Raw genomic sequence first — 56747 nt, 5'->3', positions numbered from 1 at the left:
ATCTGGGCCGTCGCGAGCGTCGTTCGGACGGAGTACGCCATCACGAACCGACGAATCGCGATCAGGCGGGGTGTGCTCGGCGTCAGCGTCGAAACCGTCGGGGTCGACCGCGTCCAGAACAGCGCGATCAGCCAGCACGCGATCGCCCGAGCGGTGGGGTACGGAACGGTCACGATCGAGGCCGCAAGCGGTGGGACGTTTTCGTTCCGGAACGTCGAGGACCCGACCGCCGTTCACGACCGCCTCGAGGCCCTGAACGAGTGCGGTCGGCCAGGCGATCTACCGGGATCGGCGGCCGAATGGGAGGCGGTTCTCGCAGAGATCCAGGGCTGGCGGCAGGTACTCGAGCGGTCGTCGTAACCGGCCGGCGGAGATGCCGTTCGAACAATCCGTATCAGCCAGGATTGTGTGAGTGCGACCCGTCCCCGCTCGTCGGTGCCGACGAATAATCGGCCGTCTCAGAGCACCATCGAGATCATGTAGACGTTGATGCAGACGGCTGCCAGCCACGGAATCGCGAGGCCCGCGGGCACGATCGGTCGGTACTCCTCGGGAAGCAACGGACGGCAGGCGAGAGCGATTCCAACCGCGAGTCCTTTCAGGACGAGCATGCCGGCGAGCCCATAGCCTTCGATCGCACTTCGAGCGATCGGATTCGATTCGGCGAGCCCGAGGTGGAGACCGACGAACGTCGTGACGACGTCGCCGACGAGCGAGACGGCCACGAGCACCCACAACAGTCGCTCGAGATCGGCCGGCGTTACGGTTACGGGAATGCGGTGGTGTTGATACACCCCGTCGGAACTCATAGGCTCCCCGCCGGAATCGAACCGATCGTGCGCTAGCGGACTCGTACCCGACCGCGGGCCACCGGGAGCGTGTGTGACGCACCCGTCTGTATCACCAGATTCCGTATTGTTATGCCAGCCGTAGATCGACCTCACGCATCGGTAAGCACCGCCAACTCCGAGACATGTGTTCCTATGAGAGGGGGGTCGGACCCGAAAGCGAGACTCGATCGTTCGAACGGCTGGGGTCGATTATCGTCGCATACCGCTGATTTCGCGGTTCGGCCTTCGGCGTCGCGTCTCGGTTGTCGTCGAAAACCGACGACCTCCGACGATACTCCCGGTGTTTTCCCCAGTCCGTCTCGTACGGTTTACTGTCCGTCATTGTCGGCGCACCCGCCGACCTGGTCGTTGGCGCGTCTGTACATCGGTACGTGAATCCGATTCAGAGAATCGTTCCGTGTTTTTTCGACGGTAGGGATTTCTCGACGGTTTCGTAGAACTCGAACCGGGCGGTCAGTTGGTCGCGCAACTCACTCGGCGGAACGATCTCGTCGATGACCACCTCGCTCGCCATCCGGTGGACGTCGATGTCCTCGCGGTACTCCTCGCGGAGCTCGCGTTCGCGGCGCGTTCGCTCCTCGGGATCGTCGATCTCCGAGAGCTTTCTGGCGTAGACGGCGTTGATCGCCGCTTCCGGACCCATGATCGCGATCTCACCGGACGGGAGGCCGAGAACGCTCTCGGGATCGTAGGCCGGTCCGCCCATCGCGTAAATTCCGGCCCCGTAGGCTTTGCGGACGACGACCGTCTGTTTCGGGACCGTCGCCGACGACGTGGCGTAGATCATCTTCTTGCCCGCCTCGAGAATGCCCTCCTTTTCGACTTGCGATCCTGCCATGAATCCGGGCGTATCACAGAGGTAAAGCAGGGGGACGTTGAACGCGTCGGACTTCCAGATGAACTCCGCGGCCTTCTCGGCGGCGTCGGGGAAGATCGCGCCGGCGCGATGGGCGGGCTGGTTCGCGACGATCCCAACGGGACGGCCGTCGATACGTGCGTAGGCCGTAATGATCTCCCCGCCGTAATCCGGCCGTAACTCGAAGTAGGTACCCGCATCTACCACGCGGTCGATGACGTCTCGCATGTCGTAGCCCTCGTTCGGATGGCCTGGAACGACGGCGTCGATGCCCTTCGGCGACTCGAGGGGCGGCTTCGATTCGTGTCGGGGCGGCGTCTCGTCCGCGTTGTCCGGAAGATAGGTGATCAACTGCGCGACGAGTTCGCGGGCGTGTTCTTCGTCCTTCGCGATCAGATCCGCGGACCCCGATTCGCTCGCGTGGACCCTGGGTCCACCCAGTTCCTCGAGGTCGATCTCCTCGCCGGTGACCATCTGGACCATTCGCGGGGAGGCGATCGCCATCGCGGACATCCCCTCGACCATGACCGTGAAGTCGGCGAAGACCGGCGTGTACGCCGCACCGGCGATACACGGCCCGTAGAGGACGCAGATCTGCGGGACGCGCCCGGAGAGCATCGAGTGATTGTAGTAGTACTTGCCGATCCCTTCGCGGTTCGCGAAAAAGCCGGTCTGCTGGTCGATCCGACCGCCCGAGGAGTCCATTAGGTACAACACCGGCCGCCCGGTTTTCAGTGCCCGTTGTTGCATCCGGAGGAACTTCTCGACGCCTTTCGCCGCCATACTCCCGCGTTTGACGGTGTAGTCGTTGGCCATGACGTGGACGTCGCGTCCCTCGAACGTCCCAGCGCCCGTGATGAGTCCGTCCGCCGGCAATCGGTCGTCGGTCTCCTCGCCCGTCCCGTCGGGGTGCCAATCGTCGAACGCCGCGAACGCCCCGTCCTCGAAGAGGAACTCGTTTCCGTCGCCGCCGAACCACAGCTCCAGTCGATCGCGGACGAACAGCTTCTCGCCCTCCTCGAGTTGGTCTCTGTACCGTTTGGGCCCGCCCCTGTGGATGTCTTCGATCTCCGATCGAAGTCGGCGCTCACGGTCGGTCGGTCCGAGTTCCTCGTCGGCGGACGGAGAGGCGGTGTCCTCACGGGAACGGGACGCATCCGTCGAACCGTCGTCGAACTCGTGGACGACCGCGGGATCGTCCCCGTCGCCGACGTACACTTCGACGGTGTCGCCGACGTGTTCGGCCAGCGCGGCGGCGATCGCCGACGCCTCGTCCTCGGTCGCTTCGGCCGCGATCCGGACTTTCATACCGGTTACTCTGTGGAGAAGTATGAAAAATCCAGCGCGGGTTCACAGTCGGAGCGGGACGATCCGACGATCGCTCGAGTGTGAGTGGGGTCTCCCGACGACGAATAATAACTGAACCACTGAACGCGAGCGTTCGTAAGCCGTCCCCGTCCACAGACGAGTGTCTCCGTGCTGGTGACCACGGAGGCACGATTCACTCTCTGACGGTCCGCGCCACTCCCCAACACCCCCTCCTCTCCCCACCGAATGCGTGGGCCCGGCCGCGGTGTTCGAGCCGGCGTGGACCACTCTTCTCTCGAGCGACTCGGACGGTTTGCTGTCCGTCAGTTCCGGCGCATCCGCGACCGGATGGTTCCTGGCTTTTGTCGGGTAGTATGACCACGCGATCGATATCCAGCGGCATCTGCAGGCACAATCAACTTCGCCTATTATCCAGTATCTAACAGTAGTTATCGACTGCCCCGTGTACGTGAACGTTAGCTTTGGTCGAACGGGTTCCAGTAGCGAACGGCATCGATTCGACGCCACGCCAGGAGATCCAATGGAAGGACTCGTCAACCGCCTCGCAACTCTCCGTGAACGACTCGAGCCGGGAATGGATCGTCGCGAATTCCTTCGCACGCTCGCCACCGGCGGCTACGCCGTCGGGTTAGCCCACTTTCTCGGCGTCGAGGACTTCCTCGCGGCCGACGACGGCGAAGTTCCGGTCGTCACGGCGCTCGTCAGGGAAGACCCGGACGATCCGTCTTCGCTCGTAGAGCGAACGCGGTCGGTTCCTGCGGAGTGGTACGCCGCCGTCGAGAAAGCCCTCGAACTCAACGAACTGATGGCTCGCGTCGCGTTTACCGGCTATCTCGGAAGCGCCGTCGTTCCCGGAGAATACAGCAGCGGAGCCGCGTCGGTATCCGTCGGTATCTCTACCGAAGGCCAGTCGATACCGGAGATGATCGAAGAGTTCGCAGGCGAGGTTTCGATCGACACCGAGAGAATCATCAGGGTAGAGAGTATCGATGACGACCCCGGATTCGCCGAACCGAGAGCGGTAGACGACCTCTCCGGTGGTGACGCGCCGAGCGGGTTCGTCTGTGAAACGCCCTCGAGCATGGCGACGCTCGCCCCGGCGCTCTATCATCCCGAGGCGGACGGGCCGTTTTTCGTCACGGCCGAACACGCGTTCAAAGGGACGTCGAATCCGGAAGGCGATTTACTTCGGCTTCCCACCGAGAGCGGTGAGACGTTCGATCTGGGGAACGTCGCACACGTTCACCCAGTCGAGGACATCGTCGCCGCCGAACCGTCCGGCCAAGTCCGCCCGTCGAGTCGGATCGCAGGACGGTCTTCCGTACGAGTTCGCGGACAGTACACCAGATTCGGTCTCGCCGACCTTATCGCTCGCGGGGAGGAACTCGAGAAAGTCGGAGCTTTGACCGGTCACACGGTCGGACAGATTCAGGGTATCGACGCCGTCACCTGCTTTACGGACGACTTCTGTCGCAGGGGACAGATCCGCTGGGGTGGTGAGATGGACCTCACGGACGGTGACAGCGGTTCCGTAAGCTTTCATCCCGATCCGGCCGGCGAGGAAGACGACGTCCTCGTCGCTGGCTTCAACAACGCCCGAACGTGGTGGCCGGGACAGAGCTACGTGTGGGGCGTGTCCGCGTACAAACTGACCGATGAGTACGGTTATCACTTCTGAGAGCGAAACTCCATGGCAAAACGCAGCGACCGAACGACGGATTCGATGACCGATACCTCGATAGATGATTCACCAGCCGAGACAGCCGGGTCAGCAGCCAAGACGTCCGGACCATCACCTGCGCCAACCGGAGAACGACCCGGGCGGTCGACGGGCCAGGCGGATAATCGCTCGAGTGAGTCCGCCGGGTACCTCCGCTCTATCATCGGTACCGTCGGCCGCGTCGCACTCGACGTGACCGTAATCGGTCTCTGGGTTCTGTTTCTGACGATCCTGTTTCTCGGAAGAGGGTGGCCCCGGTGGGCGTTTTACGCAACACTTCTCGTCGGCGTCGTCGTCTATATTTCCGTTACCGCGCCGTGGAGCACTGGCGGCGATCGGTAATTCGTATCCGGACCCGTCAGGACAGCCCGTCTTATACGGATTACTCGAGGGCGTTCTCGAGGCGCTCGATCAGGTCTACGTTGCCGACGTGTACCGGGACCCGATCGTGAAGGTCCTCCGGTTCGACTTCGAGGATCGATTGGATCCCGTCGGAGGAGCGACCGCCGGCCGCCTCGATGAGGTGCGCGATCGGGTTCCCTTCGAACTGCAGTCTGAGTTTTCCACGGGGGCTGTCCTCGAGGGCGGGGTAAGCGAAGATTCCGCCGTAGGTCAGCACCTGATTGACGTCGCCGATCATCGCGCCCCCGTACCGGAGTTTGTGCTCCGGGTTCGACTCGATTTCGCGGACGTACTCGCGAAACTCGTCGTGCCAGTGGGGAACCCGGCCACCGAAGCCGTAGACGAGCGGATCGTCGGGCAGAGTGACGTCGCGTTCGACCACGGTTCGTTCGCCGCCGGTGAGTTCGTACTTCGTGACCGTCCCGTCGCGGGCACACGCCATCGTCGTGATCGGTCCGTACAGGATCCAGCCGGAGGCGACCAGCGCCGATCCGGGAGCGGGGAGTGGCTCCTCGTAGATGCCGAACACCGTCCCCATCGTGTTGTTCGATTTCAGGTTCGACGACCCGTCGAGGGGATCGACGGCGACGTACACTTTCTCGTCCCCGCCGTCGATGATCTCGGATCGCTCCTCGCTTGCGTACTGGCCGACGCCGTCGATCGACGACAGCCGGTCGGCGAGTAACTGGTCCGCCCACACGTCCGCCTCCGCCTGGGTCTCGCCGCTTGGGTTTTCCTCGTCGGCTTTCCCTCTGCGACCGACCAGTCCCTGACGGATCTCGGTCGCCGAGCGAGAGATCGTGGCGACGACGTTCTCGACGGGGTCGGGATCGGTAGCGGACATCCTATTCCGTGGCCTCGAGCGCAGCGTCGGCCGTCTCTTCCTCGTAGATTACCATCTCGAGAGCGTCGAGGAGTTGGGTCGGATCCTCGCGCTGCCAGACGTTTCGGCCGACGGCGAGTCCTTTCGCACCCGCGTCGATGACGGCCTCGACGGTCGAGAGGAACTCGTAGTCGGAGGTCTTCGAACCGCCGCTCATCACGACTTTCATGTCGCCGGCGCAGTCGACGGCGTGGGCCATCGCCTCCTTGCTGCCGGGATATTTGACCTTCGCGATGTCCGCACCGAGCTCGAGGGCGAGTCGGGTCGCATACGAGATCGTGCTCGGTTTCGTATCGTTTTTGATCCCCTGACCGCGAGGATACGACCACATGACGACGGGGAGGTCGTACTCGCGGGCGGCCTCCTGAACGTCACGGAACTCTTCGACCATCTCGATCTCGTGGTTGGAGCCGCCGTAGACGGTGAAGCCGACGGCCGATGCGCCGATTTCCGCGGCGTAGTCGACCGAACAGTTGACCGCCGAGTCCGGCTCGCCCATCCATAGATTCGAGGTGCCGTTGATCTTCAACAGCAACTCGACGTCGTCCTCGTAGCTCGGGTAGTAGCCCTCGGCGATCCCCTTCTGGACGGCCATCGCGGTGACGGCGTCGTGGGTCGCCGTCTCGAAGACGGTCGCCGGATCGAGTTTCTGGGGGACGTCTGTGAAGTCTACCGGCCCGTGCTCGAGGCCGTGATCCATCGCAAGGATCAGTGATTTGCCGTCGCGAACGATCGATGAATCGTCGATCGGAATCATCTGTTAGTTGGTCCAACAGTCGACTATATATCTCTGGTGATCCCCTGTATCGAAATTACCTACATTAGTAGTAATGGCTGCGGTGAACTGGACGAATCGGCACCGTCTTGCGTGCTAATCGCAGACAAACCTGGAAACAGACGGAGGCAAATCGGCGGAGGCGAATCGTCAAACAGACGGAGTGGCCGAACTCAGAACAGACCGTACGGATTGACCGCTATGTATCGAGACCGTGTCACGGACAATCGAAACGACTCGAGGCGAAGTCGAACCAGTCACTCAGTGTGGGCCACGCACTCCACATCACTCAGTGTTGGCCACGTCACTCGATCAGTTCACGTGCGTTGTACCGCCACGTCCGGACGTGGAGGACGTCGAGGTCCAACAGTCCGGCGACCTGGGACGCGTTGATCGTTGCCAGCCGTTCGGCCGAGATGATTCCCGCTTCGGCGAGTGCGTCCGCATCCTCGGGACCGACCCCAGCGACCGCCCGAACCGGTGTCGGCCGCGGCCACGGACGTTCGGCCTCTTCGTCCTCGCTTTCTTCTGCCCGGGACCGCGCGTGGTCGAACGCCTGCCATCCCTCGTCTCCGCTCGCGGCGATCCACGCGCGTTCGGCATCGCCAAGCCCCCGAACTTCGGTGGAGCGACGATCCAGGTCGCCGTCGGTTTCGAACGACCACGGGAGCGAAAACCGTCTTCGAAGCGCGTCCGCGACGGATTCGTCGACGCCAGCATCGAGCAGCGTTCGATACGAGCACTCTTTCTCCGCGACGCGTTCGGGATCGATATCCGCCGCCTCGAGGGCGGTGCGTTCTTCGGGATCGATCTCCGGGCAGATCACACTGGACTCGCTTACGACGTGTTCGTTGCTCACGCGATTCACCGATTACGAATACCTCACACCCGTTGGTCTTGAAAGTTATCCTCGGCCGGTCCGGGTCGATTTCACAGATCGGTCGACGACAGTTCACGGAATTCGAACCGACTCTCGGACCTCGAGTCGACCAACGCGTCCCACGACCATTCGGCAGACGAGTTCGACCGGAGCCCCTGCCAGACACTAGAGTATACGTATCCGACGTGGTATGTTCTCGATATGGTTCGAGAGCAGATCGATCGAATCGGCGTCGTCGGCGCGGGAACGATGGGCAGCGGGATCGCACAGGTCGCTGCAACACACGGCTACGACGTCGTGATACGCGATGTCGAATCCGAGTTCGTCGAGAGCGGTTTCGAGACCATCACGGACAGCCTCGAGCGACTCGACTCGCGGGACGATCTCGGCGACGAACCGGAAACGATCCGCAACCGAATCGAGGGGACGACGTCCCTCGAGGACCTCGAAGACTGTGACCTCGTGATCGAGGCCGTCCTCGAGGACCTGGAGATCAAACAGGACGTCTTCGGCGACCTCGAGGACGTCTGTGACGAGGACGTCTTGCTCGGAACGAATACGAGTACGCTCTCGATCACGTCGATCGCCTCGGATCTCGAGCGGCCCGAACGCGTCGTCGGTCTGCACTTTATGAACCCCGTTCCGATTATGGAGGGCGTTGAGATCGTCGTCGGTGAGAAGTCGACCGACGGAGCGACGGCGCTCGCCCACGAAATCGCCGAGGGTCTCGGGAAGACGACCTGGGAGGCCGACGACAAACCGGGGTTCGTCACGAACCGGATTCTCATGCCCTGGATCAACGAGGGAATTCGGGCGTACGACGAAGGCGTCGCGACGAAATCGGACATCGACGCGGGGATGGAACTCGGGACGAACGTTCCGATGGGGCCGCTCACACTCGCGGATTACATCGGGCTCGACGTCTGTCTGCACGCATCCGAGACGCTCTACGAGGAACTCGGCGATCGGTACAAGCCCGCCTATCTTCTCAAGCGGAAGGTCGAAGCGGGTGATCTCGGCAAGAAGACCGGAACCGGGTTTTACGAATACGAGTGACGCTCGTCGACGGTCCGATCGTGTGGCCGCCGTATTCGGCGCTTTACGCACTCCTGTCGACGACTGGGCTGGGGAAAAACGACGGTGACGAAACGTTAGCGGACCGCACCCGCGTCACTGATGAAGCGGCTGGTTCGCCATCTCGTTTCGGAGTTCGTCCAGATGCGACCGCGGGACGTCGTCTTCGAACGTCTGCAACAGCGCGTACACCTCCGCTCGAGGAACTTTCACGTCGCCCTCGCGGATGACGTCTTCCGGTCGCTCGCGCAGCTCCCGCATCGTTCCGACTGCGAGCAGGTACGGAATCGCCCACGCTGAGAGCCGATTCCCGTGTTGTTCGGGAACGACCTCGAGGTAGCGCTGAGCGTCGTCGAGGTAAGTTTCTGCGCGTCCGGTGACGCGCTTGATGACGTTCGTGACGCCGCTTTGGTTCTCCTCGTCGGTGACCGCGTCGACGGCGACGTCTTCTTCCTCTAGCCACTCGGCCGGGAGGTAGACGTTGTTCTCCTCGCGGTAGTCCGTATCGACGTCCTTGGCGATATTGACCAGTTGCAACAGCAGCGCGAACGAACGTGCGTTGGCTCGCATCTCCTCAGCCCGGTCCTGTGAGGCACCCCGGGCGACCAGTCCCGTGATGAGCGTGCCGACGGTGCCGGCTGCGTACCAGCAGTACTCCTCGAGTTCCTCCAGCGTCTGCAGTCGGAGTCCGCCCTCGTCGGCGTACCGTGCGGTGAACATCGCCATCCCATCGACGAGTTCGCGGACCGGTTCGCGCATGATCTCCCGTGGTTCCTCGTCGAGCGCTTCGAACGTTCGGAGGACGCGTGGCGTCTCCGCGACGACCGTCCAGTCGTCGTTGGGGTCGTCCGGGATCCAGGGTTCGACGTCGTCCATGAACGCCGAAACCGGCAGGTCGTCCTCGGGATCGAGGAGCCGATCGTACTCGGTCAACAACTCCGTCTGCCGTTCCGGCGGGACGTGTCCCGCGTCCTCGATGGTGTCTGCGATGCGACAGAGGAGATATCCGAGACAGATATGTCTCGCCATCGGCTCCTCGAGGCGGTCTATCGTGATCGAGAAGGTCCGCGAGACGCCGTGAACTGCGTCGTAACACCACTCTATATCGGTGTTAGTTGTGTATTCGGTCTGTCCGGTGGTCATCTACTGGAAACCCATTTGAGCGCATACGGGAAAAACACCCCGGTCCCGGCTGGATGTTCTTCTTCCTGACATAAACGGCCAGGACCGACCGAACGAGTTGAACCGAGCGGCCGTACACGAACAGTGAAGGCCGATCGTACGCTAACAGTAGGCATGGACTTTGCGCTCTCGGCCGAGCAAACCCAGATTCGGGAGATGGTTTCGGAGTTCGTCGACGAGGAGATCGTTCCAGTCGCCGGCGAGATCGACCACGAGGACGAGTTTCCCCGTGATCTCGTCGACGAGATGTCCGAACTCGGCCTGCTCGGGATGCCCTTTCCAGAGGAGTACGGCGGTGCCGGACTCGATTACCACTCCTACGCGATCGGTCTCGAGGAAATCTCTCGAGGCTCCGGGGGGCTCGGAACGGTCGTCGCGGCCCACATCTCGCTGGCGGGGAACATGCTCTACGAGTTCGGCGACGAGCACCAGAAAACGGAGTATCTGACGCCGCTTGCTGCCGGCGACGATATCGGCGCGTTCGCGCTCTCGGAAGCCGGTGCGGGGAGTGACGTGCCGGCGATGGAGACGACCGCCGAACGGGACGGTGACGAGTACGTCGTCGACGGCGGTAAACTCTGGATCTCGAACGGCTCCGTCGCCGACACCGTCGTCCTGTTCGCAAAGACCGACCCGGACGCCGGCAACAGGGGGATCTCGTCGTTCGTCGCTCGGCCCGAGGAGGACGACGGGTTCGTCGTCGAGGGGACGGAGGAGAAACTTGGCGACAAGGGCTGTCCGACCGCGGAACTCCGCTTCGACGACCTTCGGCTTCCCGAAGACCGACTGCTGGGCGAGGAGGGCGACGGGTTCGTCCAGGCGCTGAAAACGCTAAACGGCGGCCGGATTACGATCGCGGCCCGCGGCGTCGGCATCGCTCGAGCCGCCTTCGAGGAGGCCCGATCCTACGCGAACGAGCGCGAGCAGTTCGGCCAGCCGATCGGCGAGTTCCAGGCGATCAAACACAAGCTCGCGGATATGGACACGAAGATCCAGGCTGCCCGTATGCTCATGCACAGGGCCGCAGACAGGAAGATACGTGGCGAAGAGTACATCACGGAAGCCGCCCAGGCCAAACTGTACGCAAGCGAAGTCTCTCGAGAGGTCGCCAACGAGGGGATCCAGATCCACGGTGGCTACGGGTACACGAAAGACTTCCCGGCCGAACGATTCTACCGCGACGCCAAACTCAACGAGATCTATGAGGGAACGAGCGAGGTGTTGCGAAACACGATCGGCGATCGGCTGCTCGAGGAGTAACGCCGGAGCGCACCTTGGGTTCCAGAGCGAAACCCGGACGGACTCGAGACGGCTCCGGTCACCGCGGACTGAACCGGTTCGTCCGCCTACCACCCGTACCGTCGTCGCCGGATCGGCTGTCGGTACCACCTCGTGTCCCTCGTCTCTCGAGGTCGTCGTCGTAGACGTCGATGTGGTGGATAGCGGCCGGCGAGAGGAGTCGGTTCCCCTCGAGTTCGATCCAGCCGTTGGCGTGGACGATGATCGGCCCCTCGTAGAGGGAGTCGTCCGCGTTCGCACCGTCGTACACCACGGCGTCCCGATACGCTTCGGTCAGCGGATTCAGCTCGTCCGAGAGGATCGATTCTCGCGAGAAGACTGGCGGGACCATCGTTCGTCTATCCATCGGCGTGAAATCACATATGCTTTCTCGATTACTCGAGGCAGTCCCGTACCCACTTGTAATGCTCGTGCAGCCGCTTCTCGCCGGCGTCGGTGAGCGCGTACACGTCGTGGATTCCCTCGGTTCGCTCCTCGACGAATCCCGCGTCTACGAGCGCCGACAGCGAGCCGTAGAACGACTTCGGCTCGAGTCGATCGTCGTAGTGGGCCTCGAGCCGGGACTTGAGTTGCTGGCCGCGCAGTTCGCCCGCCGCGGCGAGGAGGACGCAGATATCTCGTCGTCGTCCGCTCTGAAGCCACTTGCCCATAGTCGTCCTCGAGTTCGCGGTCGCTCGAGCGTTACGGTTTCGTCGCGCCGTCTCACGACCGGCAGGGTGTATCGACCGTCGATCGATTTCGTCTCGCGTTTGCCACTCGAGCGGGGGTACCGACAGTCCGAGAGGCCGTGTTATGCGGTCCGGCGAACGGCGGTGACGAGAACCGTCCAGAGCACGCCGCCGCCGAGCGAGAGTGCGGCGACGAACGGCGTTCCGATCTCGAGAATCGCACCGCCGCCGGCACGCACCTCGTGGCGGACGAGGAACCACCACCCGTCCGGATCGCCGACGACGACGTTCCCCGACGCGAACGCGAGCGAGAGGAGGACGACGGCGAGAACGCTCGTCCCGACGACGACGAAGGTCCAGACCGTACCGGTCATCATCGACGAGAGAATCGATACGCCGGGGTGTCGGTCGATCGGTCGCTCGCTCGAGGCGTAGATCCCGAACCCCTGACCGCCGTCGGGGAGCCCCGAAACGCGAACGTCGTCGGAATACCGACACAGCGTGACGGCCATCCAGAGGTCGCCGACCGAACCGGCCGCGTTGACCGCGAGCGGGGCCAGGAGCAACGGGGTTGGATAGATCGCCATCGCCACGAGACCGGCCGTCGTGATCGTCACGAACGGAGCGAGCAGGATCGCGAGCATCTCCCGTCGACTGTAGGTCGTCCCGTCGGTTTCGGCGTACGCGTCCGGAAGCAGGAAGTGCGACACGCCGACTCCGTATCGAGGGCTCCCGCCGTATCTGGCCATAGCGATCCCGTGAACCGCCTCGTGGGCGACGACGACGAACCCGACGAGGACGATAGCAGCCAGAACCGACAGTCCGGCGCTCTCGAGAGAGGCCGGGGCGATCACGATGGGCTCGAGCGCTCGCCCCCGTCTGGTGGCGAGGACGTACCCGAAGCCGTACGCGAACGCGAAAAACGCCACGACGGAGACGACGAGTCGCTGTGCAGCGACCGCCCGCGTGAGCCGAAACGTGGCGACCAGATGCGGGTCCGTTTCGCGATCCTGTCGATGCACGACACTCACTCCAGAGTGGGACGAAAAATCGGTGTCGGTCTCGATCGCTGGCAACGAAAATCGACACTTTCCCGGTGGTCCGGACGCGAAAGCGGTGTATGACGGACGATCGGACGGCCGAGGAAAACGGCATCAAAGCGACGTACGACGTGACGGAGACGGAGCGAGTGCTCGCGTTCGAGACTGGCTTCCAACTCGAGGAACGCGGTGAACGCGGCGATGACGCGAAAACTGATGTACGCGGCGGTGACGCGGAAGCCGCCGAACGCGGGGCGAGCAGAACCAGCCGGGCTCACACGACGGCAGCAATCGCCCAGAACCGCGAGGGGTATGCCATGTTGAAAGTCCGGCCGACGGCGGACGGTGACGAACTCGAGCGGTACTACGGCTTCGACATGGCGCTCGACCACGCGGCGGAACTGCTCGGTGTTTCGCCCCACGAGTTACCGGTACCGCCGGCCGCAGAAGACATGGGAATGTGATCCACGCTCGAGCCGATTCAGCGTCGAGCGCCGCCGAACGTTCGGATCGAACGCTCCGGCGCTTCCGGCCGAACTCGAGTAACGTCGATCATCGGTGCCAACTCGAGTTCGACCGATGGGAACCGCCACGCGACGACGAACCGGTTCGGCGGCGTCGTCACCGACCGAACGGGTTCGGCGATGGACGACCGATTCGGGAACGAATGGGCCTCGAGTGCCGCCAAAAGCGGGAATCATAAGTACGCAGAGTCGAAGCGTTTAGACGAGAATATCCGTGGCATCCGAGTCGTTTCCCCGTCCGATCGGTACCCATCGGCGCTTCTCCGGGCTGCTCGCAGCGGCCGCGCTCGGGGTCTACCTGCTGTTGATCGTCGGTGCGACGACGTCACTTACCGACGCCGCCTCGGCGTGTTCGACGTGGCCGACCTGTCATCCGCCGGCCGATCCGCTGAGCCAGACCGAACTCGCGATCGCCTGGGGGCACCGGCTGACCGCACTCGTCGTCGGGATCCTCGTCGCGCTGACGGCCGTGGCCGCCGTCCTCGGTGACGTTTCGAGTCGGGTCCGCGTTGCGATCCTCGGCGGAACGGCCCTCTACGGCGTTCAGATCGCGATCGGCGCGGCGACGGCGACGCTCGGTCCAGCAGCGATCACGCCAGGATTGCACCTCGGACTCGGCGTCGTCGTCTTCGCGACGGTCGTCCTCGCGCTCGCGTGGGACCTCGAGGCCACGACCGGTGGCGACGACGACGCGATCACCACACCCGAACCCGAAGCGCTCGAGGGTGAGTCGGTTTCGGCCGACGCCCGGTCGCTTCCCTCGGGCGGCCTCGCCAGAGCCAGACTCACCGCGTTCGCGTACTTCAAGATGATGAAACCGCGGCTGATGTGGCTGCTCTGTCTCGTCGCCGCGGCCGGGATGGCACTCGCTGCAGGGCCGGCACTCGACGCACCGACCATCGTCGCGACGCTGGGTGGCGGCGTCCTCGCGATCGGCGCGTCGGGAACGTTCAACCACGTCCTCGAGCGCGACGTCGACCAGCGAATGTCCCGCACGGCGGATCGGCCGCTCGCGACCGACCTGATTCCGGTTCGGAACGCGATGGCGTTCGGCCTCGCGTTGACCGTCGCGTCGATCGGAATCTTCCTCACGATCAACAGGCTCGCGGCGGCGCTCGGCCTCGCCGCGATCCTGTTTTACAGCGTCGTCTACACGCTCTTGCTCAAACCGAATACGGTCCAGAACACGGTCATCGGCGGTGCCGCGGGGGCACTCCCGGCGCTCATCGGCTGGGCCGCCGTAACGAACGAGATCGGGATTCCGGCACTCGCACTCGCCGGCGTGATATTCCTCTGGACGCCAGCACACTTTTACAACCTCGCGCTGGCTTACCGGGACGACTACGCCCGCGGCGGCTTCCCGATGATGCCCGTCGTCCGCGGCGGAACCGAGACGCGAAAGCACATCGTCTACTACATCGCCGCGACGCTCGTCGCCACGGTCGGACTCGCCTGGATCACCGATCTCGGCGCGGCCTACGCCGCGACGGTCGCCATCTTCGGCGGTATCTTCCTGTGGGCCGCGGTCACGCTTCACTACGAGCAGACCGAAGCCGCGGCGTTTCGGGCGTTTCACGCCTCGAACGCGTTTCTCGGTGCTGCGCTCGTGATCATCGTCGTCGACGCACTCCTGTTGTAGGCGACACCCCTATCCGACCGGCCGAAGTACCCTCGAGACATGCGCCGTCGCTCGTTTCTCGTCTCGACAGCGGGAGGACTCTCGGTAGCGCTGGCCGGCTGTACGTCGATCCTCGAGGCATCTCGGCCGGCTGGGCTCGAAGGAGTCGACGCCGACCGCCAGCTCTCGGTACCGACGCTCGGTTCCGGGACCGTCGCCGTCGACGTTTACGAAGATCTCGGCTGTCCGATCTGTCACGAGTTTCGGGCAGACGTGTTTCCGGAACTCGAGTCCTCGTACGTCGAACCGGACGAGATCACCTACCGCCATCGCGACTTTCCCGTGGAGGCGGCCGCGGAATCCGTCGCGATGGCAAACGCCGCGCGGGCCGTACAGGCCGAGACGCGGACGGACGACGACCCGGCCGGCCGGTTTTTCGACTACAAAGACCGGGTGATCGACCACGACGACTGGGGAGACGACTCGCTTGCGACGCTCGCCGAAATCGTCGACGTGGAGCCGGAAGCCGTTTCGGAAGCTCTCGAGGCGGACACGTACTATCCGACCCTGGTTGCCGACTGGGAACGTGGCGAGAACGCCGGCGTCGAGCGGACGCCGACGGTCGTCGTCGACGGCGATATCGTAGACGAGCCGCTCGAAGTCGATGCGATCGGCGAGGCGATAGACGACGCGGCGTGAAAACGGATTTGTCGGGGGGAATTCGCCGCGTTAGTCGTCGGCACTTCGGGCCGCGTCGATCCGTTCGAACTGCTCGTCGGTGAGTTCGATCTCGACGGCACCGACGTTCTCCTCGAGCTGGCCGGGCGTCCGCGCGCCGACGATCGGAACGCAGGTGAACCGGTCCTGATCGATCAGCCAGCGCACCGACACCTGTGCGGGCGTCGCGCCGACCTCGTCGGCGACCGACTCGACGGCCTCGAGAACGTTCCAGGCACGCTCGCTCGTGTACCAGTCGTCGAACACCTCGTCGATGCTCCCTCGAGAGCCGTCCGGGGCGATCACCGAGCCGTCGTCTGCACGATCGTACTTTCCGGTCAGGAATCCGCCCGCGAGCGGAGAGTACGGACAGACCGCGAGATCCTGATCGGCACAGACGTCGAGGTAGTCCGCCACGTCGTCGTACTGGGCGGCGTTGACCCTCGGCTGAGTGACGTCGAAGCGCTCGAGGCCGTTTACGTCGCTGGTCCACAGCGCCTTGGTCAGTTGCCAGGCTGCCATCGTACTCGCACCGAGATAGCGGACCGTTCCTTCGCGGACGAGTTGCGTCAGTTCGGAAAGCGTCTCCCGGATCGGCGTATCCTCGTCCCAGCGGTGGATGTAGTAGACGTCGAGGTAGTCCGTCCCGAGGCGCTCGAGGGTGCCTTCGATCTGTGCCCGAATGTGCTTTCGGCCGAGTCCGGAGTCGTTCGGGCGGGGTTCGCCCCAGCCGTCGAACGGAAAGTAGACTTTCGAGGCGATGACGAAATCCTCCCGATCGTAGTCCTCGAGCCACTCCCCGATCCACGTCTCGCTCGTACCGTCGGGATCGCCGTAGACGTTCGCGGTATCGATGAAGTTGATTCCGTTGTCCCAGCACGCATCGAGCAGTTCGTGGGCCTCCTCGCGGTCGGTCTCGACGACGCCACCCGTGTCGCGACCGAACCGCCAGGTGCCATAACAGAGTTTGGAGACCGTCGTGCCCGTGTTTCCGAGAGTTGTGTACTCCATACCGAGTAAATTCGTCTACTAGGAGAAAAATGGATTGAAACGCCCAATTTCGTCCGGATTCTTCGAAGAGACAGCGTGGCGTCGGAAACTTCTGGTCGGTGGATCGACTCGAGAGACACTCGACGGATTCGTACGGATTCCTGTACCGATTCTCCGGCGCGCCCGTCCCCGGGTCGCGGTTGCGCCGGAACTGACGGACAGCAAACCGTATCAGTAGGTGAGGATCTCGAGATCGTCGATTCGCTCGAAGTGATCGACGTTTTTCGTCACGACCGGAACGTCGCGAACGAGCGCCGTCGCGGCGATCATCACGTCAGCAGCCTCGATCGGCGTCCCGTTGCGATGAAGTCTCGTGTTGATTTCGCCAGCGGTCGTTGCACAGTCCCGGTCGAACGGGACCTCTCGGACGTCCTCGAGGACGTTTGTGACGATCGCTCGCTGGTTCTCTGCCGGATCCGCGAGGTGAATCCCCTCCCAGAGTTCCATCACCGTCACCGAACTCACTCGCGCCGTTCCACGTTCGTCGACCGTCCGAATCGCTTGCTTGACGGTTTCCTCCCCGCGGAGAACGTCGACGAGAAACGAGGTGTCGAGGATCATTCGAACGCGTCCGCAATCTCTTCGACCCGGTTTCGATGTTGGGTCGTCCGCTCTTCGCGCCGGCACGCGATCGCGTCCTCGAGATCGTTCGCCGTCTCTTCGTTCAACGCGCCGTGATATTTCTCGAGGGAGACGCCTTCGGTCAATCGTCGTACGACGTCGCTGAAGCTCTCGTTTTCCCGCTTTTCGGCCCGAAGGCGCTCGTACGCATCGTCCGCCAGGGAGATCGTCTTCGTCCCCATACTCTGTGTACGTGTACGTACGTGTATCGTAAAAAATGTACGGCTCGATGCGGGAGTGCACGGGTCGGTGTGGGCGTCCCCGACAGCGGTCCGAACTCGCTATCCACGAGGGATACGATACTGACGAGGAGGACTCACCGGAACGACGGCAGTACTTCCTCCTCGTAGAACTCGAGGGCCGGTTCCTGTTGGGGGCCGACCTGGTGGAAGTAGACGTGATCGTAGCCGGCGTCGACGGCCTGTTCGATGCTCTCGATGTGGGCCTCCGGATCGGGGCCGGTGGTCGTCCCGGACTCCGCGATATCCTCCCGTTCGACCATCTGGGCTGCCTGCTCGAAGTGAGCCGGCGTCGGCAGCTCCTGGCCGAGTTCGCCGGGAATCGAGCCGTTGGGCCAGTATTCGTAGACGGTGTCGATCGCCTCGTCCTCGGTTTCGGCGTAACAGCCGTGAAGCTGGGTGTACCTGGGTCCGTCGCCGCCGGCGTCCTCGTAGGCGTCGACCGGTTCCGTTTTCGGCCCCGAACACCAGAGTCCGTCGCTGTGATCGGCCGCCCACCGGGCGGTCTGTGGGCCAAAGGCGCTCGCGATCGTCGTCGGCTGCTCGTCGGGGACCGTGTAGAGCCGCGCGTTCTCGACGGTGTAGTGTTCGCCGCGGTGGCTCGTCGTCTCGCCGGTCCAGAGGGTTCGCATGACGTCCATCGCCTCCTCTAACATCTCGAGGCGGACGTCGTGTTCCGGCCAGCGTTCGCCCGTGACGTGTTCGTTCAGGTTCTCGCCGGTGCCGACGCCGAACGTGAACCGATCGCCGAACATCTCGTCGACGGTGGCGACGGCGTGGGCGACGTTGACCGGGTGAATGCGGATCGTCGGGCAGGTAACGCCGACGCCGACCTCGATATCGTCGGTCGCGGTCGCAATCGCGCCGAGGGTCGACCAGACGAACGGCGACTCCCCCTGCGCCGAAACCCACGGGTGGAAGTGATCGGAGATCGAGACGAAATCGAAGCCGGCCTCCTCCGCTCGCCGGGCGTACTCGACGAGTTCGTTCGGGCCGTGTTCTTCGCTCGAGAGGGTGTAACCGAGCTGTGTCATGCCGGTCGGGCTACCACGGACGGGTCGGTAACGGTTGAGCCTGCGACGGCAACACCGAGCGGTCGTCTCGCTCGTTCTCGGCGAAACCGAACGTCTTACCAGCGATCGGTGGCTACCGACCTGCATGGAAGCCGTCGTCGAGGCGGAGGGTCTCGAGAAGGTCTACGGCGAGACGGTCGCCCTCTCGGGTGCCTCGCTATCGGTCGAACGCGGCGAGATTTTCGCACTGATCGGGCCGAACGGAGCCGGGAAGACGACGCTCGTTCGAGCGCTGACGGGGACGACGGAGCCCGACTCGGGAACCGCACGCGTTCTCGAGGAGTCACCCGACGCGGTCGATCGAAACCGGCTCGGCGTCCTCCCGCAGGCGTTTTCGCCGCCCGCTCGCCTCGCGGCTCGCGAGTTGCTCACCTACTACGCGGGACTCTACGACGACGCCCGCGATCCGGACGAGGTCCTCGCCGACGTCGGACTGGCGGACGCCGGCGGGACGTGGTACGAGGACCTCTCCGGGGGCCAGCAACGACGCGTCTGTGTCGGCGCGACGCTCGTCAACGACCCCGAGGTCCTCTTTCTGGACGAACCGACGACGGGAATCGACCCCGCCGGTCGTCGGACGGTGTGGCGACTGATCGAAGAGCTCGCGAGCGCCGGCACGACCGTCGTCCTCACCACACACGACATGGCCGAAGCCGAACGCCTCGCCGACCGCGTCGGCCTGCTCGCCGACGGCGCGCTCGTTGCCCGAGGCACGCCCGATGCCCTCGTTCGGGAACACGGCGGCTCGAGCCGGCTGCGAATCGAAACGGACGCCGACACCGGGGCGTTCAGGGGACTCGAATACCCGACGGAACGTCCCGCAAGGAACCGCCAGCGCAGTGATCGGTCCGAGACGGACGGAACCGTCGTCGTCAGAAATGTCGAACCCACCGAAATCGCAGCCGTCGTCGACTATCTCGAGGACCGAGACCTCGCGTACTCGGGGTTGTCCTGGAGCGAACCCGGACTCGAGGAGGTGTACCTCGAACTGGCAGACGAGACGGAGCGGGATCGGACAGTCGCTCCGACGAACCGGTCGGAGGGATCCGATGGTGGACGGGGAAGCGACGACGATTCGCGGACCGACGACGAACTCCCACCGGCGGGTGAGACGGCGTGACGCGGGTGGAGCGCGTCCGAGCGGAGACGAGTGCGGGCTGGCGATCGTTCGTCCGCCGGCGGACGGCGGTCTTTTTCACCTTCTTCTTTCCGGTGATCCTGATCGTCATCTTCGGCGCGCTGGTCCAGACGGATCCGACCGGCGGCGGTCTCTTTGCAGAGCCCGCGGCGTACTACGTGCCGGGATACCTCGCCGTCGTCGTCCTCTTTACGCCGCTGTCGCGGATGGGAAGCGAGGTCGCCCGCCACCGCGAGGGAAACCGCTTCGAGAAACTGGCGACGACGCCGCTTTCACGCGCCGAATGGTTGCTCGCCCAGACCGTCGTCAACGCGGTCATCATCGGACTGGCGAGCGTCCTGATTCTCGCGCTCGTGGTCGCGTTGACGGGCGCCGAGATCGTCTTCTCGCCGCTGCTTTTGCCGTACGTCCTCGTCGGCGTCGTCTGTTTCTGTGCGGTCGGAGCGATGCTCGGCAGTTACACCGACTCCCAGGATGGGGCCGTCGCCGCGAGCAACGCGATCGGTCTCCCCCTCCTCTTTCTCTCGGAGACGTTCGTCCCGCTCGAGCAACTCCCCGGCTGGTTCGGCCCGTTCGTCGAACTCTCGCCGCTTACGTACTTCGCACGCGGCGTTCGGGCCGCGACGATCCCCGGGAGCGATATTCCGACTATCGCGGGTGTCGATCCCGCGCTCTCGAACCTCGCCGTACTCGCCGTCGTCGCCGTCGTCTTCTTCGGACTCGGGGCCCGGTCGATCCCGCGAACTGATTGACGGTCGCCGCGGGCCGATTGACGGTCGCCGAGCAGTTCCGCCGTCGATTCTGAATTCGTCGGAATCGAAACGAGAGGTCGAGACGACGGAGCGATTCACTCGCGAGCGGTCATCCGATCCGAGAAGTCCCAGCCGTAGACGACGGCTGGATCAATCGTGATAACCACTTCCTCGCGCTCCTCGCGAAGGAGGTTCCGGGCCAGCCTCGAGTCGGTGCCGTCGAGATAGCGCTCGAGGAGTTCCCGAAGCGTTTCCTTTTCCGGATCGGGTTCGGTCGTCGCGGTTGCCCGGCCGCGAACGCCGGCGTACGGCGGCTGGTTCGTCGACACCTCGAACGCGACCTCGGTTGGCTCCGAAAGATACGTCGCGAGTTTCGAACTCACAGCGGTCGCACACTCGAGTATCCACTCGTCGTCTCCGTCCTCAGCCGGCACTGCGGGCTCGAGTTGGAACCACACAGAAACCATCCAGAGGTGTCCTGCCGGGGTCTGACAGGCGATCCTGATCGGGACGGTCGTCTCCTCGAGAAACCGTTCGACTTCCCGGCGCGATAGCGAGCCGCGAACGTTCATACGTCGACCGTCGACGGCGAGCACCAAAGTTACGCCCCCTCGAGAGGGTTCGACCGGGGATCAGGGAGACAGCTTACAAAATGGGCACGAGCATCGAACTGAACTCGTAGGCGTAGACGTGGTTGAGCAGCAAGTACGTGACGACGCCGAGGACGAGACTCAGGATCCACGAGGCGGCGGCGATTCGACCGACCCGGGCGTGAGACGTGTTTCGCAACTCCGCGGGCGTGTGGGTAAGCCCGAGGATCAACGCGTAGAGGACGACGGGAACGGCGACGATCGAGAGCACGATGTGGATCGCCAGCATCACGAGATATACGAGGTAGACGGTATCGGGTCCGACGAACAGTTTCTCGCCGCCCCCACCGACCCTGATCAGGTAGACGACGAGAAACACCACGATCAGCGAAAACGCACCGACCATCGCAATCCGGTGTTTGTCGACCTGATCCGTCCGGATCCAGTACCAGCCAAAGCCGAGAAACACGAGTGTCGTCGAGTTGATCACCGCAATCGCGTGAGTGAGAAGATCGATCTGGGCGTTCGTCAGGTCGGGATACAGCGGGACATCCAGGACGAACGTGCCGATGACCAGCGCGTATCCGACGATAGTCAGAAACACCGTGGCACCGATCGGTCGTTCTCGAAGCCGTCGTCTCGCGCCCGCAGTTGCCATTACTGGTGGTTTGGAGAGAGGCCGTATCTGTCTTGTTGTTTCTCGTTCGCTTATACCGCCGGCTGTACCCGTGTCGAGACTCTCGCCACCCCGGAGTGGCGAGAATCTTGAATGACGTACAGCCGGTAGTATAGTAACAACCGGAACTATTCACACACTGATCACACAGCTATCGTGCGGTCAGGTGTGCATCGACTTCCAGTGGCTACTATATTAGTCCGCTTCCTCCTCGCCGGTCGATTCCGTGAGGGAGATGGTTCCGTCCTCGGTGATGACGACCCTGTACCCACAGAACGTAAACGCGATACCGCTGCCCTCAGTGGGCCGATTCGCGAACAGCGCATCGAGCGCTTCCGGGTCGACGACCGCGTGAAGCGGTTCGTACTCCGGCGGATGCAGTTCGTCCGGCGGAATCCCCTCGGCGTCCCCGACGGCCTCGACGACCGCACGGCTCGGCGGTTTGTGAACTGTCCCGTCGACGCTGTCGCCGCCACCCTCCATCGTCTTACCCAAACTTGCTAATCAGATCGAATAAAACTGTCTTTCTTGATTTCGTCCGCTGAGGGAGATCTATCGCCGTGGTCCGACAACGAACGAGCGATTTCGGACCGTCGACACGGAACCCGGACGTCGAGTTCCTGATTTGCAAATCAGGGCTGTTGTCAGTCGATCCGTATCGCTGGCTTCCCGGGTCGAGCCTTCCCCGTAAACGGTTCGGCGTCAGCCGTTCGAACGACGACGTCGGCCCCGAACTCGTCTTCGACCAGCCAGCGTGCGCGCTCGAGTATCGATCGTTCGTCGTCGAACCCGAGGACCTGTCCGCTAGCGCTCCTGCTCGCTCGTTCGAGTAGCGTACCTGTGAACTCCTCGATCGTCTCACGACCGGGCCCGTCGAATCCGTCCTCGGTAACGCGGTCGACGATGGTCGCCACGTCGACGCCGGAGTCCGCTTGCGCTGCGGTCAGTTCGGCGGTCCGGTACTTCCACTCGGGGGCGAGTACCAGTTCGATTCGTTCGGGTTCGTCGATGGCGGCGACGTCGACGATGTCCCGGACGTCCTCGAGCGTGGTTTCGACGAGTCGTCGCTCGAGTGCGTAATCCGACGGCTCGGTCGCCGGTTCGGGCCAGTCGGCTTCGACGACAAGCCCCTCTCCCCGGAGTTTGTTCCACAGTTCTTCGCCGAGGTGTGGTGCCATCGGGGAGATCAGCGCTGCCAGCGTCAACAACCCACGTCGGTAGATCTCACCGTGAGGGAGATCGTACTCCCGATAGCGCCGGAGGAGACGCGCGAGATCCCGAATTTCGGTGGCGGCGCGGTGGAACCTGAACCGCTCGTACTCTTCGGTGACCGCGGCGATCGTTCGATCGATCTCGTGGTCGAGATACGCGTCGTGTTCGCGACGTTCGACGCGAGTGGTCGCCGCGTCGACGAAGCGGGTCGCCATCCCGTAGAGTGTTTGCTGGAGGTCGTACGCACCGCGAACGTTGTTCGCGGTCCACTCGAAGTCCTGTTCGGGATGGGCTGCGGTAAGGACGAACAACCTCGTCGTCTCCGCTCCGTACTCGAGCGGGGCGACGACGTTTCCCTTCGACGTAGACATCTTCTCGCCGTCGTAAAGCACAGTCCCCTGCCCGAGGAACGTCTCGACCGGTTCTCGACACTCGAGCAGCCCGAGGTCGGCGAGCGCACGGCTCATAAACCGAATGTAGAGGAGGTGGAGGATCGCGTGTTCGTCGCCGCCAACGTAGACGTCGATCGGGAGCCACTCGTTCGCTCGCTCGGCGTCGAAGGGGGCGTCCTCGAGATCCGGCGAGAGAAATCGCAGGAAGTACCACGACGAATCGACGAACGTGTCCATCGTATCCGTCTCCCGGCGCGCGGGGCCGCCACAGTCGGGACACGTCGTGTGGCGAAACGAGTCGTGTTCCTCGAGCGGATTCCCGGTCGTTTGGACAAACTCCGGGAGTTCGACCGGCAGTTCTTCGTCGGGAACGAGGACGTGGCCACACTCCTCGCAGTGGACGACCGGGATGGGCGTCCCCCAGTAGCGCTGGCGCGAGATCAACCAGTCTCGGAGCCGGTAGGTGACGTCGGGTTCGATCGCGTCGCAGTCGTCGACCAGTCGTTCGCGGACGGACTCGGTCTCGAGGCCGTCGTACTCGTCGTTCCCGTCGACGATTCCCTCGCCGGTGTACGGTTCGTCTTCGATCGCTGGGTCCCCTTCCGACGTTCGCTCCGCACTTTCGGATTCGGGATCTGTAGCCTCGGGGCGTATCACGCGCTCGATCGGAAGGTTGTGCTCGAGCGCGAAGGCGTGATCCCGGTCGTTGTGGCCAGGGACGCCCATCACGGCCCCGGTTCCGACGTCCTCCAGGACGTAGCCGGCGACGTACACAGGCAACGTGTCACCCGTCATCGGGTTGATCGCCGTCGCGTCGGCGTCGACGCCGGAGAGCCCGACTTCGTCCGGACCGTGCTCGCGAACCATCTCCACGTAGTCGGCGACCTCCTCGTCGGTTTCCGCGAGCGCTCGCGCCAGCTCGTGTCCCGGCGAGACGGCGAGGAAGGTCGCACCGAAGACCGTCTCGGGCCGTGTGCTGAAGACGTCCACGGAGCCGTCTTCGATCGGCTCCGTCTCCGCGTCCGCAGTGACGTCGAAACTAATTCGTGTGCCTTCCTGGCGCCCGATCCAGTTTCGCTGGATTTCCCGGACGCCCTCGGGCCATCCCTCGAGGTCCTCGAGTCCGTCGTGCAGTTCCTCTGCGTACTCCGTGATCGTGAAAAACCACTGATCGAGTTCCCGACGCCCGACGGCAGTCTCACACCGCCAGCATCGGCGGTCGCCGTCGACTACCTCGACTTGCGCATCGGCGAGTACCGTCTCGCAGTCGGGACACCAGTTGACAGTCGCTGCCTCGTATTCGACGAGACCGGCCTCGTAGAGCCGTTTGAACAGCCACTGGTTCCACCGGTAGTAGTCGGGTTCACAGGTGGTGATCTCCCGGGACCAGTCGTAGCCAAAGCCCATCGTCTCGAGTTCTTCGCGCATGCGGCGGATGCACGCCTGTGTCCACGACTCCGGGTCGCTCGCACGCTCGTAGGCGGCGTTTTCCGCCGGGAGGCCGAACGCGTCCCACCCCATGGGGTGGAGGACGTCGTCGCCGCGCATCCGCCGGAAGCGGGCGTAGGCGTCGGTGATCGCGTAGTTTCGGACGTGGCCCATATGCAACGTCCCGGAGGTGTACGGAAACATCCCGAGGACGTAGGTCGGGTCCGTCGCATCGTCGACGAGTCGGTAGACGTCGTCGCGTTCCCAGACGTACTGCCAGAACTCCTGTACCTGCGCGTGATCGTAATGACTCGACATGGGCCCTCGTCCACTTCTGGGTGTGCCGGCTATATCATTGTTGGCCACTCGCGACGACACGAGAGCGGAGTCGACGAAAAACGGAAGTCCGACCGTTCTCAGCGCGTCCCGGCAGCCGTTCCAGCGGGTGCCCTGCGTCCGGCGGCGTAGGCGACGTAGGCGGCCATCGCCGCGGCGATGACACCCGAGACGACGTTACTCCAGACGAGGCCGTCTGCGGCCACCTCGAGACCGTCTATCGCAAACTGACCCTCGAGTGCGAACGGTGAAACGAGTATCCACAGCGCCAGCAGTGCAACGAGGGTCGCGACGCTGGTGCTGGTCGGGTGTCCCGTCGTAATACGATAGAAGTTGTATCCGGCCAACAGGAAGATCGCGGTGCCGATAGCGACGTTGTTCCACGTGATCGCCGCGGCGGTTTCGTAGACGAACGGGGAGAGCACAATCCACAGGCCGATCAGAGAAACGATTCCGCTCAACCACTTCTGTCCGTCCGGTTCTCCCTGATCACGCGTCTGTGCATCTGCCGGATCGTCTGTCGTGGGTTCACTCATCGATGATCGCCGTTCGCGGGATGATCGACTCCGCGCAAAAAGCACGACGACTGTTCACGCCGTCGGAGCGATACTCGCTAGAGGCGACGACACACAGCGGACAATCCGCTCGGGATTACCATCGGTAAACCAGTTTTACTCTTCGGTCGGTCGTCCCGACTCGGCCATCCCGATTTCGTCGGACCGATCTCGTCGGATCGAGCGGAGTCGAGCCTGCGTCGTCGAAACCGTCAGTCGATCGGGGGTGATAGTGTACTGAAACCGACTGAGGATGCTGATACTGTCGAACAGAACTATTTGAAGACCGGTCGCTCTCCTGCGGCCGTCTCCGATGGCGACGGCCGCGAATTCGCGACCGATTTCTCACTGACTTCTGTCCGACAGTATGGTACGGAGTCGTGTTTCGCCTTTCGAACACACGTCCCACTCCGAGACGTTCACAGAGATGTAAGGAGGAAGCCGACGACTCCAGTCGTGGGCAACTGACTTAAAGACCTCCACTATTCATCACGCATTCTCATAGCCACTAATAATGTGTCACCAATCACCATGGGTGTTGGTGCCAACATTCGGGAGTTCGGCCATTTCATCGAGGAGTGTGAAACGGGGATGGTCACCGTCCGTAACGTCGAGTTCACCGACTGCATCGATCCGGAAACCGGCGCGAATGCCGACGTCGATCTTGCGGTCTCGGCGTTCTCGGCGGGCCAACATCAGGAGCAATTCGAACCGGCGGACGTCCAGTTCGATTCAGACGGCCGGCTTCGGCTCACGCTCGAGTCTACGACTCCTGTCGTCCCGACGGCCGACTACGACGTCGAAGTACGTCCGACGGAGCCGACGATCGATGCGTCCGGTTCGGTTTCAGTTTCGGTTCGCGCCTCCGTTCGAGACGAACCCGAGTCGGCGAATCCCGGGGGACTCGAGGACGGATCGACCGATCGGGAGGGGGTCGAACCAACCGGTGAAAAAGGGGTCGAATCGCCGAGCGAAGAAGGAGCAAAAACAACCGACGAAGAAGGGGTCGAAGGGGCCTACGGAGAGGCTGTCGAAGAAGAGACGCGGACCACGAAAAGCGATAGCTCCGACTGCGTCCCCACGAGTGCACGTCGGGGAAGTGACGTTCCGCCGTTCGAAGATCCGGAACTGCTCGCGGAGGTGTACGACTCCTGTGACACGTTCGTCGAAATGAGCGAGGCGATCGAGATGGACGTCACCGCAGAGACGGTCCGGCGGTACATGATCGATTACGGCATTCACGAGCCGACGTCGTACGACACTGGCGGGAGCGAAAACGACGAACCGAGCGCGGATCACGATACCGACGTCGAAACTGACGAATCGGAGTCGGAATCGGATCGGTTCGCCGGCTCCGCTGACCGCACGGAATCGAATCGGTCCGCCGACGAGTCCGCGCCAGTCGTTCTGACCGACGGAATCGGCCTCCCCGACGACGTGACCGTCGAAGCGCTCGTCGATACGGTGTCGAACTCGGGTACGATTTACGAGGTAAGACACGACCTCGGCCTCGAACGCGACGAAACGTTCGAACTCCTCAGTCAACTCGACCTCGTGGAGTACGTCGTCGGACGGGTTGCGACCGAACACGAACGCGAAATTAGCTCCGAAGAGATCGTCGCCAAACTCCGAGAAACGTCGGTCGGGTAGCCCACGGTTTCGCTGTGGACGTTCTCGAGCGGTGAACAGTACCACCCGTGCTTATGTCCGTGTGTGTGGTTAGCATAGAGGATAGCGAAGTCCCACTATGGCCATCGTCATCGAGGTTCGATTCGCTCACGAGAACGGAGCGCTCGTCGATACGCTGGGGGCGATACCCGGGCTGACCGTCAGGACCGTTCCAGAGACGAGTACGGTTCCCGGGCGAAACGTCTACTTCTTCAGGTTCGGCGACGTCACTACCGAGGAACTCGAACCGGTTCTCGAGAACGATCACACCGTCGAGAAGGCGAAACAGGTCCCGGCAGTCGCCGATGAGCGAATGTGGGGGATCGAGTTCACCCCGGAGACGGAACTTCTCGCGCCGGAAGTTACGGAAGAGGGTGGGTTCGTTCTAGACGCACGGAGTTCCGCGGCGAATCGGTACCCCCGCGGATGGTGCGAACGGTGGTTCGTTCCCGCCGAGGACGGCGTCCACCGCATCTGGAATCACGCACGCGAAGCCGGGTTCGAATTCGAGGTACTCGATCTCCACCAGCGGTTCGGTGCGGACGCCACGGGAGGCGGGCCCGAGCCGCTGACCGACCGACAGCGAGTTGCCCTCGTGACGGCGTACGAACACGGGTACTTCAGCGAGCCTCGAGAAACGTCGTTAGAGGAGTTGGCCGAATCGCTCGGGCTCTCCCCGTCGGCGGTCAACGGACGCATCAGACGCGGACTCCGATCGCTCATCGAGGCGACGCTCGTCGTCGACGGGTCCGGCGATCGGTCGGTTCTCGACGAGCACAACGCCACGACGTACCGAGACCGGTACGGATCCGTTTCCGTTCAGATTCGAACCGACCAGGAGTATGGATAACCGCCCCGGTGAAATGACGATGCACCCAGGAGACCTCTCGCCATGATTTCGACGCACGTCTACGCCGAACATCCCGACCTCGCACTGACGGATACGATCCGATCGCTCTCGGACGGAGAGATTACCGTCATCTCCGAGGCCGGTACCGATCCACACCACGACGTGTACTTCTTCCGAATCGAGGCGACGGCGTTCGACGACGTGGAGTCGGCACTCGAGGCGGATCATACCGTCGCGGACTTCTCTCCAGTCATAGAAATGGGAGGTTCCAGAACTTATCGAATTTTGTATAGCAACGATGCAAAGCTCATCACGCCCGAGATCGCCGACCGTGGCGGGCTCACGCTCGGGTCGAAGAGTTACCTGAACGGCTGGTTGTTGCAGTTACAACTCGAGGGTCACGACGTCCTCTACGAACTCGGCGAGTACGCACGATCCGAGGGGATTCGCCTCGACGTGCTCAAACTGAAACAGGAAGACGAGTTCGACGAACGGACCGGATTCGGATTGACACCGTCTCAAACCGACGCGCTGGTCGCAGCGTACAGACACGGCTACTACGACGAGCCCCGCGAGATCACCCTGGAGGAGCTGACATCGGTGCTCGGCGTTTCTCGGACCGCAGTCAGTGGCCGTCTTCGGCGTGGCTCCGTTCGACTCGTCGAGGAATGTTTGATCGACGGACGTGATCGGTAACAAGTCAACGGCACTCATATAAATTAAAATATATAGATTTTGCTCAGTCATGAATGAAAAGGTGAACTTCTAGATAGTGTGTGATTTTACTGTGCACTAGCAGCAGTTACCTGAGTTAATCGGCCACTCCACGCCCACTTCGGAAGCATTATGGGTTCGAAATCTAATATCCTCATATGAGCCATCGAAACGCTGCCGAACGATCCGCGTCGAACGAATCCTCTGCTCCCGATTTCTACCTCCCCGGAACGCCGACGAACTCGGGCATTACCGGTCGACTTCTGAACAGCCTACCGACGCTGTTCGGTCGGCGGGGGAAGGTCCGTGGCGACCGCCGGCGCGAGCAGTGAGACGACCCCAATCGCGATAGACCGGTAAGACCGCGACCGGTCCGCTGGTGTCCGGAACACCAGTCCGGCCGAATCGACGTCACCGATGCTGGTCGAGCGTCTCCGCACGCCACGACTCGAGGTCGAGTACCTGGTTGAACGCGTAGATGTGGACGCCGCGTACGTCGTAGTACGGATCGGTCGCGTACGGGGCGATTCCCTCGACGAGGTCGGCCGGGGTGTACATTCCGCGAGCGCCGACGAACCGGCGAACGAAATCGAGTACCCCGGTCGTCTTTTGCAGGAATCGAACCGAATCACCAACGCCGACTTTCTTCGAGATACCGAGCAACCGCTGGTACTTCATGACGCCCGGAATGCCGATCTCGACCGGGAGGTCGACGCCACGGTCCCGGACGTCCTCGATCCACTCGAGGATCGTCTCGGCGTCGTAACACAGCTGGGTCACGATGTAGGTGGCGTAGGGCTCTTTTTCTGCCATCGACTCGGCGAGGACCTCATCGTCGAGAAACGCGTGTCCCTCGGGATACCCGGTAATCCCGACGTCATCGAACCCGGAGTCGAGTTCGTCGAGTGCAGACAGCAGTTCGTAGGCGGACGAAAACTCGCCGACCGGTTCTTCGCGATCGCCGCCGGGGACGAAGACGTCGGTGACGCCCGCATCAGTGAGTCGCCCCGTGAGTTCCTCGAGGTGTTCCCGGTCTCGAACGTACCGCGCGGCGACGTGGGGGACGATCTCGTAGCCGCGCTCAGACGCCCGTTCGGTCCAGTCGATCGTCGCTTCCAGGCCGAGCGTCGGTGAGGTCGTGATGGCGACTTCGGCCCCCTCAGGCAGGTGTTCTAGCTGTTCGTCCATGCTCTCGAACGGCATCAGTTCGAACCGCGGCTCCTCGAGTAACGTCCTGATGCCCTCACCCGTGTCGATGCGTTCTATTTCCGATGCCATCTACTCGATTCGAACCAGGGTGTCTGTCGACTTGTTTCGTGCGGGTCGGTGACCGTCCCCGTCAGCGACGGCTGTGGACGATCGGTCGGCCGTCGAGTCGGTGTTTCCGGCGGTATCGATTGGTCGACCTCGTGGATCGCCCGGACGACATCGTGGACCACTCGTACGGTCGGCACCACCGTGCGTGTCGCTCATTCGGTCGATTTCTCCCGTGCGTTCAGTTTCGCCTGCTCGCGGGCGCTCGGGTTGACCGACGGTTTGAACGGAACTTCGGAGACTTTGGCGTACACCGGCTCTCCGGGTTCCTCGGCGTACTCGTCGGGGAGGTGAACCTGGAACTCCGTCTCGATTTCGCCGTCGTACACCTCGGAGACGTCGCCGTCGAGTTTCGCCGCGGGGACGAACCCGAGTGCGAGATTCGTCTCGAGTTCGGGGTTGTACCACGGCGAGGTGACGTATCCACACTCCTCTCCCGTCTCCGGGTCCGAGATGAGCCAGAAGTCCGGCGCGTAGTCCCGGATCGGCTCGCCGGCGAGTTTGAGTCCGACCATCTTGTGGACGAACGGGTACTCGCCGTCCGCGATCAGGTCCCGCTGGCGCTCGAGTTCTTCCTTGCCGACGTAGTCGGCGTCTTTGTCCTCGGGGACCTGATAGCCCAGGTTGACCTGAAACGGCGACGTCTCGTGGTCCATATCCTGTCCCCACGAGAGGATTCCCGCGGCGATGCGGCGGTGGTGGGCCGGTGCGACCTGCATGCCACCGTGGTCTCTGACGGCCTCGAGGACGGGGTCCCAGACGGCTTCGGCGTGTTTCGTCGCGTCGTGAACGTAGATTTCGAACCCCTTCTCGCCGGAGAAGCCAGTCTGGCTGACCAGTACCGGACAGCCGTCGATCTCGGCTTCCATCAGGCCGTAGTAGGGAATCCCTTCGACCTCTTCGCCGACTACGTCGACCATCACGTCGACCGACCGCGGCCCCTGGATCTGCATCGGCGCGACATCGATTTCGTCGATCTCGACGTCGAATCCTTTTCCGACGTTGACGCCCTGTAGCCACTGCATCAGCGTCGAATCCGAGATGGAAAACCAGAACTCGTCCTCGCCGGGACGCAACAGGACGGGATCGTTGAGGATCCCGCCGTCTTCGTTACACAGGATGACGTACTTGCCGTGCATCGGTTCGATCTCCGTGGCGTCCCGGGTGATGACGTAATCGGTAAGCGCCTCCGCGTCAGGGCCTTCGACGCGGATCTGGCGTTCGACCGCGACGTCCCACAGGGTGACCCGGTTGACGAGCGCGTCGTACTCCTCCATCATACCGCCCTCTTCGGGTTCGACGAGCCCTCGAGGGTGATAGATCCGGTTGTAAACCGTGGCGCGCCAGGCACCGTTCTCGACGAACGATTTGTGGAAAAACGGTGATTTCCGGACGCGCGTGGAGACGAGCATCTCGATACCCGGATCGCCTGACTGGCGAAGGTTTCTCGGGACCGTCCGATCGGACTGATCGACGCTCGGGTAGTTCGGGTGGTCCTGACTCTCCGTCCGCGGCGGTTGGCTGTCGGACATTACGATACACATGTACGACACAGCACATAAATGTGGGAGTGGCAAGGGTCTTCCTGCGGAGCGGATATCGATAAACCCGGATTTGGTGGCCGATAAAGCCCAGAATACGTGCGATCGAATTCGATCACCGTCTTCCAGATGCTGTTCCAACAAGTGATATAATTCGTACATTTTGTGGAATCGTATCGACGAAGTGGTCCCGCGAGATCCTCTTCGATCGTTCGATGACCCTGTGAACCGTCCGATCATCCTGTGTATTGATACCGATGCACGGTGACCTGGTTCGGTGAGGGCTGGAGAGACGCCCACACCCGACAGTGGGCGAGGAAGTAACGAACGATGATCCACGACTCAGAGCGCAGTACCGCCAGAACGGGACAGTTTCGAGCGAGCAACCAAATCGACCGAGACGAGAGATCGAACCAGAACCGGAACGAGCGCAGCAACCGACTCCTCCGGTATCGCCCCCTCACAATTCGCGTCTGGAGGGCGATACGTTGTGCTTCGAGAACTCGCTCGGACCAACGACGGGAGGTGACCCGGCGATGAGCGACGGAGACGAATCCGTTTCGTTCGCCGATATCGAGGCTGCACGGGAGCGACTTGACGACCCGTCGGTCGTCAAACGAACGCCGACCGAACGAAGCACCTCCCTCGAGTCGATGACCGGTGCCGCAGAGGTCGTCCTCAAACTCGAGCATCTCCAGTGGACTGGCTCGTTCAAGACGCGGGGCGCGTACAACAAGATCAGACGCTGTCTCGAGGAACGAGGTACCGAACGGGTCGTCGCAGCCAGCGCCGGCAACCACGCACAGGGCGTCGCACTGGCTGCGACGAAACTCGGGATCGAATCGACGGTCGTGATGCCGAAGACCGCTCCCCAGACAAAAATCGACGCGACCCGCGGCTACGGCGCGTCGGTCGAGCTCGTCGGGCAGGACTTTCAGGAAGCGACGACCCACGCACGAACGCTCGCCGATGAGGGAGAGGCGGAGTTCGTCCACGCCTTCGACGATCCGGCGATCGTCGCCGGGCAGGGGACGCTCGGACTCGAGATGGTCGAGGACTACCCGGCCGCGGAGACGGTCGTCGTTCCGATCGGTGGCGGTGGTCTAATAAGTGGAATTGCGACCGCCTTCGCCGAACGAAGCCCCGACACGCGGGTCGTTGGCGTTCAGGCGGCCGGGGCCGTGACGGTTCTGGACAGCCTCGACAAGGGCGTTCCACAGACTCTCGAGTCGGTCGATACGATCGCCGACGGAATCGCGACCGGCGGCGTCTCGGAGCTGACGCTGTCGATCATCGAACGCCACGTCGACGAAATCGTAACCGTCACGAACGGGGAAATCGCCGACGCCGTCCTCGTCTTGCTCGAGCGGTCGAAGCAACTGGTCGAAGGGGCCGGCGCGGCCGCAGTCGCGGCGATCCAAGGCGACGAACTCGACGTCGAGGGGGAACGCGTGATGCCGTTGCTCTGTGGGGGCAACCTGGACATGACGATGCTCCGGGCGATACTGATCCACGCCCTGACTCACCGCCGGCAGATCCTGCGACTCCGCGTTCACATCGACGATCGACCCGGGAAGATGGCGGAACTCTCGGGAGTCATCGCGGACCACGATGCGAACATTCAGACCGTTCGACACGACCGTGCCCTCGAGGACTTAGACGTCGGCGAGGCCTATCTCATCTTTCAGGTCGAGACGAGCGGTGCTGAACACGCCCGCAACATCGTCGAGTCGATCACCGATCACGGCTACGACGTCGACGTGGTGAACCGTGCGCCTGCGGAGTCGCCGGTGGGGAATTACGGGGCCGACGGATAGTGTTTTCTCCCGGATGTCTCCAGCCGAAACACGATCTCGGCGTGGACTCCGCGATGCTACGACCGTCTCGGTGAATCGCTCCGGGAGGCCCCCGACGACGGGAGCGCGGACCGGATCTGCCCGATCGCGTCCTCGAGTTCGTCGACGACGAACGACTCGGATTCCCCACTCGCCAGTTCGAGGCGGAGAGAATCCGTCGGCGGCCCACCGTTCTCGCCGCCGGATGCTCGCGCTGCGTCGTCGATATCTCGGACGTCGATTGCGACCGTTTCCCCGCCGAGGAGGGAGTCGATCAGATGCGGGCTGAACAGGAGTCGCTGGTCGGTGAGGTACAGTTTGCCGCCGAGGGGTCGCCGATCGGGTCGGAGGTAGTTGACGTGATACGTGGCGATCGTCTCCTCGCCAGGGTTCGCGTCGTGACTCGCGACCCACCAGCCACCGATATCTCCCATGGTACTTACTAACATGACACGGGTAGAAGAGCGTTTCTCTCGCTCGATCTATAGTCGTCGATAGAACGGATCCGAACGGCCCGTTTGGAACTGTTCATCTGTTGTTAGGCGGCTGCTCGAACCGTTCAGTCGTCGGTTTCACGCTCGAGGACGACTGACCGAAGTCGTCCGAACGCCGATGCGTGTCCGCGCTCGTGCTCGAGGCAAAATCGCGTTAGACCGACCACTGCGACGACCGACACGAGCGCGATCGGAGCGCCTGTCAACACCGCCGCGGTCTGGAGTGTCTGTGCGCTCCCCGTGACCAGCACGGAGACGGCGACGACGCCCTGAAAGAGACCCCAGAAGACGACCGCACCGGTCGTCGGGGCGACCTCGTGTCTGGCCGCGAGGATCGCGACGACGAGCGTCGAGGTGTCTGCCGACGTCGCGATAAAGCAAATGATGAGCGCGAGAAAGAGAAACGTAAGCAACTGGCCGAGCGCCAGCGCCTGGAACAGCGGAAAGCCGGCGACCGCCTCCGAACCGCCGAACGCTTCGACGGCACCGAGGATGTCGGCGCGACCGGACCGCTGGAACTGAATTGCGGTTCCCCCCAGGAGGAGAAACCACGTCATCGTGGCCATCGAGGTCGCGACGAATCCGGTGAGGACGACCGTCCTGATACGTCTTCCCTTCGAGAGTGCGGCGAGAAATAATCCGGCGAAGGGGGCCCACGAGAACCACCACGACCAGTTCCAGACGGTCCAGCCGGCGGCCCACTCGGTGCCGAACTCGACGCTCATCGGCACGAACGTGACGGCGTAGCGCCCGACCGCGGCGGCACCCTGCTCGAGAACGAACCACCGTGGACCGAGAACGAACAGGACGACCGAAACGAGCGCGAAGAGGAGTATCGTGATCGCCGAGAGACGTCGGATGCCGCGGTGGACTCCAGTTCGAGCCGAAATGACGAAAATTGCCGTCAGACCCGTCACGAACAGGACGGATCCGCCGGTCCCGTACGTTACGGCCCACTGATGATCGATCCCCGCGAGAAACTGTTGACTCACGAGCGCGATCGAGGTCGCGATTCCACCGATCGTCGCGAGTACCGCGAGCAAGTCGACGAATCGAGCCCAGACGGAATCGAGTCCCTCGAGGCCGAGAAACGGCGCCAGCGCCGTCGAAACGCGGAGGGGGGCTCCGTGCTGGTAGACGAAGTACGCGATCGGCACGCCGACGACGACGTATGCGCTCCAGGCCGAGAACCCCCAGTGGAACAGGGCGTAGGTCAGTGCGCCAACGACGGCCGCGTCCGATCGGGGTTCGGCCGCCATGGACGGCGGCGGCTCCCGATAGTGAAAGAGGGCTTCCGCAGGCCCCCAGAAGACGATTCCAGCGGCGATTCCCGCGGTGAAAAACATCGTGAAGTACACTGGATACGTGTACCCCGGGGTCGCGTCCGGACCGCCGAGTTTGATGTCGCCCCAGGGGCCGACGAGCAGGTACAGACAGAACACCACGGAGACGAGGATCGGAGCCGCAAACAGCCACCCAAACTCCCGCAAGAGGACGTTCCGAACGACGCTGATCGAGGTGGCCATCGTCGCCGGTGCAAGCAGATACAGTCCGAAAAAGGCCGTAAGCCCGCCCACCGACGTGCCGAAGACGATCGGATCCTGTCCGGCGAAAAACTCCCGTGCCGTATCGAGACGGGAAATTCGACGGACGGTCAGGACGCGGCGTGGATCGTCCGGTTCGTCAGTTTTTTCCCCCTCTTCGGCCTCGAGGGGCAACAGGGAGACGTAGCTCAACCCCGAGCCGAAGAAGACGAGAGACAGGAACAGCCAGACGCGTCCCGAGACGACGTCCCCGACGATCGCCGGAAAGAAAAACGCCGTGACCACGACGGCTCCAGAGAGGGCGAACAGGGGGACGAGCGCGCGTCGGAGAGTCCGCTCTATCCCACCCGTACCGTGGGTAGCCATGACAGACGGTACCACTTCGCCGGTGATAGTAGTTCTGTCGAGGGAGATCCGGATCACCGGTGTCGACGTGCTCCGGGTCAGAGAACCGTGACGGTTATCGCTCGAGGACGGACTCGCCGAGCAGTTTGCCGGCGATCAGCGTCGGACTGACGACGTCGTCCGCCCCGACTGCTTCGAGTTTGTCGGCGTGACGTTGTTCGTTCGCCGCTGCGACGATTCGGACGTCCGGGTTCGCCTGTTTCGCGGCGACGATCGCCAGAACGTCTCGCGCATCGTCTTCGGTTGCGACGACGACACCACGTGCGGCGTCGATGTTGGCGGCCTGGAGCGTCGACGTACTCGCCGGATCGTCGGCGACCACGTCGACGTTCGTTCCGTTCAGAGACGAGGCCGTGTCGGCCTCGGCGGTCACGACGACGACGTCGACGTCGTCGAGCGTCTCTATCATCGCCGCTGCGATCGTGCCGTATCCGAGGACCAGGACGTGATCCTCGTGGAGTGTGAGATCCGGACTCATGGTTCCGACTGCTGCCGCCATTCGCTTTTCGATCGCCGGAACGATGAAGCTCCCGAGGACGGCCGTGAACGCTCCCGTCCCGAGGAGGATAACCGAGAGGGAGAACCACTTGGCCTGTGACGTAACCGGCGTAATGTCCCCGTAGCCGACGGTTGCGATAGTGACGATGACGTAGTAAACCGCGTCCCCCCAGGTGTCGATCGTGACGAACTGATCGCGAATGGCGTACGAGCCCACCGTTCCGTACAACAGGACGCCGACGATCGACGAGAGCGACGCGATCTGTATCGCCGAGAGGTCGAGTCGTCGATCGAACTGGTGTCGGTTTCGAACGAGTAGTGGAAACGTAACCAGTATCAGCAACAGAAGCGGGAGATCCGTCGACTGTAACGTCGCGAGCGGGACGACCGCCGACAGCGGAACGGCGACGATAATACAGTACCAGGCCACCCGTTTCCGTCGGATCAGGCCGAACGTGAGCGCAACCAGTAGGAAGGCAACGACTACTCCAGCGATACTGGCGGATCCCTCGGAAATCGGAAGAACGGGAGCGAGCGGCCCCTCCAGCAGGACGACGTCCCGACTGAGATGTGAGAGACCGGTTACGAATGCGGCGACCGCGACGAGGGCGGTCAGATACACTGCCGGTCTGGCTCCCGTAAACTGCCGCCAGTAGATGAATCTGACGCCGTCCGTGTGGTAAAAAAGCTCCTCGAGGGCGGTTTTCGATCCCGTCTCCGAACTGTCGGTAGCCACCTTCGCCGGTACCACGTGCGAACAGTAAATCTGTGGGGTCGGATGACGTGTTCTGTGAGGTCGGCCGCCATCTGTGGGGTCGGCCGACTCGTCCGAAGTGTTATCGGTGCGACCGGAAGACCCTTCACCGTGGGCGTGGCCGTACGCAACGGGAGAATCGACCCAGTATCGTAATGGCCCGGGAATCGAACTGCTCGAACTGTGGAGGCCGGTTGCGCGGAGACGAGACGGTGTGTCCTCACTGCGAGTTCAACCCTCGAGATTCTGGGTTACGGATCGCAATCGCGGCTCTTATCGGAACGATCGGACTGGTATTCCTGGCGATGGTAACGATCCCGGTCGCACCAGTCGTCGGACCCTATCTGGTCGTCGCCGCGTTCGCATCGCTGGTACTCGCCGGCGTCGTGTTCCTGGTGTCGTTCGTCGTCACCCCATCTCGACTCGAGACGGTTTTCGGATCGAAATAGCCGGGTTCGCACGGGTGACGAGGACGTTGTCGTCTCCGGTTCGCGTACCCGCCTATGGAATCGATCGCTGAACCTCGAGTTACCATCCTGATTCAATAAATACATTGGCAGTTGTTGTCGTTCACAGAAGTATTTGCAAAAGGTCTATCTGATTTATTGCTTTTCCAATAGGATTAACGAGAATATTCTTGAAACGTGGTGAGTGGGGAAACAATGAAGTCTTTGCGCGGAGTTTTCTGTTATCTGTGTGCAATGTGTGTGGTGGTTCCAGCCCTCACGCCAGGCACACGGAGACGTCACAGCCAGCAGCCAAACCACAGCTACCGACACAAACCATGACCGAACGAAAACTCACCGAGCGAACCGACGGAGGATGGAAGTATGGTGGGAGATGACAACCCGTGGAAAGAGCGACTGACGGACGACTGGTTCGAAGCGGACACGGACGTCGAGCCGGGGGATACGAACGTACAGATAGCCGGAATGGACGTCCAGCCACACGTATTTTTCATTTCGATCGGAGTGATCGTCGCGTTTATTCTGGTAACGCTGTTTTACCCGGCTGAGTTCGCTGCAAACGCGCTCGGCGAGACGTTCGCGTCGGCGGAAGGTGCGTTCGAGTGGCTCCAGGGAGGAATCGCCTCGAACTTCGGCTGGTTCTACATTCTGGCGGTCAACCTCTTCATCGTCGTCGTTCTATTCTTCGCGTTCAGCAAGTACGGGAAGATTCGACTCGGCGGTGTCGACGCGGAAAAAGAGTTCAGCGACGTCTCGTGGATCGCGATGCTGTTCAGTGCAGGGATGGGGATCGGCCTCATGTTCTGGAGCGTCGGCGAACCGCTGTTTCACTTCGCCGATCCGCTGCTAGGTGCAGAGGGTGAAACCGCAGCCGGTGCCGAGGTCGGGATGGCGATTACGTACTTCCACTGGGGTTTTCACCCGTGGGCGATCTACGGGCTGGTCGGACTCGGTCTGGCGTTTTTCTCGTTCAACCGCGGGCTTCCCCTTACCTTCCGGTCGGTCTTCTGGCCGGTCCTCGGCGATCGGATATACGGCTGGCCGGGTCACGTCATCGACATCCTGACGATCTTTGCCACGCTGTTCGGCATCGCAACCTCGCTGGGACTGGGCGCCTTACAGATCTCGGCTGGTCTCTCGTTTCTCGGCGACGAGGTCGTCGGGACGACCGTCCCCTCTGGGACGGGCGCACAGGTCGCGATCATCGCGGTCATAACCGCGATCGCACTCCTGTCGGTCGGTGCCGGGCTGGACAAGGGGATTCGCCGACTCAGTAATCTCAACGTGGGGCTCATGTTTGCGTTGCTGTTTACGGTCCTGATCGTCGGCCCGACCGTTTTCGTCCTCGGACTCTTCCCGCAGGCGTTGGGCACCTACCTGACGAACTTTCCCCAGCTGTCGCTGTGGGCGGACAGCTTCGGTGGCGCTCCGTACGAGGGCTGGCTCGACGCCTGGACGGTCTTCTACTGGGGGTGGTGGATCTCGTGGTCGCCGTTCGTTGGACTGTTCATCGCTCGCATCTCACGTGGACGGACGGTTCGGGAGTTCGTCGGCGGCGTCCTGATACTGCCGGCTATCTTCTCGTTTTTCTGGATGGCCGTCTTCGGTGGCACCGCGCTCAACTTCGAGCTGTTCACCGATCAGGGCATCATGGGAACGGTGTTCGACGTCGGCGAAGAAGTCGCCATGTTCGAACTGTTCACCCTGTTGCCGTTTACCATCGTACTCTCAGTTCTGGCTGTGATTCTGGTGACGACGTTCTTCGTGACCTCTTCGGATTCCGGATCGCTGGTCCTCGGTCACCTCTCCTCCGGAGGGAAACACGACGCACCCCGAAACCAGCGAATCGCCTGGGCACTCGCGGAAGGTGTCGTCGCGTCCGTCCTGCTGATCGGGGGCGGTCTCGGCGCGTTACAGACGGCCGCGATCACGGCGGGACTTCCGTTCGCCCTGGTCCTCGTGTTCCTCTGCTACAGCCTCTACCTGGGGTTATCGAAGGAGTACAGGACGCTCGAGTCCGACGAGTTCGCAGAGTGGGTCGACGACATCAAAGACGAACGGGACGTCGTCGTCAGGAAGTCGGGTTCGGGGGTGGTGACCAACATCCAGGAGACGGGCAGGAGGGGAACAGCAGACGACGACTGATACGTTTTACTTTCATTTCAGTCTCTTCCGGAGACCGGCGCCGTGCTGGGCCTCCGCTAAACAGTGGCAGCAATCCGCATGAGACGGATGCTATACCCGACTTTTCGACGGTTCGTAACCGATCGTTTCGCCTCAGTTCACACCTCGTCGTGACGAATGGTCGTAACCGGAACGTTCGAGGTCCGGACGACCTTTTCGGTCGTGCTGCCGACCAGATAGTCGTCGATACCGCTTCGGCCTTGCACACCCATGACGATACACCCCATACCGTTTTCGTCTGCGTATCTGACGATTTCCTGGGCGACGCTACCGGTCTTTATGACTCCCTCGCCGTCGAGGCCCGCGTCCGCGGCAGCGTCGACGACTTCCTCGACGATTTCTGTGCCGTACTCCCGATACTCCTCCATCTCTTCTGGGTCGTGTCCTGCGGCCGTAAAGACGTAGTGGGCTTTGGTTTCGATCACGTAAAGCGCGTGAACGGTCGAATCGAACCCCTTCGCGAGTTCGATGCCGTGATCGACGGCATCCTGTGCGGGGTCGCTCCCGTCTGTCGGGATGAGAATCTTCTCGTACATCCTCGCTCCTCCGTGAGAATATTCGCGGAGCTATTGCAAATAAGTTAGCCTACTCCGATCGGGTTTCTCTGAGGTAAATGGCGACGCTAAGCAGGATAAAACACGTTCCGGCAAGCATGTACTGTCCCCTGACGAAGGCGAAAAACGCGACGATCGCCAGTCCGAACGCGGCGACCAGGCCACCAGTTGCGATCCGGTCTGACATCACACGCGTCGCCGAACGGTGTCCACCGAATTATAGCTACTGGCGTCTCTCGTGGGGTGCAGGTGATCTGACAGTGAAAAAGCTGAAAATCGTCTACAGAGTGGTGTGGCTAGAACAGGCCGGAGACGTTTCCGTCGGAGTCGAGATCCATCCCTGCAGCCGCCGGTTCGCCCGGAAGGCCGGGGAGCGTGAGTACGTCCGCCGTCAGTACAACGAGGAACCCGGCTCCCGCCGAGGGGTAGATTTCGTTTACGTCGAGCGTCCAGTCTTCGGGAACGCCCTTCTTGCTCGCGTCGTCGCTGAGCGAGTGGAACGTCTTCGACATACAGATCGGGACGTCGTCGAAGCCGTGGTCAGTGAGTCGCTCCATGTCGTCCTCGGCGTCGCTGCTGAAGTTGACGCCGTCAGCGCCGTAAATCTCGGTTGCGACGGTTTCGATCTTCTCTTTGATCGGGGCGTCGATGTCGTACAGCGGTTCGTACTCCGATTCGGACTCCGCTGCGTCGACCAGGTTCTCGGCGAGTTCGATTCCGCCCTCGCCGCCCTCACCGAAGACGGTCGACTCCGCGGCACGGATTCCGAGTTCGTCACGGCAGTGATCGAGGACGGCGTCGACCTCCGCGTCGGTGTCGCCGGGGAACCGGTTGAGCGCGACGACGACTGGCACGCCGAACTTCTGCAGGTTGGTGACGTGCTTGTCGAGGTTCTCGAGGCCGCGCTCTACTGCGTCGACGTCTTCCGCTTCGAGTTCGTCGAGGTCGGGTGGCCACATCTCCTGGCCGTGGTACTTGAGCGCCCGCACGGAGGCGACGAGCGTGACCGCGTCGGGTTCCATGTCGCCGAACCGGCAGACGATGTTCATGAACTTCTCGGCTCCCAGGTCGGAGCCGAAGCCGGCCTCGGTGACCAGGTACTCCGAGAGATGAGAGGCGACGTCGTCAGCGATCAACGAGTTGGTTCCGTGGGCGATGTTCGCGAACGGACCGCCGTGGACGAACGCGGGCGTTCCCTCGATGGTCTGGACGACGTTCGGTTTCAGTGCGTCTTTCAACAGGATCGAAGCGGCTCCCGTCGCGCCGATGTCGTCGACCGTGATCGGATCGCCGTCCTCGTCGTAGGCGACGATGATGCGGCCGATACGCGCTTTGAGATCCTCGATGCTGTCGGCCAGACAGAGCACGGCCATCAGTTCCGACGCGGCGGTCAGGATGAACCCGTCTTCCCGTGGGACGCCGGTGACGTCGCCGCCGAGGCCGACGACGGTCTCGCGCAGCGCCCGGTCGTTCATGTCGATCGCACGCGGCCAGTTGACCTGGTTGACCGAGATGTTCAACTCGTTGCCCTGCTTGATGTGGTTGTCGAGCATCGTCGCGATGAGGTTGTGCGCCGACGTGAGGGCGTGGAGGTCTCCGGTAAAGTGGAGGTTGATGTCCTCCATCGGAAGCACCTGCGAGTATCCGCCGCCGGCGGCACCGCCTTTGACTCCGAAGACGGGCCCGAGCGACGGTTCCCGAACCGCGACGAGCGCGTCTTTCCCGATCTGGTTGAACGCCTGTCCGAGCCCGACCGTCGTTACGGTCTTGCCCTCTCCGAGCGGCGTCGGCGTCATGCCGGTGACGAGGACGAGTTTCCCGTCATCGTCTTTTTCTCGTTTGATGCGTTCGATCGCCTCGAGCGTTACTTTGGCTTTCTCCTCGCCCATCAGTTCCAGATCGTCTTCCGAGAGTCCGAACGGTTCGACGACGTCAACGATGGGGTCCGTTTCCACGGACTGTGCGATCTCGTAGTCCGTCTGTGTCGATTCGTCATCCTCGCCAGTTGTTGTCATACGCGGCCATCTTCTCGTGACCGCTGTATAAATGTTGATATACGTTTCCGATCGTAGACACGAGCGGGAAACCGAAGCGGGCGGGGCGACGGGAGCGGCCGAGTCGTTCGGGACGTTCGACTCACATGACCTTTATTGGGTGGCGTGTCAACCTCTGGGTATGGAGTATCACGAGGCGATTAACAGGCTGGAACGACTGCGACGTCTGCGGCCCGAGATGGGGACGGACGCGACCGAAGCGATGCTCGCGGAGATCGGAAATCCCCAGGAAGAACTCGTCGCCGTCCAGATCGCCGGCTCGAACGGGAAAGGCAGCACGGCCCGACTGCTGGATCGAATTCTGCGGGAATCCGGGGCCACCGTCGGCTGTTACACTTCGCCCGACCTGAACGATCGACGCGAACGGATCACGGTAGACGGACGGAAGATCCCGAAGGCGGAGGTCGTCGACTTCGTCGAAGCGATCTGGCCACACGTGATCGAACGGTCCACGGAGAGCAAGGCACCGACGTTCTTCGAGGTACTCACGGCGATGGCCCTCTGGCACTTCGAGCGCGAGGGGGTCGACGTCGCCGTCCTCGAGGTCGGAATCGGCGGTCGGTACGACGCGACGAGCGTCGTCGATCCCGTCGCAGCCGCGGTCACCTCCGTCAGTCTCGAGCACACCGACATCCTCGGATCGACGGTCGCCGAAATCGCACGCGACAAGGCACAGGTTGCCCCCGGCGACGCACCGCTGGTGACCGGCGCGACGGGTGAGGCGCTCTCCGAGATTCGTCGTGAGACCGACGTCGTGACGGTCGGGCCCGCCGGCGAATCCGATTCGGGGACGGCTCGGGCGAGCGGCGACTCGATCGACGCATCCGATTCGGTTCCCGACGTTCGGGTCAAAGAGGGGGGAATGGTGACGAAGACGATGTCTTCGGTTTCGATCGTCGGGCCGGAGTGGGAGATCCGAAGTCGAATACCGCTTCTGGGATCGCACCAGGCCGTCAACGCCGGTATCGCGGCCACCCTCGCGCGACAGGTCGCCGATCCGTCGACCGACGATATCACAGCCGGGATCCGAAACGTCCGCTGGCCCGGTCGGTTCGAACTCGTCGGCGACGAACCGCTTTCGATCCTCGATGGCGCGCACAATCCCGACGCGTGTTCGACCGTCGCGACGCTTCTCGAGCGGTTCGAGTACGACGACCTTCACCTCGTCTTCGGCGCGTTGCGCGAGAAAGACGTCCCCGGAATGTGTCGTGCGCTTCCGGAATCCGACCGGGTCTACCTCGCGTCACCGGACGTCGAGCGCGCCCGGGGGACGGATTCACTCGCAGCGATATTCGACGACCAGACGGATGCGACGATCGATCGCTACGAATCGGTCCTCGTCGCGCTCGACCGGGCGCTTCGGACCGCCGACCCGTCGGACTGCGTCCTCGTAACCGGGTCGCTCTCCGTCGTGGCCGAGGCCCGCGATCGGTGGACGCGGTCGATTCGATCGGTTCGGACCTCGACGCGGGAACAGGCCCGGAGAGTGCTGACCCAGGCGGACGTCCCTGCGGCCAGGCATCGGAACTGCGTCGATCGGATCCCCCGACGAACGGTTCGAGTTCACGTCCGTCACGACGAGGCGGCCGAGTTACGTACGCTGATGGCGTCGCTGGGTGGAACCTGTGCGGTCTCCGGCGTCGAGGCGACGGATCAACACGTCGAGGTGGTGCTCGCAGGGACGATCGCCCAGTTCAAAACGCTCACGGCGCGACTGCGCGGCCGGGCGATCGGCGGCCGGCGACTCGCCGAGCAGTTGACGAACGCGGTCGGTCTCGGAAGCGACGACTCGAGCGGCGAGTATCCCTGGGCCAGCGAAACGGCCGTGATGGGGATTCTGAACGTGACGCCGGATTCGTTCCACGACGGGGGCGAGTACGACGCGGTCGAGGACGCGGTCGTCCGCGCCGAAGAGATGGTGGCTGCGGGGGCGGACGTCATCGACGTCGGCGGCGAGTCGACTCGGCCGGGAGCCGAACCGATCAGCGCCGAAACGGAACGCGAGCGGGTTCTTCCCGTCCTCGATCGTCTCGACGGTCTCGACGCGACGATTTCGATCGATACGCACAAACCGTCGGTCGCCGAGGCCGCGCTCGATGCGGGGGCCGAGATGGTAAACGACGTGACCGGACTCACGGACTCGCGGGTACGGGAGGTGGTCGCCGAGTACGACGTTCCGGCAGTGCTCATGCACAGCCCGTCGGTTCCGGTCGATCCCGATCGCCGGTACGTCTCCCACGACGTCGTCGAGGACGTCCTCGAGACCCTCACCGAACGTATCATCCTCGCCGAGCGCGCGGGAATCGATCGATCCCAGTTGATCGTCGATCCGGGACTCGGCTTTGGCACGACGCCGTCCCAGAGCTTCGAACTGCTCGACCGACTCGCGGAGTTCCGGGCGCTCGGGACACCGCTTATGGTCGGACACTCCCGAAAGTCGATGCTCGAATCCGTGACCCACCCCGAGGGCGACCGGCTCGCTCCGACGATCGCCGCGACGACGCTCGCAGCCGAGCGCGGCGTCGACCTCGTTCGCGTCCACGACGTCGAACCGAACGCTGCGGCCATCGCCACTGCACAGCGAACCGAATTTCGTCGATAGACCACACTCCCCAACGAGTTAGAACGGATTTACGTTGTGGAGTGGGCACCAGGAGTTCCTCGAGGCCGTCCCCCGGCGTGGGGCCAACTCCCTCGAGACTCACTCCGAAAACGTCGCTTCCAACCCTTATACGGCTAAATTCGGCTGCGGATCGACGAACACCGGCCGTCGTGGCCGTTCCTCGACTTTCCTCGATACTGTCAAGTATGCGGTCTTTTAATACTCCGTGCGGTGGTCACTCCCACACGACGATGATACTGTACGCCACCGAACCGAGAGTACGGTCCGACCCGGAGAACGAACGCTCTTCCGGCGGAGGCCAGGAGCGACGATGAGCGAACGCGACCTCCCCTCGAGTGCGGAGACAGTCATCATCGGGGCCGGGATCGTCGGGAACAGTCTCGCCTACCACCTCACTGAGCAGGGCCGAACGGACCTCGTCGTACTGGACAAGGGACCGCTGCCGGACCCCGGCGGGTCGACGGGCCACGCGTCGAACTTCCTCATGCCCGTCGAACACTCGAAGGAGATGACCCACCTGACCCGCCGGAGTATCGAGCAGTACGAGGACATGGACACGTTCACCGAAAGCGGCGGGCTCGAGGTGGCCCGTACGGAAGAGCGCATGGACGAACTCGAGCGACGCGTCCAGTCGGCCAAAGCCTGGGGCGAACCCGGCAGGATGCTCGACGTCGACGAGGTCGAGGAGATGGTCCCCTATCTCAACACGGAGATCATCGAAGGTGGGTTCTACAGCCCGAGTGCCGGGACCTGTGATCCGCTCCGGGCGGGCGAGGTCATGCGTGCTCGAGCGGACCACGCCGCCGACGGCGGACTGACGGTCTCGCCGAACACGACGGTGCTCGACCTCCACGTCGAGGACGGAGCCATCCGGGCCGTCGAGACGGATCGCGGAACCGTTCAGGCTGACGAGGTAGTGATCGCAGCGGGACTGTGGAGCCCAAAGATAGCCGCGATGGCCGGCGTCGAGATCCCGCTGACACCTGCGGTCCACCAGATGGTCAGCGTCGGACCGATCTCGTACTTCGAGGAGTACGAAGGCGAGATCTCGTTTCCCGTCATACGGGATATGGACACGCAGATGTACGAACGCCAGCACGGCAACGACCTCGAGGTCGGCTCCTATCAGCACCGACCGATCCTCTGGGACGTCGACGACGTGCCGTCGATCGAGGAGGCACCGCTCTCGCCGACCCAGCCGCCGCTGACCGACGACGCGTTCGAACAGTCGATGGCGGACGCCCTCGAGATCGTCCCCCAGTTGCTCGACGATCCGGAGGCCGGGGTCCGCCACGAGATCGACGGACTCCTCTCACAGACCCCGGACGGGATGCCGCTACTCGGCCCGCTGCAGGACGTCGAGGGGCTGTGGTCGTGTGCGGCCGTCTGGATCAAGGAAGCGCCGGCGATCGGTGAGGCCGTCGCCCAGTGGATGACGCGTGGCTGGTCCGACATTGACCTCCACGCGTCGAACGTCAACCGTTTTTACGAGTACGGGACCTCCCGAACGTTCGTCGAGAACCGCTCTCGAGAGGGGTTCCAGAAGATCTACGGCATCGTCCATCCGGCCGAACAGTGGCAGAGTTCGCGGCCGCTTCGAACCAGCGCGTTCTACGACCGGCAAGAGGACCTCGACGCGCAGTTTTTCGAGGCCGCCGGCTGGGAGCGTCCACAGTGGTTCGAGTCGAACCGGGATCTGCTCACGGAGTACAACACCGAACTTGCAGGGCTTACGCGCCCCAACGAGTGGGATTCGCGCTGGTGGTCGCCGATCATCCTCGCCGAACACTGTCACATGCGCGACAACGTCGCCATGATCGGCGACATGGGTTTTGGCATCTTCGACTTCGTCGGATCCGACGTTCCCGAATATATGGAACGGATGGCCGTCGGTCGAACCGACGTCGACGTCGGCAAAACGGTTTATACACCGATTCTCGCGGAGAACGGCGGTTTCGTCTCCGATCTGACGATCGCACGTCTCGGCCCCGAACGGTACCGGGTGATAACCGGCGGTGCGGCGGCCGGCTCCGATCGTGCATGGTTCACACGCCACATTCCGGATACCGGGAACGTGAGTCTGATCGACCGATCCGAGTCGCTCTGTACGCTCGGCATCTGGGGGCCCGACGCCCGCGACGTGATCGCCGACGTCGCCGAAGAAGACGTGTCCGACGAGGCGTTCCCGCCGTACACGGCCCAGGATTTAACCGTCGGCGAAGTCGACGCCTGGGCGATGCGTCTCTCCTACGTGGGCGAACTCGGGTGGGAGGTCTACGCGCCGATGGGACAGGGACGACGGCTCTGGGATACCATCGCCGAGGCTGGCGAGGAGTACGACATTCGACCCGTCGGAATGGGCGTCTACGGAACGACCGGTCGGATGGAGAAGGGGTATCGCCTCTACGGTCACGAACTCGAACTCGAGTACACGCCCGCGGAAGCCGGTCTGACGTTCCACGGCGTCAAAGACGCGGACTTCGTCGGCAAGGACGCGTACGCGGACGCGATCGAAGAGGAGAACGCGGCCACGTTGTGTACGCTCTCGGTCGTCGATCACCTGTCGGCAGACGGCGAGCGGCGATTCATGCTGGGTAACGAGCCGATACTGGACGAAGAGGGCGACGTGATCGTCGACGGCGAGGGTCGCGAATCGTACGTGACGAGCGCGGGGACCGGACCGACCGTCGGCAAGCACCTCCTCATGGCGTACCTCCCGCCGGAGTACGCCGAGGAAGGGCAGGATCTCCACGTCGAGTACATGGGCGAACGGTATCCGGTAACCGTCGAGGTCGTTGGGAGCAGACCGCTGTTCGACCCCGAGAACGAACGAATCCGCGGCTAACCGCCACACACAGGGACCGCTATCGAACACACGGAGGCCGTCGCCGGCCTCTTCACTACGACACAATGAACGTACTCGCCTGTATCAAACGGGTGCCGAACACCGGCGCAAAGATCGTACTGACCGACGACGAACAGCGAATCGACACGACCAATCTGGGCTTTACCATGAGCCCCCACGAGGAGTGTGCAATCGAAGAAGCCGTCCAGCAAACCGAAGCACACGGCGGTTCGGCACACGTCCTTACGCTCGGGCCAGAGGAAGCGACCGAACAACTCCGAACCGGACTTGCCATGCAGGCCGACGAGGCCACGTTACTCGAAGCCGGAGACGAAGAGTGGGGACCGCGAGCGACCGCCAGCGCTATCGCGAACGGGGTCCGCGAACTCGGCGATGATGGAGCCGAATTCGATCTGTTGTTGTTCGGTAACGAGTCAGCAGATGCGGCGAACTATCAGGTCGGTACTCGCGTCGCGGCCGAACTCGACCTCCCGTGTGTAACGGGGATCAAATCGCTCGACGTCGAGGACGGGACGGCGATCGCCAGGCGCGAGGTTTCCGGCGGCGAGGAGGTGTACGAGATCGCCCTCCCGGCCGTTATCACGGTCAAAGAGGGGATCAACGAGCCGCGGTACGCCTCGATGCGCGCAAAGATGCAGGCGCGTCGCCAGGACGTCGATCGACGCGAACCGACCGCCGATACGGGTGCCGGAACGTACGAGAAAGTCCGCCTGGAAGCACCCGAGACCGCCGAATCCGAAGCCGAAATACTCGGTGATGGCACCGATGCCGTAGCGAACGTCGTCGACGTACTCGAGTCGGAGGTCGAAGTGATATGACGCTCGCGTTCGTCGAACGCGAGGGGTCCGATCCGACGGAAGAGACCCTCGAGATGCTCACGCTGGCTCGCGAGCTGGCGGACGGGGACGGCGAGTCCCTCGACGTCGTCGCATTCGCTGGCGGGAGTCGGCTCTCGGTCGACGAACTCGGTGCCTACGGCGTCGACGAGGTCTATCACGTGGTACACGATCGACTCGACGGCTACGCGCCGGAGGCGTGGGGAGAGAGCGTCGCACAACTCGCCTCCGACGTCGACCCGAGCGCGGTGGTCGCTCCGGGCACCGATCGGGGCCACGAAGTGCTGGCTCACGTCGGAGCGACCCTCGACGTGCCGATGGCAGCGAACTGCATCGGAATCGACGTCGTCGAGGACGGAGCGTACGAACTGCGGCGAAATCGATGGGGCGGCAGCCTGATCGAGCACGCACGCCTCGAGGCAGGGACGACACTCCTCACGCCGGCAGAGCACGAGTTTCCGATCGAGAAAGCCGAATCGACGACTGATCCGTCAGAAAGCGAGTTTACCCCGTCGCTCGAGGACACCCAGTTTCGGGTTCAGGTCGAGCGGGTCGAACGGGCGGACGAAGAAGGGATTCCACTTGGGGAAGCAAGAGTCGTGATCGGCGGTGGTCGGGGCGTCGGCGGGCCAGACGCGTACGACCAACTCGAGGAACTGGCGGATCTACTCGGCGGGACGGTGGGTGCGTCTCGAGCCGCAGTTAACGAGGGATGGCGACCCCACGACGATCAGATCGGGCAGACGGGTGCGAAGATCAGCCCGGACATCTACATCCCCTGCGGGATCAGCGGGGCAGTCCAACACATGGTCGGCTGCAAAGGTGCCGAAACCATCCTCGCGATCAACACCGATCCGGAGGCCGCGATCATACAGAAGGCGGACTACGCGGTCATCGGCGACCTCCACGAAATCGTTCCAGAACTGAACGACACGATACGCGAGGCGTGACGATATCGGACAGTCCACGGCGTGAGTGTTATAGTACCAACTGGAACAATTTACACATCCATCGCACAGCTCACGGGTCACTGCGTTCCCCCGTTCGCATCATCGCGGTTCTCACTCGTATCCACTCGCGCACGGCTCCCCGTGGTCGCCGCTCGCCATTCCGCGGTTCGGAGTGAGTGAAACGAACGAGAACCGCGCTCTGGTCGTGCGATCAGGTGTGCAGTGACTTCCAGTGGCTACTATATCTCGAGCTCGAACGAACCTATAAATGGTACTTTACTAATACGACGAGGTGAAATACCAGCGTGTGTTTACAGTAGTATGACCGTAATAGAAAGCGATCGACCCAGGACGGACACTGTGAATCGGTTCGCCGGTGACGTGACCGACTGCCTCCCACGAGGGAGTTCGATCAGATTATTTTTTGGACGGGTAACACGACGAAAATCAAGAGATAGTATTGCGCCACGCAGTCGAACCTAATATATTATCTAGTCGATAATTCCCCAGTATGGGAAACAGGAGACACCCACTCGCTCGGCCGACTATACGACAGCTTCTTCTGTACACGATTTTTGCGATACGTGCGTCCTCGTCCTGGCGGAAAATCAGTTGAATCACTGTACAATAGGCAGATTCATCGACACCCCGTCCATTTCAGTCCAGACACTCGATGGATCGTTCTCGCTGTAATCTCGGCCGAGACAGATCCGAAACATGACAGCAGTCTCGAGAACGAACCGGTATAGATCACTACCCAAATATATCAAAAGAATGCTGGAATGTGAGACCTGTATTCGAGTTAGTCGTTGGTAGCGTCGAACGGAGTCCCCGCCGGCGTCGTTTCGTCTCTGACGTCCGCGAGGTCGAGTCGCTCGAGCGTCGTTTCGGTTGGGCGTCCGTCGATGCCCCACCCCCGCATACGGTAGTAGGCGTCGAGAAGCCTCTCAAGATCGTTCGCGTCGATGTGGGCGCGGTCGTCGCTATTCGGGTCGAGAAGCGAGTCAGGGAGTCTATCCCCGGTTCTGTCGACACCCTCGCGGACGTTGAACAGACGGACCAGCGTCCAGTTGCGCTCGCCGAGACGACGGAGTTCGGAGGGAGCGGTCGGGTACGCGAGACTGGCATCGTCGTTTAGCGCCTCGAGAAACGCCGCGCCGCAGTCGCGCCACAGCACTTCTCCCGCGAAATCGTCTACGATGAGGCTCCACAGGAGCGAGCGAATATCCTGGGCGGTTACGACGGCTGTCACCCGTTCGTCGTCCCCCCAGGTCTCGAACAGTTCCTCTTCGATGGGGCGTGCCCGGCGGTGACATCCACCCCGATCGCTCGTCGCGTACGCGAGCGCCATCCCCGCGGCACGGCGAGGATCGTAGGTGGGAAGCTCCATCGACTTGACCGTCGGGATCGTCTCGACGTCGAACGCTTTCGCTGCGGCGTCGACGCCGTCCCTGAGTGTCTCGACGACGCGTCGATCACACGGCCCGCTCGCGTCCGTCGCGATGGCCTCGAGAAGCCGTGTTGCCGCGTCGCCATCACCGAACTCGAGGTCGGCATCGATCGCCTCCGTCTCTGCTGCACGGATCGCCCACGCGACTGCGTTCCCCGCCGAGATCACGTCGAGGCCGAGCCGGTCGCACAGCTCGCCAAGCGCCGCGACGGTGTCGAAGTCGTCGATACCGAGCCCCGCGCCCAGAGTCATCTGCGTGCCACCCCTCGGGACCGTCTCTCCCTCGTCCGTTTCGATCCGGAATCCGCCCGGAACCGCCTCGTCGGGGTATTCGCGGCCGACCGACGCGTCGCGTACCGCCTCGATGCCGATCTCCCTTGCTCCCTCGAACTCGCTGTCCCGCCAGCCCTCCGTCGCCAGCGCACCAACTTCGTCGGCGAAGTCGACTGACTCGAGGGTCTCGCTGCTGGCCTGCCAGGCCCCCGTCTCGTCGTTCGCGTATCGGTCGGTGTACTCCTCGTGGAGGCGTGTCAACTCCGGCGTCGGCGGATCGACCGGCTCCCCTTCGGCTACGACCGCTTTGAGGTGTTTCGATCCCATCACCGCGCCGGCACCTCCCCGCCCAGCGTGGTGGTCACCGGCGTCAGAAGCGATCGTCGCGTACCGGACTTCGTTCTCCCCCGCCGGTCCGATACACGCAGTGGCCGCATCGGATCGATTCTCCGCAGTGGCGACCGTGTCTTCTCCCCACGTTTCGGCGGGTTCGACTTCGGCCGATCCTCCACCGACGACGATTCGAACGGGCGACTCGCTTCGCCCGGTCACGAGCAGCGCCAGACAGTCCTCGAGCGAACCGGCGAACCGCTCGGCGAACGTGCCGCCGGCGTAGGAGTCGAGAAATAGTCCCGTAAGCGGGGACTTCGTGACGGCAGCGTAGCGGGTCCCACCCGGAAGCGCTCCGGCCAGCGGTCCCACACAGAACGCGAGTACGTTTTCGGGACCGAGTGGGTCAGCTCCGGCGGACAGTTCCTCGTAGAGATATCGGGCACCGATTCCCTTGCCGCCAAGGTGGGTCCGTCGCCACGATTCAGGTATCCGTTCTTTCTGGACAGTCCCCGCGGAAAGATCCGCTCGTATGATATACGGACGACTCACCATCGTGGGTTGGTGGTTTGCGCTCGAGGCATATATATCGAGTGACGTTGCTAGTTGTGATCAGTTGACACTCTCTTCGGTGCGTTCCTTTCTGGCCGATTCGAGGCGTGCTCGAGGGAGTTGGAACCAATGGACGAGTTCTCGATTGTGGGTTATTATAAAATATATTACTATAGTATATTTCCGCCATGTTGGAAAGAATCGTTGACGTTTCCTACGTCGAGGTTCTCCCAGTGGGAATGCGGACACTGATTGGGCAGTAGTGTGAAAGATAACCACGATAGAAACATATACTGTCCTTATGGTCAATTCCACAGAAAGAAAATCCCCCCGTTTGAAACGCTATCGGTGTGGAAGAACTGTTCGGGACGAACCAGGCCATCATAATCTATCTGGCCACCCGAATACTGGGTAGAGAGATTGAATTGACAAATTTCTCCATGAGTCTGCCTCCGAGAGATCGTGATTTCTGGCAGAATTATTCGGAAGAGTATCCATCGGTCTGCACTACAGCCATTTTTAATGACAAGTATATGGTGGTCCATATGTGTAGAAATAGCCCTATATTATACAACACCACTTGTCGGTACGTTTCTCTGATTAGACACTGGAGCGCGAGAAAACAGGTGACGAACGATGCGAGGGTGCCAGTAGGAACTCTCCGACTTCGGATTCGAAATTCGTCGTTTCCAGTTCTCTTTGGGACGTTCGTAGGCCAATTCACACATCAGGACCTGCGAACCCTCATCGTTACCACTACACCCCTATAATAATATATAAATCAATAAGTGTGTGTCTCATGATGTAACCTCCGTTCGGGTAAATCGTCTCGAACTGTTAGGTCGTCGGAGAGTCATCTCGGTCGACCGTAGCAAACGGATCTTCAGTGGACTCGTCGTAAAAGAATGTGACTATCTCGAGGATAGCGATCATAAATCCGGTGTAAATGAAGAGCACGACTGCGCCGACGAGTGGATCGTACGGAACCGCTCCTGTACGCTCGAATGGACCTCCGAGAGAATACGCCCAAACGACGAACGAGAGAAGGGCAAATCCGATCTGGCAGAGACGAACTCGGTCATTGAGCAGCGGCATTTCGAGCCACCGAGTACGGGTGACTGCGATCATACTCACCGGTGCCAGAATTCCCACCGCGAAAAACGCTCCCCAGTCCAACCAGCCAGGAACGTCAGCCGCCTGTTCCAGAACGAGTTGGATCGTGACCCACACCGCAATAACGACCCCGGGGAGCGATTTCATAAACTTGGTGTGGAGATCGTCGGCATCTGGAAGTTGCGCTTTGAGTTTCTCTTTGAGCGCGTCCGGATCGTACCCCTCACTACGTAACACTTGAACGGGTTCGTGAGATACTTCGACGTCAGTAACCGATGGTTCGAGGAGGGCAGATATCTCGTCGAGTGACGTGTCTGACAGGTGATTATACCGTGCAACGACCGCGGTGTCACCGAACGGGCTCGAAACGGCGGTTGGGTCCCGTAGCGATTCGATGGATTCTATCTCCCGTGTGATAACGTCGGAATCGGCCGATTCGGATTCGATCAGTACGAGATCCTCCGATATCGACTCCAGTAACCTATCCACATCACCGTCAGTTATTATTCTGCCTCCCATACTCTGCAGACCACACGAAACCACAAATAATCGTTTCTAGAAATCCCACGAATTAGATCTCAGCGGGAATATACGGTGGAAATGGAGGACATATTCGGTGAGTAAAGAACAGCGATCGTATCCTGGGCTCGGGACTCGGAATCGTTCTACCGGTCGCATCCGGCGTATTCCGCGGGGAGGCCGAAGGCATCCCAGCCGATCGGATGGACCACGTCGTCGCCACATATTCGGCGATAGTGGGCGTAGACGTCCGCGATCGCGTAGCTTTTGTCGTCGACCATCCCAACGGGTGAGGTTCGTGGCCGCGTTTACGGCAAGTGGCTCGACGGTACGTCGGCGACTCGAGGCTGTGGGCTGTCGTTAACAAAGCTTCGCAGTGGGGTAGCCAGACAGGCCGATGGCCAGTTCGCCACCTGCCACTGATACGGATTACTGTAACGATTTACCGGCGCAACCGCGACCTGGGCGACGGTTGCGCCGGAAATGACTTACAGTAAACCGTATGAGACGTCGCCGCTTGCCCTGTTCGGGACCATCGTGGTGGTCTTCCTTACGTTCTGCCTGCTCGCGGCGTTACTGATGCCCGGGCTCTTCGCCGCAGGCGACGACTCGAGCGTCGAGGTCAGCGAGTCACCGAACGGCTCGAGTGACGATGGGCTAGCGGGGGTCGACGACAGCGACGGAGCCGAGAACGACGGCTTCAGTGCCGACCCCGACTCGGAGGACGGCGATGCGATCGGTGAGAGGCCAACCACCAGTGACGATGAAGACGTCGATACGCTGGAGGGGACCGCCGAGTCCGACGAGGCCGATTCGACTGACGATAGCGACGACGGCAACGGCGACGTCGGTCCGGCGGCCGATATCGACGCGCCCGATGCTGATTCGGTCCTCGAGGGGCTCGAAATCTCGGACGACGTCGATCCGCCCCCCGACGACGACTCCGGACCCGCCGACGGTGACCAATCCGGTCCACCGGACGACACTGGCCCACCGGACGATGCTGGTCCACCGGATGACACTGGTCCACCGGACGACGCTGGCCCGCCGGACACCCTCTCGGAAAGTGGCGGTCCCGGAAACTGAGCCCGGACCGTCGGGAGCCCGAGGAATACAACCAGTCCGCTCGAGACGGTCACACGGTTGCTCGCCGCCGATCATCGTCGGCACGTTCGCTCGTCCTCTGGGCCCGAGTTCGCGAGGACATTCGCCGCTCGCGGATTTGTTCGCAGCAGGATAGTCCCGGGCGGATTCGAACCGCGAAGGCTCGAGTCCTCTCGCCTTCTGGGCTCGAACCGCCGAAGATATTTGCGCCTCACGGGTTTGTTCGGCGCAAAAGTAGTCCCGGGCGGATTCGAACCGCCGTCCTGAGCTCGCTTCCGTGACGGCCGGAACCGGACACGTCCAAAGGCTCAGATGATTGGCCACTACACCACGGGACTCCTCGTTTCACTCGTCGGCCTGTGTACCTCGCAGTTCCTTCGGGACTGCTCACCACCACGGGCCTTCCTACTAGTTCGAAACCGCGTGGGACACGTAAATCCTTCTAATTTACTCACCGGCGCTCGACGTCTATTCCGTATACGTCAGTCAGGTCTGTGGGCACTATAGTGTTACTTTCCGCCGCGAGGAGAACGATCGGTCATCTCGTTTCAATAGCGTCCAACCGTGGCTCTGTGGCCATATGCTACACAAAAGCGCCTCGAGGTCGGAATCCCGTTACAGGTACCCTTCCGCTGCCAGCCGCTCGATACCCTCGCGGAGTCGCTCCTCGCTCGCGGCGTAGGAGATCCGCGCGTAGCCGGGCGTGCCGAATGCGCTGCCGGGCACCGTGGCGACGTGGGCGTCTTCGATCGCGCCCTCGCACCACGCTTGATCGTCGTCGTCCACCGGGAGCATCATGTAGAACGCGCCGTCGGGCACCGCGACGTCGACGTCATGCTCGGCGAGCAGGTCGACGACCAGATCGCGGCGTCCCTCGAACGCCTCGACCATCTCCTCGACGGCCTCGTCGGTGTTCTCGAGCGCCTCGATGCCTGCGTGCTGGACGAAGTTGACGGCCGAGGAGACCGAGTGGCTGTGGAGCTTGCCGGCCTGGTCGATCAGTTCCTCGGGGCCGGCGAAGTAGCCGAGTCGCCAGCCGGTCATCGAGTAGGCCTTCGAGAAGCCGTTGACCGTCACCGTGCGGTCGGCCATCCCCTCGAGCGTTCCCAGGCTGGTCGGCTCGACGCCGTAGGTGATCTCCTTGTAGATCTCGTCGGAGATGACGGTGACGTCGTGTTCGACCGCCAGGTCGCGGACGCCCTCGAGTGCTGCGTCCGAATAGACGGCTCCGGTGGGGTTCGACGGCGAGTTGACGATCAGCAGTTCGGTGTCGTCGGAGACGGCATCCGAAAGCTCGTCGAGCGCCGGTTCGAGCTGGAAGTCGTGGGGCGAGAGGTCGACGCGCGACAGCGAGCCGCCCGCCATCTTCACCATCG

General features: G+C 62.5%; 52 protein-coding genes, 1 tRNA gene and 1 pseudogene (2 of these 54 cut by a window edge). 22 read left to right on the top strand and 32 right to left on the bottom strand.

The annotated features are described in order from the left end of the window. Positions 1-360 carry the 3' portion of a PH domain-containing protein gene (locus EA473_RS04315; RefSeq protein ID WP_124194433.1) on the top strand. Its footprint begins 252 nt before the window's first position, so 360 of the gene's 612 nt are visible here — the last part of the coding sequence; the start codon falls outside the window, past its left edge; it ends in the stop codon at positions 358-360. A 98-nt stretch (positions 361-458) separates the two neighbouring features. Here EA473_RS04315 and EA473_RS04310 read toward each other — a convergent pair whose 3' ends face one another. After that, positions 459-809, bottom strand: a complete 351-nt coding sequence (locus tag EA473_RS04310) for a DUF5658 family protein (protein ID WP_124194432.1) — start codon at positions 807-809, stop codon at positions 459-461. Between the two features lie 424 nt (positions 810-1233). Next, positions 1234-3015 (bottom strand): acyl-CoA carboxylase subunit beta, encoded by a 1782-nt coding sequence (locus tag EA473_RS04305; RefSeq protein ID WP_124194431.1) that lies wholly within the window; start codon positions 3013-3015, stop codon positions 1234-1236. Positions 3016-3556: 541 nt separating this feature from the next. Here EA473_RS04305 and EA473_RS04300 point away from each other — a divergent pair. Both EA473_RS04300 and EA473_RS23155 read left to right on the top strand, forming a co-directional pair. Beyond that, entirely contained in the window at positions 3557-4714 is a 1158-nt protein-coding gene (locus EA473_RS04300; RefSeq protein ID WP_124194430.1) for a hypothetical protein, read from the top strand. A 12-nt stretch (positions 4715-4726) separates the two neighbouring features. After that, entirely contained in the window at positions 4727-5098 is a 372-nt protein-coding gene (locus EA473_RS23155) for a hypothetical protein (protein ID WP_341538983.1), read from the top strand. Between the two features lie 40 nt (positions 5099-5138). On the opposite strand, the gene EA473_RS04290 is transcribed toward EA473_RS23155, so the two are convergent. From EA473_RS04290 to EA473_RS04280, 3 genes and pseudogenes are all read right to left on the bottom strand, one after another. Further along, positions 5139-6002, bottom strand: coding sequence for a class 1 fructose-bisphosphatase (locus EA473_RS04290; RefSeq protein WP_124194429.1), 864 nt, complete (start codon positions 6000-6002; stop codon positions 5139-5141). Position 6003: 1 nt separating this feature from the next. Further along, positions 6004-6798, bottom strand: a complete 795-nt coding sequence (locus EA473_RS04285) for a class I fructose-bisphosphate aldolase (RefSeq protein ID WP_124194428.1) — start codon at positions 6796-6798, stop codon at positions 6004-6006. Positions 6799-7120: 322 nt separating this feature from the next. Continuing rightward, positions 7121-7627: pseudogene (locus EA473_RS04280) on the bottom strand (DUF7409 domain-containing protein); the annotation flags it as partial. A 270-nt stretch (positions 7628-7897) separates the two neighbouring features. On the opposite strand from EA473_RS04280, the gene EA473_RS04275 reads away from it, so the two are divergent. Continuing rightward, on the top strand, positions 7898-8752 hold the full coding sequence (locus EA473_RS04275) for a 3-hydroxyacyl-CoA dehydrogenase family protein (protein WP_124194427.1): 855 nt from the start codon (positions 7898-7900) through the stop codon (positions 8750-8752). A 114-nt stretch (positions 8753-8866) separates the two neighbouring features. Here the strand turns inward: EA473_RS04275 and EA473_RS04270 are convergent, their stop codons facing one another. Continuing rightward, complete coding sequence (locus tag EA473_RS04270; protein ID WP_124194426.1) at positions 8867-9913, bottom strand: phytoene/squalene synthase family protein; 1047 nt, start codon at positions 9911-9913, stop codon at positions 8867-8869. Between the two features lie 153 nt (positions 9914-10066). Here EA473_RS04270 and EA473_RS04265 point away from each other — a divergent pair, with 153 nt between their 5' ends. Continuing rightward, the gene (locus EA473_RS04265) at positions 10067-11212 is read left to right on the top strand and encodes an acyl-CoA dehydrogenase (RefSeq protein ID WP_124194425.1); all 1146 of its coding nucleotides are present in this window, start codon (positions 10067-10069) and stop codon (positions 11210-11212) included. Between the two features lie 58 nt (positions 11213-11270). Here the strand turns inward: EA473_RS04265 and EA473_RS04260 are convergent, their stop codons facing one another. From EA473_RS04260 to EA473_RS04250, 3 genes are all read right to left on the bottom strand, one after another. After that, entirely contained in the window at positions 11271-11582 is a 312-nt protein-coding gene (locus tag EA473_RS04260) for a hypothetical protein (RefSeq protein ID WP_124194424.1), read from the bottom strand. Between the two features lie 43 nt (positions 11583-11625). Further along, positions 11626-11901 (bottom strand): PadR family transcriptional regulator, encoded by a 276-nt coding sequence (locus EA473_RS04255; RefSeq protein ID WP_124194423.1) that lies wholly within the window; start codon positions 11899-11901, stop codon positions 11626-11628. A gap of 140 nt (positions 11902-12041) precedes the next feature. After that, the gene (locus tag EA473_RS04250) at positions 12042-12941 is read right to left on the bottom strand and encodes a DUF3267 domain-containing protein (RefSeq protein ID WP_124194422.1); all 900 of its coding nucleotides are present in this window, start codon (positions 12939-12941) and stop codon (positions 12042-12044) included. Positions 12942-13039: 98 nt separating this feature from the next. Between EA473_RS04250 and EA473_RS04245 the strand changes: the two genes are divergently transcribed. Beyond that, complete coding sequence (locus EA473_RS04245) at positions 13040-13423, top strand: DUF7111 family protein (RefSeq protein WP_124194421.1); 384 nt, start codon at positions 13040-13042, stop codon at positions 13421-13423. Between the two features lie 17 nt (positions 13424-13440). Here EA473_RS04245 and EA473_RS04240 read toward each other — a convergent pair whose 3' ends face one another. After that, complete coding sequence (locus EA473_RS04240) at positions 13441-13647, bottom strand: hypothetical protein (RefSeq protein ID WP_124194420.1); 207 nt, start codon at positions 13645-13647, stop codon at positions 13441-13443. A 50-nt stretch (positions 13648-13697) separates the two neighbouring features. Here EA473_RS04240 and EA473_RS04235 point away from each other — a divergent pair, with 50 nt between their 5' ends. Further along, a complete protein-coding gene (locus EA473_RS04235; protein WP_394341292.1) occupies positions 13698-15122 on the top strand; it encodes a heme o synthase in 1425 nt (474 codons plus the stop codon). 39 nt (positions 15123-15161) lie between these two features. After that, on the top strand, positions 15162-15800 hold the full coding sequence (locus EA473_RS04230; protein ID WP_124194418.1) for a DsbA family protein: 639 nt from the start codon (positions 15162-15164) through the stop codon (positions 15798-15800). Between the two features lie 30 nt (positions 15801-15830). On the opposite strand, the gene EA473_RS04225 is transcribed toward EA473_RS04230, so the two are convergent. The 4 genes from EA473_RS04225 to EA473_RS04210 form a co-directional block, all read right to left on the bottom strand. Then, positions 15831-16829 (bottom strand): aldo/keto reductase, encoded by a 999-nt coding sequence (locus EA473_RS04225; protein ID WP_124194417.1) that lies wholly within the window; start codon positions 16827-16829, stop codon positions 15831-15833. A gap of 210 nt (positions 16830-17039) precedes the next feature. Continuing rightward, positions 17040-17429: a PIN domain-containing protein gene (locus EA473_RS04220; RefSeq protein ID WP_124194416.1), complete on the bottom strand. Its 390-nt coding sequence runs from the start codon at positions 17427-17429 to the stop codon at positions 17040-17042. Then, complete coding sequence (locus EA473_RS04215) at positions 17426-17671, bottom strand: antitoxin VapB family protein (protein ID WP_124194415.1); 246 nt, start codon at positions 17669-17671, stop codon at positions 17426-17428. Before EA473_RS04215 ends, EA473_RS04220 begins: the two co-directional genes overlap by 4 nt. 134 nt (positions 17672-17805) lie before the next feature. After that, complete coding sequence (locus EA473_RS04210; RefSeq protein WP_124194414.1) at positions 17806-18762, bottom strand: TIGR03557 family F420-dependent LLM class oxidoreductase; 957 nt, start codon at positions 18760-18762, stop codon at positions 17806-17808. A 124-nt stretch (positions 18763-18886) separates the two neighbouring features. On the opposite strand from EA473_RS04210, the gene EA473_RS04205 reads away from it, so the two are divergent. Further along, the gene (locus EA473_RS04205; RefSeq protein WP_124194450.1) at positions 18887-19921 is read left to right on the top strand and encodes an ABC transporter ATP-binding protein; all 1035 of its coding nucleotides are present in this window, start codon (positions 18887-18889) and stop codon (positions 19919-19921) included. Further along, positions 19918-20691 (top strand): ABC transporter permease, encoded by a 774-nt coding sequence (locus tag EA473_RS04200; RefSeq protein WP_124194413.1) that lies wholly within the window; start codon positions 19918-19920, stop codon positions 20689-20691. Before EA473_RS04205 ends, EA473_RS04200 begins: the two co-directional genes overlap by 4 nt. Positions 20692-20786: 95 nt before the next feature. On the opposite strand, the gene EA473_RS04195 is transcribed toward EA473_RS04200, so the two are convergent. The 5 genes from EA473_RS04195 to EA473_RS04175 form a co-directional block, all read right to left on the bottom strand. Further along, on the bottom strand, positions 20787-21263 hold the full coding sequence (locus tag EA473_RS04195; protein ID WP_124194412.1) for a pyridoxamine 5'-phosphate oxidase family protein: 477 nt from the start codon (positions 21261-21263) through the stop codon (positions 20787-20789). Positions 21264-21336: 73 nt separating this feature from the next. After that, complete coding sequence (locus EA473_RS04190; protein WP_124194411.1) at positions 21337-21939, bottom strand: DUF420 domain-containing protein; 603 nt, start codon at positions 21937-21939, stop codon at positions 21337-21339. A 213-nt stretch (positions 21940-22152) separates the two neighbouring features. Beyond that, a complete protein-coding gene (locus EA473_RS04185; protein ID WP_124194410.1) occupies positions 22153-22440 on the bottom strand; it encodes a HalOD1 output domain-containing protein in 288 nt (95 codons plus the stop codon). Between the two features lie 161 nt (positions 22441-22601). Further along, entirely contained in the window at positions 22602-25307 is a 2706-nt protein-coding gene (leuS, locus tag EA473_RS04180; protein WP_124194409.1) for a leucine--tRNA ligase, read from the bottom strand. 98 nt (positions 25308-25405) lie between these two features. After that, the gene (locus EA473_RS04175; RefSeq protein WP_124194408.1) at positions 25406-25861 is read right to left on the bottom strand and encodes an SPW repeat domain-containing protein; all 456 of its coding nucleotides are present in this window, start codon (positions 25859-25861) and stop codon (positions 25406-25408) included. A 534-nt stretch (positions 25862-26395) separates the two neighbouring features. On the opposite strand from EA473_RS04175, the gene EA473_RS04165 reads away from it, so the two are divergent. The 4 genes from EA473_RS04165 (at position 26396) to EA473_RS22160 (ending at position 29443) form a co-directional block, all read left to right on the top strand. Continuing rightward, entirely contained in the window at positions 26396-27529 is a 1134-nt protein-coding gene (locus EA473_RS04165) for a hypothetical protein (protein WP_124194406.1), read from the top strand. 97 nt (positions 27530-27626) lie between these two features. After that, complete coding sequence (locus EA473_RS04160) at positions 27627-28397, top strand: helix-turn-helix domain-containing protein (protein ID WP_124194405.1); 771 nt, start codon at positions 27627-27629, stop codon at positions 28395-28397. A 42-nt stretch (positions 28398-28439) separates the two neighbouring features. Continuing rightward, entirely contained in the window at positions 28440-29093 is a 654-nt protein-coding gene (locus tag EA473_RS04155) for a helix-turn-helix domain-containing protein (RefSeq protein ID WP_124194404.1), read from the top strand. Between the two features lie 176 nt (positions 29094-29269). Beyond that, complete coding sequence (locus EA473_RS22160; RefSeq protein WP_165875200.1) at positions 29270-29443, top strand: hypothetical protein; 174 nt, start codon at positions 29270-29272, stop codon at positions 29441-29443. A gap of 79 nt (positions 29444-29522) precedes the next feature. Here the strand turns inward: EA473_RS22160 and EA473_RS04150 are convergent, their stop codons facing one another. Both EA473_RS04150 and EA473_RS04145 read right to left on the bottom strand, forming a co-directional pair. Beyond that, positions 29523-30389 (bottom strand): methylenetetrahydrofolate reductase, encoded by an 867-nt coding sequence (locus EA473_RS04150; protein ID WP_124194403.1) that lies wholly within the window; start codon positions 30387-30389, stop codon positions 29523-29525. A gap of 191 nt (positions 30390-30580) precedes the next feature. After that, positions 30581-31957 (bottom strand): aminomethyl transferase family protein, encoded by a 1377-nt coding sequence (locus EA473_RS04145; protein ID WP_124194402.1) that lies wholly within the window; start codon positions 31955-31957, stop codon positions 30581-30583. Between the two features lie 545 nt (positions 31958-32502). Between EA473_RS04145 and ilvA the strand changes: the two genes are divergently transcribed. Further along, on the top strand, positions 32503-33783 hold the full coding sequence (gene ilvA, locus EA473_RS04140; RefSeq protein ID WP_124194401.1) for a threonine ammonia-lyase: 1281 nt from the start codon (positions 32503-32505) through the stop codon (positions 33781-33783). A gap of 56 nt (positions 33784-33839) precedes the next feature. On the opposite strand, the gene EA473_RS04135 is transcribed toward ilvA, so the two are convergent. The 3 genes from EA473_RS04135 to EA473_RS04125 all read right to left on the bottom strand — a co-directional run bounded on the left by EA473_RS04135 (position 33840) and on the right by EA473_RS04125 (position 37478). Continuing rightward, positions 33840-34235, bottom strand: a complete 396-nt coding sequence (locus EA473_RS04135; protein WP_165875199.1) for a GRAM domain-containing protein — start codon at positions 34233-34235, stop codon at positions 33840-33842. A gap of 125 nt (positions 34236-34360) precedes the next feature. Then, complete coding sequence (locus tag EA473_RS04130) at positions 34361-36205, bottom strand: BCCT family transporter (protein WP_124194399.1); 1845 nt, start codon at positions 36203-36205, stop codon at positions 34361-34363. 94 nt (positions 36206-36299) lie between these two features. Continuing rightward, positions 36300-37478 (bottom strand): NAD-binding protein, encoded by a 1179-nt coding sequence (locus EA473_RS04125; protein WP_124194398.1) that lies wholly within the window; start codon positions 37476-37478, stop codon positions 36300-36302. A gap of 323 nt (positions 37479-37801) precedes the next feature. On the opposite strand from EA473_RS04125, the gene EA473_RS22155 reads away from it, so the two are divergent. Then, positions 37802-37945, top strand: a complete 144-nt coding sequence (locus EA473_RS22155; RefSeq protein ID WP_165875198.1) for a hypothetical protein — start codon at positions 37802-37804, stop codon at positions 37943-37945. A gap of 381 nt (positions 37946-38326) precedes the next feature. Then, a complete protein-coding gene (locus tag EA473_RS04120) occupies positions 38327-40108 on the top strand; it encodes a BCCT family transporter (RefSeq protein ID WP_124194397.1) in 1782 nt (593 codons plus the stop codon). Positions 40109-40245: 137 nt separating this feature from the next. On the opposite strand, the gene EA473_RS04115 is transcribed toward EA473_RS04120, so the two are convergent. The 3 genes from EA473_RS04115 to EA473_RS04110 form a co-directional block, all read right to left on the bottom strand. Continuing rightward, positions 40246-40683, bottom strand: a complete 438-nt coding sequence (locus EA473_RS04115) for a universal stress protein (protein ID WP_124194396.1) — start codon at positions 40681-40683, stop codon at positions 40246-40248. 49 nt (positions 40684-40732) lie between these two features. Further along, a complete protein-coding gene (locus EA473_RS22150; RefSeq protein ID WP_165875197.1) occupies positions 40733-40888 on the bottom strand; it encodes a hypothetical protein in 156 nt (51 codons plus the stop codon). Positions 40889-40997: 109 nt separating this feature from the next. Then, on the bottom strand, positions 40998-42716 hold the full coding sequence (locus EA473_RS04110; protein ID WP_124194395.1) for a formate--tetrahydrofolate ligase: 1719 nt from the start codon (positions 42714-42716) through the stop codon (positions 40998-41000). Positions 42717-42876: 160 nt separating this feature from the next. Here EA473_RS04110 and folP point away from each other — a divergent pair, with 160 nt between their 5' ends. From folP to EA473_RS04090, 4 genes are all read left to right on the top strand, one after another. Beyond that, positions 42877-45357: a dihydropteroate synthase gene (gene folP, locus EA473_RS04105; RefSeq protein ID WP_124194394.1), complete on the top strand. Its 2481-nt coding sequence runs from the start codon at positions 42877-42879 to the stop codon at positions 45355-45357. A 331-nt stretch (positions 45358-45688) separates the two neighbouring features. Beyond that, the gene (locus EA473_RS04100; RefSeq protein WP_124194393.1) at positions 45689-48223 is read left to right on the top strand and encodes a GcvT family protein; all 2535 of its coding nucleotides are present in this window, start codon (positions 45689-45691) and stop codon (positions 48221-48223) included. Between the two features lie 65 nt (positions 48224-48288). Continuing rightward, positions 48289-49062 (top strand): electron transfer flavoprotein subunit beta/FixA family protein, encoded by a 774-nt coding sequence (locus tag EA473_RS04095; RefSeq protein ID WP_124194392.1) that lies wholly within the window; start codon positions 48289-48291, stop codon positions 49060-49062. After that, a complete protein-coding gene (locus tag EA473_RS04090) occupies positions 49059-50030 on the top strand; it encodes an electron transfer flavoprotein subunit alpha/FixB family protein (RefSeq protein WP_124194391.1) in 972 nt (323 codons plus the stop codon). The genes EA473_RS04095 and EA473_RS04090 overlap by 4 nt, the downstream gene beginning before the upstream one ends. An 802-nt stretch (positions 50031-50832) precedes the next feature. Here EA473_RS04090 and EA473_RS04085 read toward each other — a convergent pair. The 3 genes from EA473_RS04085 to EA473_RS23005 all read right to left on the bottom strand — a co-directional run bounded on the left by EA473_RS04085 (position 50833) and on the right by EA473_RS23005 (position 54548). Further along, positions 50833-52638, bottom strand: coding sequence for an aldehyde ferredoxin oxidoreductase family protein (locus EA473_RS04085; RefSeq protein ID WP_124194390.1), 1806 nt, complete (start codon positions 52636-52638; stop codon positions 50833-50835). Positions 52639-53472: 834 nt separating this feature from the next. Then, on the bottom strand, positions 53473-54267 hold the full coding sequence (locus tag EA473_RS04080; protein WP_124194389.1) for a hypothetical protein: 795 nt from the start codon (positions 54265-54267) through the stop codon (positions 53473-53475). A 146-nt stretch (positions 54268-54413) separates the two neighbouring features. Then, positions 54414-54548: a hypothetical protein gene (locus EA473_RS23005; protein WP_279387624.1), complete on the bottom strand. Its 135-nt coding sequence runs from the start codon at positions 54546-54548 to the stop codon at positions 54414-54416. 202 nt (positions 54549-54750) lie between these two features. Here EA473_RS23005 and EA473_RS04075 point away from each other — a divergent pair, with 202 nt between their 5' ends. Continuing rightward, positions 54751-55353, top strand: a complete 603-nt coding sequence (locus tag EA473_RS04075) for a hypothetical protein (protein WP_124194388.1) — start codon at positions 54751-54753, stop codon at positions 55351-55353. Positions 55354-55606: 253 nt separating this feature from the next. On the opposite strand, the gene EA473_RS04070 is transcribed toward EA473_RS04075, so the two are convergent. Further along, a tRNA-Gln gene (locus tag EA473_RS04070) sits at positions 55607-55709 on the bottom strand. 277 nt (positions 55710-55986) lie between these two features. Next, positions 55987-56747, bottom strand: the 3' portion of a protein-coding gene (locus EA473_RS04065; RefSeq protein WP_124194387.1) for a pyridoxal phosphate-dependent aminotransferase. 388 nt of this gene lie beyond the right edge of the window; the window shows 761 of its 1149 coding nt (coding positions 389-1149); the start codon falls outside the window, past its right edge; it ends in the stop codon at positions 55987-55989.

This window comes from Natrarchaeobius chitinivorans (genome assembly GCF_003841505.1).
Classification (GTDB): domain Archaea; phylum Halobacteriota; class Halobacteria; order Halobacteriales; family Natrialbaceae; genus Natrarchaeobius; species Natrarchaeobius chitinivorans.
This window is presented reverse-complemented; position numbering and strand designations above follow the sequence as displayed.

Excerpts from the sequence above, each read along its gene's own strand:
- EA473_RS04310 (WP_124194432.1), bottom strand. The coding sequence starts at position 809 with ATGAGTTCCGACGGGGTGTATCAACACCACCGCATTCCCGTAACCGTA.
- EA473_RS04305 (WP_124194431.1), bottom strand. The coding sequence starts at position 3,015 with ATGAAAGTCCGGATCGCGGCCGAAGCGACCGAGGACGAGGCGTCGGCG.
- EA473_RS04300 (WP_124194430.1), top strand. The coding sequence starts at position 3,557 with ATGGAAGGACTCGTCAACCGCCTCGCAACTCTCCGTGAACGACTCGAG.
- EA473_RS23155 (WP_341538983.1), top strand. The coding sequence starts at position 4,727 with ATGGCAAAACGCAGCGACCGAACGACGGATTCGATGACCGATACCTCG.
- EA473_RS04290 (WP_124194429.1), bottom strand. The coding sequence starts at position 6,002 with ATGTCCGCTACCGATCCCGACCCCGTCGAGAACGTCGTCGCCACGATC.
- EA473_RS04285 (WP_124194428.1), bottom strand. The coding sequence starts at position 6,798 with ATGATTCCGATCGACGATTCATCGATCGTTCGCGACGGCAAATCACTG.
- EA473_RS04275 (WP_124194427.1), top strand. The coding sequence starts at position 7,898 with ATGGTTCGAGAGCAGATCGATCGAATCGGCGTCGTCGGCGCGGGAACG.
- EA473_RS04270 (WP_124194426.1), bottom strand. The coding sequence starts at position 9,913 with ATGACCACCGGACAGACCGAATACACAACTAACACCGATATAGAGTGG.
- EA473_RS04265 (WP_124194425.1), top strand. The coding sequence starts at position 10,067 with ATGGACTTTGCGCTCTCGGCCGAGCAAACCCAGATTCGGGAGATGGTT.
- EA473_RS04260 (WP_124194424.1), bottom strand. The coding sequence starts at position 11,582 with ATGGTCCCGCCAGTCTTCTCGCGAGAATCGATCCTCTCGGACGAGCTG.
- EA473_RS04255 (WP_124194423.1), bottom strand. The coding sequence starts at position 11,901 with ATGGGCAAGTGGCTTCAGAGCGGACGACGACGAGATATCTGCGTCCTC.
- EA473_RS04245 (WP_124194421.1), top strand. The coding sequence starts at position 13,040 with ATGACGGACGATCGGACGGCCGAGGAAAACGGCATCAAAGCGACGTAC.
- EA473_RS04230 (WP_124194418.1), top strand. The coding sequence starts at position 15,162 with ATGCGCCGTCGCTCGTTTCTCGTCTCGACAGCGGGAGGACTCTCGGTA.
- EA473_RS04225 (WP_124194417.1), bottom strand. The coding sequence starts at position 16,829 with ATGGAGTACACAACTCTCGGAAACACGGGCACGACGGTCTCCAAACTC.
- EA473_RS04220 (WP_124194416.1), bottom strand. The coding sequence starts at position 17,429 with ATGATCCTCGACACCTCGTTTCTCGTCGACGTTCTCCGCGGGGAGGAA.
- EA473_RS04215 (WP_124194415.1), bottom strand. The coding sequence starts at position 17,671 with ATGGGGACGAAGACGATCTCCCTGGCGGACGATGCGTACGAGCGCCTT.
- EA473_RS04210 (WP_124194414.1), bottom strand. The coding sequence starts at position 18,762 with ATGACACAGCTCGGTTACACCCTCTCGAGCGAAGAACACGGCCCGAAC.
- EA473_RS04205 (WP_124194450.1), top strand. The coding sequence starts at position 18,887 with ATGGAAGCCGTCGTCGAGGCGGAGGGTCTCGAGAAGGTCTACGGCGAG.
- EA473_RS04195 (WP_124194412.1), bottom strand. The coding sequence starts at position 21,263 with ATGAACGTTCGCGGCTCGCTATCGCGCCGGGAAGTCGAACGGTTTCTC.
- EA473_RS04190 (WP_124194411.1), bottom strand. The coding sequence starts at position 21,939 with ATGGCAACTGCGGGCGCGAGACGACGGCTTCGAGAACGACCGATCGGT.
- EA473_RS04185 (WP_124194410.1), bottom strand. The coding sequence starts at position 22,440 with ATGGAGGGTGGCGGCGACAGCGTCGACGGGACAGTTCACAAACCGCCG.
- leuS (WP_124194409.1), bottom strand. The coding sequence starts at position 25,307 with ATGTCGAGTCATTACGATCACGCGCAGGTACAGGAGTTCTGGCAGTAC.
- EA473_RS04175 (WP_124194408.1), bottom strand. The coding sequence starts at position 25,861 with ATGAGTGAACCCACGACAGACGATCCGGCAGATGCACAGACGCGTGAT.
- EA473_RS04160 (WP_124194405.1), top strand. The coding sequence starts at position 27,627 with ATGGCCATCGTCATCGAGGTTCGATTCGCTCACGAGAACGGAGCGCTC.
- EA473_RS04155 (WP_124194404.1), top strand. The coding sequence starts at position 28,440 with ATGATTTCGACGCACGTCTACGCCGAACATCCCGACCTCGCACTGACG.
- EA473_RS22160 (WP_165875200.1), top strand. The coding sequence starts at position 29,270 with ATGAGCCATCGAAACGCTGCCGAACGATCCGCGTCGAACGAATCCTCT.
- EA473_RS04150 (WP_124194403.1), bottom strand. The coding sequence starts at position 30,389 with ATGGCATCGGAAATAGAACGCATCGACACGGGTGAGGGCATCAGGACG.
- EA473_RS04145 (WP_124194402.1), bottom strand. The coding sequence starts at position 31,957 with ATGTCCGACAGCCAACCGCCGCGGACGGAGAGTCAGGACCACCCGAAC.
- ilvA (WP_124194401.1), top strand. The coding sequence starts at position 32,503 with ATGAGCGACGGAGACGAATCCGTTTCGTTCGCCGATATCGAGGCTGCA.
- EA473_RS04135 (WP_165875199.1), bottom strand. The coding sequence starts at position 34,235 with ATGGGAGATATCGGTGGCTGGTGGGTCGCGAGTCACGACGCGAACCCT.
- EA473_RS04130 (WP_124194399.1), bottom strand. The coding sequence starts at position 36,205 with ATGGCTACCCACGGTACGGGTGGGATAGAGCGGACTCTCCGACGCGCG.
- EA473_RS22155 (WP_165875198.1), top strand. The coding sequence starts at position 37,802 with ATGGTAACGATCCCGGTCGCACCAGTCGTCGGACCCTATCTGGTCGTC.
- EA473_RS04120 (WP_124194397.1), top strand. The coding sequence starts at position 38,327 with ATGGTGGGAGATGACAACCCGTGGAAAGAGCGACTGACGGACGACTGG.
- EA473_RS04115 (WP_124194396.1), bottom strand. The coding sequence starts at position 40,683 with ATGTACGAGAAGATTCTCATCCCGACAGACGGGAGCGACCCCGCACAG.
- EA473_RS22150 (WP_165875197.1), bottom strand. The coding sequence starts at position 40,888 with ATGTCAGACCGGATCGCAACTGGTGGCCTGGTCGCCGCGTTCGGACTG.
- EA473_RS04110 (WP_124194395.1), bottom strand. The coding sequence starts at position 42,716 with ATGACAACAACTGGCGAGGATGACGAATCGACACAGACGGACTACGAG.
- folP (WP_124194394.1), top strand. The coding sequence starts at position 42,877 with ATGGAGTATCACGAGGCGATTAACAGGCTGGAACGACTGCGACGTCTG.
- EA473_RS04100 (WP_124194393.1), top strand. The coding sequence starts at position 45,689 with ATGAGCGAACGCGACCTCCCCTCGAGTGCGGAGACAGTCATCATCGGG.
- EA473_RS04095 (WP_124194392.1), top strand. The coding sequence starts at position 48,289 with ATGAACGTACTCGCCTGTATCAAACGGGTGCCGAACACCGGCGCAAAG.
- EA473_RS04090 (WP_124194391.1), top strand. The coding sequence starts at position 49,059 with ATGACGCTCGCGTTCGTCGAACGCGAGGGGTCCGATCCGACGGAAGAG.
- EA473_RS04085 (WP_124194390.1), bottom strand. The coding sequence starts at position 52,638 with ATGGTGAGTCGTCCGTATATCATACGAGCGGATCTTTCCGCGGGGACT.
- EA473_RS04080 (WP_124194389.1), bottom strand. The coding sequence starts at position 54,267 with ATGGGAGGCAGAATAATAACTGACGGTGATGTGGATAGGTTACTGGAG.
- EA473_RS23005 (WP_279387624.1), bottom strand. The coding sequence starts at position 54,548 with ATGGTCGACGACAAAAGCTACGCGATCGCGGACGTCTACGCCCACTAT.
- EA473_RS04075 (WP_124194388.1), top strand. The coding sequence starts at position 54,751 with ATGACTTACAGTAAACCGTATGAGACGTCGCCGCTTGCCCTGTTCGGG.